52 protein-coding genes and 1 pseudogene (1 of these 53 running past the window's edge) are annotated in these 57,671 nt (G+C 58.2%); 23 read left to right on the forward strand and 30 right to left on the reverse strand.

The annotated features are described in order from the left end of the window. The first annotated feature begins 298 nt into the window (after positions 1-298). From FJ145_13005 to FJ145_13015, 3 genes are all read left to right on the forward strand, one after another. Complete coding sequence (locus tag FJ145_13005; protein ID MBM4262333.1) at positions 299-994, forward strand: VOC family protein; 696 nt, start codon at positions 299-301, stop codon at positions 992-994. Between the two features lie 422 nt (positions 995-1,416). After that, positions 1,417-2,775: an MmgE/PrpD family protein gene (locus FJ145_13010; protein MBM4262334.1), complete on the forward strand. Its 1,359-nt coding sequence runs from the start codon at positions 1,417-1,419 to the stop codon at positions 2,773-2,775. Between the two features lie 137 nt (positions 2,776-2,912). After that, the gene (locus FJ145_13015; protein MBM4262335.1) at positions 2,913-4,397 is read left to right on the forward strand and encodes an FAD-dependent oxidoreductase; all 1,485 of its coding nucleotides are present in this window, start codon (positions 2,913-2,915) and stop codon (positions 4,395-4,397) included. Positions 4,398-4,474: 77 nt separating this feature from the next. Here the strand turns inward: FJ145_13015 and FJ145_13020 are convergent, their stop codons facing one another. From FJ145_13020 to FJ145_13100, 17 genes are all read right to left on the reverse strand, one after another. After that, positions 4,475-4,825: a hypothetical protein gene (locus FJ145_13020; GenBank protein ID MBM4262336.1), complete on the reverse strand. Its 351-nt coding sequence runs from the start codon at positions 4,823-4,825 to the stop codon at positions 4,475-4,477. A 57-nt stretch (positions 4,826-4,882) separates the two neighbouring features. After that, on the reverse strand, positions 4,883-5,167 hold the full coding sequence (locus FJ145_13025) for a hypothetical protein (GenBank protein ID MBM4262337.1): 285 nt from the start codon (positions 5,165-5,167) through the stop codon (positions 4,883-4,885). Positions 5,168-5,358: 191 nt separating this feature from the next. Then, entirely contained in the window at positions 5,359-5,982 is a 624-nt protein-coding gene (gene lepB / locus FJ145_13030; protein ID MBM4262338.1) for a signal peptidase I, read from the reverse strand. 162 nt (positions 5,983-6,144) lie between these two features. Then, a complete protein-coding gene (gene lepA, locus FJ145_13035) occupies positions 6,145-7,938 on the reverse strand; it encodes an elongation factor 4 (protein ID MBM4262339.1) in 1,794 nt (597 codons plus the stop codon). Beyond that, positions 7,938-8,861: an NAD-dependent epimerase/dehydratase family protein gene (locus tag FJ145_13040; protein ID MBM4262340.1), complete on the reverse strand. Its 924-nt coding sequence runs from the start codon at positions 8,859-8,861 to the stop codon at positions 7,938-7,940. The genes lepA and FJ145_13040 overlap by 1 nt, the downstream gene beginning before the upstream one ends. A gap of 4 nt (positions 8,862-8,865) precedes the next feature. After that, positions 8,866-9,807: an SDR family oxidoreductase gene (locus FJ145_13045; GenBank protein ID MBM4262341.1), complete on the reverse strand. Its 942-nt coding sequence runs from the start codon at positions 9,805-9,807 to the stop codon at positions 8,866-8,868. Further along, positions 9,800-11,104 (reverse strand): UDP-glucose/GDP-mannose dehydrogenase family protein, encoded by a 1,305-nt coding sequence (locus FJ145_13050; protein MBM4262342.1) that lies wholly within the window; start codon positions 11,102-11,104, stop codon positions 9,800-9,802. Before FJ145_13050 ends, FJ145_13045 begins: the two co-directional genes overlap by 8 nt. Continuing rightward, a complete protein-coding gene (locus FJ145_13055) occupies positions 11,104-12,048 on the reverse strand; it encodes a glycosyltransferase family 2 protein (protein MBM4262343.1) in 945 nt (314 codons plus the stop codon). The genes FJ145_13050 and FJ145_13055 overlap by 1 nt, the downstream gene beginning before the upstream one ends. A 2-nt stretch (positions 12,049-12,050) precedes the next feature. Then, the gene (locus tag FJ145_13060; protein ID MBM4262344.1) at positions 12,051-12,956 is read right to left on the reverse strand and encodes a sugar kinase; all 906 of its coding nucleotides are present in this window, start codon (positions 12,954-12,956) and stop codon (positions 12,051-12,053) included. Beyond that, positions 12,953-13,813: an S-methyl-5'-thioadenosine phosphorylase gene (gene mtnP, locus FJ145_13065; protein MBM4262345.1), complete on the reverse strand. Its 861-nt coding sequence runs from the start codon at positions 13,811-13,813 to the stop codon at positions 12,953-12,955. The genes FJ145_13060 and mtnP overlap by 4 nt, the downstream gene beginning before the upstream one ends. 9 nt (positions 13,814-13,822) lie before the next feature. Then, on the reverse strand, positions 13,823-14,890 hold the full coding sequence (rlmN, locus tag FJ145_13070; protein MBM4262346.1) for a 23S rRNA (adenine(2503)-C(2))-methyltransferase RlmN: 1,068 nt from the start codon (positions 14,888-14,890) through the stop codon (positions 13,823-13,825). Between the two features lie 35 nt (positions 14,891-14,925). Further along, positions 14,926-15,351 (reverse strand): nucleoside-diphosphate kinase, encoded by a 426-nt coding sequence (locus tag FJ145_13075; protein ID MBM4262347.1) that lies wholly within the window; start codon positions 15,349-15,351, stop codon positions 14,926-14,928. Further along, on the reverse strand, positions 15,351-16,223 hold the full coding sequence (gene sucD / locus FJ145_13080) for a succinate--CoA ligase subunit alpha (GenBank protein ID MBM4262348.1): 873 nt from the start codon (positions 16,221-16,223) through the stop codon (positions 15,351-15,353). Before sucD ends, FJ145_13075 begins: the two co-directional genes overlap by 1 nt. A 120-nt stretch (positions 16,224-16,343) precedes the next feature. Beyond that, positions 16,344-17,504 carry an ADP-forming succinate--CoA ligase subunit beta gene (sucC, locus tag FJ145_13085; GenBank protein MBM4262349.1) on the reverse strand — a complete coding sequence of 387 codons (1,161 nt, stop codon included), beginning with the start codon at positions 17,502-17,504 and terminating at the stop codon, positions 16,344-16,346. 83 nt (positions 17,505-17,587) lie between these two features. Further along, entirely contained in the window at positions 17,588-18,532 is a 945-nt protein-coding gene (gene mdh / locus FJ145_13090; GenBank protein MBM4262350.1) for a malate dehydrogenase, read from the reverse strand. A gap of 58 nt (positions 18,533-18,590) precedes the next feature. Further along, positions 18,591-20,000: an NADP-dependent isocitrate dehydrogenase gene (locus FJ145_13095; protein MBM4262351.1), complete on the reverse strand. Its 1,410-nt coding sequence runs from the start codon at positions 19,998-20,000 to the stop codon at positions 18,591-18,593. A 117-nt stretch (positions 20,001-20,117) separates the two neighbouring features. After that, positions 20,118-20,795 carry a hypothetical protein gene (locus FJ145_13100; GenBank protein MBM4262352.1) on the reverse strand — a complete coding sequence of 226 codons (678 nt, stop codon included), beginning with the start codon at positions 20,793-20,795 and terminating at the stop codon, positions 20,118-20,120. Between the two features lie 173 nt (positions 20,796-20,968). Here FJ145_13100 and ccmA point away from each other — a divergent pair, with 173 nt between their 5' ends. The 7 genes from ccmA to FJ145_13135 all read left to right on the forward strand — a co-directional run bounded on the left by ccmA (position 20,969) and on the right by FJ145_13135 (position 27,879). After that, entirely contained in the window at positions 20,969-21,685 is a 717-nt protein-coding gene (gene ccmA, locus FJ145_13105) for a heme ABC exporter ATP-binding protein CcmA (protein ID MBM4262353.1), read from the forward strand. Continuing rightward, positions 21,682-22,359, forward strand: a complete 678-nt coding sequence (locus tag FJ145_13110) for a cytochrome C biogenesis protein (GenBank protein MBM4262354.1) — start codon at positions 21,682-21,684, stop codon at positions 22,357-22,359. Before ccmA ends, FJ145_13110 begins: the two co-directional genes overlap by 4 nt. Before the next feature lie 2 nt (positions 22,360-22,361). Then, a complete protein-coding gene (locus tag FJ145_13115; GenBank protein MBM4262355.1) occupies positions 22,362-23,069 on the forward strand; it encodes a cytochrome C assembly protein in 708 nt (235 codons plus the stop codon). A gap of 141 nt (positions 23,070-23,210) precedes the next feature. Further along, entirely contained in the window at positions 23,211-23,654 is a 444-nt protein-coding gene (gene ccmE / locus FJ145_13120; GenBank protein MBM4262356.1) for a cytochrome c maturation protein CcmE, read from the forward strand. Further along, the gene (locus tag FJ145_13125) at positions 23,651-25,612 is read left to right on the forward strand and encodes a heme lyase CcmF/NrfE family subunit (protein MBM4262357.1); all 1,962 of its coding nucleotides are present in this window, start codon (positions 23,651-23,653) and stop codon (positions 25,610-25,612) included. The genes ccmE and FJ145_13125 overlap by 4 nt, the downstream gene beginning before the upstream one ends. A 1-nt stretch (position 25,613) precedes the next feature. Next, positions 25,614-26,225 (forward strand): TlpA family protein disulfide reductase, encoded by a 612-nt coding sequence (locus tag FJ145_13130; protein ID MBM4262358.1) that lies wholly within the window; start codon positions 25,614-25,616, stop codon positions 26,223-26,225. After that, positions 26,029-27,879 (forward strand): tetratricopeptide repeat protein, encoded by a 1,851-nt coding sequence (locus FJ145_13135; protein ID MBM4262359.1) that lies wholly within the window; start codon positions 26,029-26,031, stop codon positions 27,877-27,879. The genes FJ145_13130 and FJ145_13135 overlap by 197 nt, the downstream gene beginning before the upstream one ends. A 3-nt stretch (positions 27,880-27,882) precedes the next feature. Here the strand turns inward: FJ145_13135 and FJ145_13140 are convergent, their stop codons facing one another. The 9 genes from FJ145_13140 to FJ145_13180 all read right to left on the reverse strand — a co-directional run bounded on the left by FJ145_13140 (position 27,883) and on the right by FJ145_13180 (position 37,829). After that, positions 27,883-28,434, reverse strand: a complete 552-nt coding sequence (locus FJ145_13140) for a hypothetical protein (protein ID MBM4262360.1) — start codon at positions 28,432-28,434, stop codon at positions 27,883-27,885. Between the two features lie 10 nt (positions 28,435-28,444). Beyond that, the gene (locus FJ145_13145; GenBank protein ID MBM4262361.1) at positions 28,445-29,977 is read right to left on the reverse strand and encodes a serine/threonine protein kinase; all 1,533 of its coding nucleotides are present in this window, start codon (positions 29,975-29,977) and stop codon (positions 28,445-28,447) included. Further along, complete coding sequence (locus FJ145_13150; protein MBM4262362.1) at positions 29,877-30,791, reverse strand: Stp1/IreP family PP2C-type Ser/Thr phosphatase; 915 nt, start codon at positions 30,789-30,791, stop codon at positions 29,877-29,879. Before FJ145_13150 ends, FJ145_13145 begins: the two co-directional genes overlap by 101 nt. After that, entirely contained in the window at positions 30,712-32,040 is a 1,329-nt protein-coding gene (locus FJ145_13155) for a hypothetical protein (GenBank protein ID MBM4262363.1), read from the reverse strand. The genes FJ145_13150 and FJ145_13155 overlap by 80 nt, the downstream gene beginning before the upstream one ends. Positions 32,041-32,068: 28 nt before the next feature. Further along, a complete protein-coding gene (locus FJ145_13160) occupies positions 32,069-33,757 on the reverse strand; it encodes an FHA domain-containing protein (protein MBM4262364.1) in 1,689 nt (562 codons plus the stop codon). Between the two features lie 69 nt (positions 33,758-33,826). Then, entirely contained in the window at positions 33,827-34,501 is a 675-nt protein-coding gene (locus tag FJ145_13165; protein MBM4262365.1) for an SOS response-associated peptidase, read from the reverse strand. A gap of 182 nt (positions 34,502-34,683) precedes the next feature. Next, on the reverse strand, positions 34,684-35,052 hold the full coding sequence (locus FJ145_13170) for a hypothetical protein (GenBank protein MBM4262366.1): 369 nt from the start codon (positions 35,050-35,052) through the stop codon (positions 34,684-34,686). Positions 35,053-35,345: 293 nt separating this feature from the next. Then, positions 35,346-36,800, reverse strand: a complete 1,455-nt coding sequence (locus FJ145_13175; GenBank protein ID MBM4262367.1) for a UbiD family decarboxylase — start codon at positions 36,798-36,800, stop codon at positions 35,346-35,348. Between the two features lie 294 nt (positions 36,801-37,094). Further along, positions 37,095-37,829, reverse strand: coding sequence for an MFS transporter (locus tag FJ145_13180; protein MBM4262368.1), 735 nt, complete (start codon positions 37,827-37,829; stop codon positions 37,095-37,097). On the opposite strand from FJ145_13180, the gene FJ145_13185 reads away from it, so the two are divergent. The 5 genes from FJ145_13185 to FJ145_13205 all read left to right on the forward strand — a co-directional run bounded on the left by FJ145_13185 (position 37,807) and on the right by FJ145_13205 (position 44,503). Beyond that, the gene (locus tag FJ145_13185) at positions 37,807-38,313 is read left to right on the forward strand and encodes a hypothetical protein (protein MBM4262369.1); all 507 of its coding nucleotides are present in this window, start codon (positions 37,807-37,809) and stop codon (positions 38,311-38,313) included. The two genes, FJ145_13180 and FJ145_13185, sit on opposite strands and share 23 nt — an antisense overlap. Positions 38,314-38,603: 290 nt before the next feature. After that, positions 38,604-40,877, forward strand: a complete 2,274-nt coding sequence (locus tag FJ145_13190) for a xanthine dehydrogenase family protein molybdopterin-binding subunit (protein ID MBM4262370.1) — start codon at positions 38,604-38,606, stop codon at positions 40,875-40,877. Between the two features lie 241 nt (positions 40,878-41,118). Continuing rightward, positions 41,119-41,589, forward strand: coding sequence for a VOC family protein (locus FJ145_13195; protein ID MBM4262371.1), 471 nt, complete (start codon positions 41,119-41,121; stop codon positions 41,587-41,589). 627 nt (positions 41,590-42,216) lie between these two features. Further along, complete coding sequence (locus FJ145_13200; GenBank protein ID MBM4262372.1) at positions 42,217-43,260, forward strand: hypothetical protein; 1,044 nt, start codon at positions 42,217-42,219, stop codon at positions 43,258-43,260. Between the two features lie 205 nt (positions 43,261-43,465). After that, positions 43,466-44,503, forward strand: a complete 1,038-nt coding sequence (locus FJ145_13205) for an ABC transporter substrate-binding protein (protein MBM4262373.1) — start codon at positions 43,466-43,468, stop codon at positions 44,501-44,503. Here FJ145_13205 and FJ145_13210 read toward each other — a convergent pair. Both FJ145_13210 and FJ145_13215 read right to left on the reverse strand, forming a co-directional pair. Continuing rightward, positions 44,327-45,157 (reverse strand): annotated as a pseudogene (locus FJ145_13210) (four helix bundle protein). The gene FJ145_13205 and the pseudogene FJ145_13210 sit on opposite strands and share 177 nt — an antisense overlap. A 13-nt stretch (positions 45,158-45,170) precedes the next feature. Then, positions 45,171-46,160, reverse strand: coding sequence for a hypothetical protein (locus tag FJ145_13215; protein MBM4262374.1), 990 nt, complete (start codon positions 46,158-46,160; stop codon positions 45,171-45,173). A gap of 145 nt (positions 46,161-46,305) precedes the next feature. On the opposite strand from FJ145_13215, the gene FJ145_13220 reads away from it, so the two are divergent. The 5 genes from FJ145_13220 to FJ145_13240 all read left to right on the forward strand — a co-directional run bounded on the left by FJ145_13220 (position 46,306) and on the right by FJ145_13240 (position 52,221). After that, the gene (locus FJ145_13220; protein MBM4262375.1) at positions 46,306-47,571 is read left to right on the forward strand and encodes an MFS transporter; all 1,266 of its coding nucleotides are present in this window, start codon (positions 46,306-46,308) and stop codon (positions 47,569-47,571) included. A 32-nt stretch (positions 47,572-47,603) separates the two neighbouring features. Next, on the forward strand, positions 47,604-48,647 hold the full coding sequence (locus tag FJ145_13225; GenBank protein ID MBM4262376.1) for a nitronate monooxygenase: 1,044 nt from the start codon (positions 47,604-47,606) through the stop codon (positions 48,645-48,647). Positions 48,648-48,760: 113 nt separating this feature from the next. Beyond that, entirely contained in the window at positions 48,761-49,774 is a 1,014-nt protein-coding gene (locus FJ145_13230) for a 5-methyltetrahydropteroyltriglutamate--homocysteine methyltransferase (GenBank protein ID MBM4262377.1), read from the forward strand. Further along, entirely contained in the window at positions 49,719-50,897 is a 1,179-nt protein-coding gene (locus FJ145_13235) for a cupin domain-containing protein (protein ID MBM4262378.1), read from the forward strand. The genes FJ145_13230 and FJ145_13235 overlap by 56 nt, the downstream gene beginning before the upstream one ends. Beyond that, the gene (locus FJ145_13240; GenBank protein ID MBM4262379.1) at positions 50,800-52,221 is read left to right on the forward strand and encodes an amidohydrolase; all 1,422 of its coding nucleotides are present in this window, start codon (positions 50,800-50,802) and stop codon (positions 52,219-52,221) included. The genes FJ145_13235 and FJ145_13240 overlap by 98 nt, the downstream gene beginning before the upstream one ends. A 109-nt stretch (positions 52,222-52,330) precedes the next feature. On the opposite strand, the gene FJ145_13245 is transcribed toward FJ145_13240, so the two are convergent. Continuing rightward, positions 52,331-53,428 (reverse strand): ABC transporter substrate-binding protein, encoded by a 1,098-nt coding sequence (locus FJ145_13245; GenBank protein ID MBM4262380.1) that lies wholly within the window; start codon positions 53,426-53,428, stop codon positions 52,331-52,333. Positions 53,429-53,439: 11 nt separating this feature from the next. Between FJ145_13245 and FJ145_13250 the strand changes: the two genes are divergently transcribed. The 3 genes from FJ145_13250 to FJ145_13260 all read left to right on the forward strand — a co-directional run bounded on the left by FJ145_13250 (position 53,440) and on the right by FJ145_13260 (position 56,788). Then, on the forward strand, positions 53,440-54,462 hold the full coding sequence (locus tag FJ145_13250; GenBank protein MBM4262381.1) for an ABC transporter substrate-binding protein: 1,023 nt from the start codon (positions 53,440-53,442) through the stop codon (positions 54,460-54,462). Between the two features lie 11 nt (positions 54,463-54,473). Further along, complete coding sequence (locus FJ145_13255; protein ID MBM4262382.1) at positions 54,474-55,502, forward strand: ABC transporter substrate-binding protein; 1,029 nt, start codon at positions 54,474-54,476, stop codon at positions 55,500-55,502. A gap of 134 nt (positions 55,503-55,636) precedes the next feature. Then, positions 55,637-56,788 (forward strand): hypothetical protein, encoded by a 1,152-nt coding sequence (locus tag FJ145_13260; GenBank protein MBM4262383.1) that lies wholly within the window; start codon positions 55,637-55,639, stop codon positions 56,786-56,788. A gap of 478 nt (positions 56,789-57,266) precedes the next feature. Here the strand turns inward: FJ145_13260 and FJ145_13265 are convergent, their stop codons facing one another. Beyond that, positions 57,267-57,671: the 3' end of an amidohydrolase gene (locus tag FJ145_13265; protein ID MBM4262384.1), read on the reverse strand. Its footprint extends 759 nt past the window's final position; only the last 405 of its 1,164 coding nucleotides appear in the window; its start codon lies off the right edge, out of view; the stop codon is at positions 57,267-57,269.

Raw genomic sequence — 57,671 nt, forward strand, 5'->3', positions numbered from 1 at the left:
AACGCACCACAGCTTGTCGGAAAAGTAGCGCGCGGGACGAAGTATGACAATGGCAAAGAGATGAGGGTCGCCGCCTAGTATCTTTTTACACACCTATTGACAACGGCTCCTCTTACAATATCGCCAAAACACCCTAGGCACATCTATGTGACTGATTTTAAAGAGAATACCATTTATTGAATCGTAAGGTTTATTTACATAAAGTTGCCTAAAAGCTCCGCAAATCAGCCAAATTCTCCTTGACACTTTAGGCCAGGCTGTACGATGATCGGGCAAATCTAACTGTGGAGGTCTGGCTATGAAAGGCGGATTCAAACACGTCGCACTGTTTACAAAAGATCCGGACAAGCTGCTGGATTTCTACCAAAAACATCTTGGTTTCAGTTTGATCCGCCGCTCACCGTCGGGATCGCTCTACACCACCGACGGATTGATCATGTACGCGATGTTGAAACATCGTCCCAACACCGAAGCGCGTTGGGTGGGCTACGATCATTTCGGCTTTCACGTCACTAGCATGGAAGAAGCCAAACAGCGCGTCACCAAGGCTTTGCCCGATTGCCAATGGGGCCAGCGGCCGCAAGATGGACGCTACGCCGAGTATCGCTTCCTCGACATGAACGGCCACCCCGTAGATGTCTCCGAAGAAGGCTTTCGCACCAGCGGCGACACCACGCCGCCTACAGTGCGCCACGTGACAATCGAAGCATCGGATGTCGCCAAGACCGTGGCTTTTTACAGAGATACATTCGAGATGAAAGAGATCGCCCGTGCCACCGACGACGTCACACTTTCCGACGGCACCGTCGCGGTGGAGTTCGTCAAGAAGCAAGGCAGCGGCTCATGCCAAGTGCGCAGCATGGGTTTAGAAGTCAAAGACCCGGGGAGCGTGGCCGCAGGCTTCGGAGAAAAGAAATCGCTGGGAAACGGCAGGTTCGCAGTCAAAGACCTCGACGGCAACACACTCGAGTTGGCCGCGAGCTGGCAGCTCTGATTATTTTTCGTGCTGCGGCACAGCCGCAACCGAAGAAAAGAACCGCCGCAAAAAACGCAAAAGTCGCAAAAAATTTAACCCAGAGGCGGGGCTTAGACCCGCCCTCCGACAATTGTAGCGTGCGCCGTGCGCACCGGGAAATTCGCGCAGGCAGCGCAAATTCTCGACTATAGTGGTGCAGGTAGATCAAGATCCGTGCAGTCCCTCAGTCTTCGTTGGTTCCTAGTCCATTAGGATAAGTCTGGGCGGCTCGATCACACGCTGTCCGAAGAGAGTCTCGGCGCGCCAAGGCATCAAAACACCGATCCAGCAGAAGCTCAGCGCGGTCAAGATAATTCCGGTCGACTTCACTCAAGCGGAGCACATGGAAAAGCACGCCAAACGCTACCGCGAAATTTTTCTCTCGAGCAAAAAGTAGCGCCATGGGAGCCACCGAAGAGATCGCCGAGTTCGTCGCCGCCACGCGCACCGGGGGTATTCCTGACGCCGTGCTGGGATTGGCCAAGCGCGGCGTGATCGATACCTTGGGTGTCGCCATCGGCGCCGCCGCTCACCCCATCGGCGACATACTGTCGAAAACATTATCGCCGACAAGCACCGGCGCGGTTTGTCTGTGGAACGGCCGCGGCAAAGTCGACGCGATGGATGGGGCGCTTTGCAACGGCACCATCGGCCACACCTTGGACTTCGACGACGGCGGCGTTGCGCTGACGCCGATGCATCCTTCGACGCCGGTGCTCGCCGCGGTCTGGGCGCTCGGCGAGAGCGGCAACTTTTCTGGCAAAGACGTGCTGGCGGCGTACACCGTGGGCGTCGAAGTCGAGTGTAAGGTCGCCAGCGCCATATCGTTAACGCACTACGATCATGGCTGGCACTCGACGGCGGTGCTCGGTTCGTTTGGAGCTGCGGCTGGCTGCGGCTTTCTGCTAGGTTTGAATGTAGCAGCGCTGCGCACGGCCATCGGCATCGCGGCCTCGATGACCGGCGGGCTGAAAGTCAATTTCGGCACCATGACCAAACCGCTTCACGCCGGCCTGGCCGCGCGCAATGGCTTGATGGCAGCGCAACTGGCGCAACACGGCTGGACCGCCAATCAAAACGCATTGGAGACCGGAAAGGGATTTTTCGAGGTCTTCCAGTGCGGCGAAGTCGGCGCGCTGCATCTCGGCCAGCCCTTTCATTTTCACTCGCCCGGTGTCTCGATCAAGCGCTTTCCATCTTGCTCTGCCACCCACCATTGCATCGAAGCGATGCTCGCGCTCAAAAGCGCCCATAATCTTAGAGCTGAACAGATCGAGCGCATCGACTGCAGCGTGCACGCGGTTTCCTACCAAGCGCTACGCAAAGAGCCCGGGGTCTCAACCCCTGAGCAGGGCCGTTTCAGCTTGCACTTCACCATGCCGTTGATTGTTCTCGAAGGCTCGGTGGAGCTCAAACACTTCGCGCCGCGCTACTTTGACAGAAAAGATTTGCAGGCGCTTTCCAACAGGGTGGCGATCGCCATTCATCCGGAACTCGAAACTCTAGAGTCCAAGAAAAAAGCTTTCGGCGAAGTCACCGTGACTTTGAAAGACGGCCGCCGCCTGAGCCATCGCGCCACGGAGATTCGCGGCCGCCCGCCGCTGCCGCTCAGCGATGCCGACGTCGACGGCAAATTTGTCGGTTGCGCCGAGCCGGCACTAGGGGAAGACAAGGCGCGAGCGCTGTTAACGGCGCTGCGCTGTCTCGAGGCGCAGCAAGCGATGGGGCCGCTGCTGTCCCGCGCTTATTCCCTTGCATAATCGCAGTGCTCCGCATAATGATCCGCGGAGGAGCGGGAGTTCCCCGGGGTTGATCCGACGCGGCTTGGACATCCGCTCCATATTCGTCCGTAACGATTGGATTTGAGCGATTTCATTCTTTTTTGTGGGAGGACTCCGTGGCCAATCTCAAAGAACTCCAAACCGATGTGTTAGTTATCGGCGCCGGCAATGCCGCTCTGGTGGCCGCCGAAGCGGCCTACGATGCCGGGCTCAAAGTGACGACCCTGGAGCGCGCGCCGAAGATTCGCCGCGGCGGCAACTCGGCTTTTTCCGGCGGGCTGTTTCGCTTTGCCTTTAGCGACTTCGAGCATGTCAAAGAAATTGTCAACGAAACACCCGGCGTCGAGTTCACAGACGTCGACGTCGAGCCCTACCCGACCGACATGTTCTACGCCGACCTGATGCGTGTCACCGAAGGAATGGCCGATCCGGCACTCACCGAAATGCTCGTGGCACGCTCCGAGGAAGTCGTCACCTGGATGGCCAAGCATGGCATCGATTGGGAACTGCACATGAGCCATGTCGCCAAAGTCAAAGGCAAGTTTATCTGGCGCTCGGGCACGATCCCGGTCTCGGCGCGCGGCGGCGGCCATGGGTTGCAGGAAATGCACTTCAAGCATGTCGAAGAGCGCGGCATGGAGGTGCTTTATCAGGCGCGCGCCTTGGAACTATCGCAGGACGACAGCGGCGCGGTGAACGGCGCGCTAATCACGACGCCGGCGGGCAGACAAATGGTCAAAGCCAAAGCCGTGGTGCTCGCCTGCGGCGGCTTTGAATCCAACCCTGAGATGCGCGCGCGCTATCTCGGCCAGAACTGGGATTTGGTCAAAGTGCGCGGCACGCGCTACAACACCGGCGATGGCATCAACATGGCGGTGGCGGTAGGCGCCAACCCTTTCGGCCACTGGAGCGGCTGCCACGCCTCGGTGATCGACGGCGACAGCCCAAACATCGAAGCGGCACAGGATGAGAGCACGCGCTACTCCTACCCTTACAGCATCATGGTGAATACGCTCGGCGAGCGCTTCGTCGACGAGGGCGAGGACTTTCAGGTCTACACGTACGCCAAGACCGGGCGGCGCATACTCGCTCAGCCCGGCCAGATGGCTTTTCAAATTTTTGACGGCAAGACCATTCCGCTTTTGCGCAGCAACTATGTGCGCAGCCGCCCGGTGGTGGCCAATACGATCGAGGAATTGGCCGACGGCTTAGGCATCGAACCAAAACGTTTGCGCCGGACTGTCGATGAATTCAACAAAGCGGTGTCACCGGCGGAGTTCGACTTTTCCAAGCGCGACGGCAAGTGCACGATCGGTTTAAATCCCGACAAATCGAACTGGGCGTCGCCCATCGACACCCCGCCCTATCAAGCCTACTCCGTTGCCTGCGGCATTACCTTTACCTACGGCGGCCTGCGCATCGATCCGCAGTGCCGGGTGTTGACCGCGGACGACGAACCGATTCCCGGTTTGTGGGCGGCCGGCGAATTGACCGGCGGATTTTTCTATCACAACTATCCGAGTGGGTCTGGCTTGATGCGCGGCGCCATCACCGGCCATGTATCCGCGAGCGAAGCCGTGAAATATATCAAAGGCAAATAACTCGCCGCGTAATGCGCCACGCGACGCTGAACGGCGTGATCGTACCACGTCAAGTAGTGTCGTTATCGGGATCGCGCTTATTTGAGTGACTTGATATCCGGCTTCTCCGCCGGTTTCGGCGGCGCTTTGTCGGGGGACTTCGCCTCAAGGCCCGGGGCGGGACCGACGCCGCGTTTCTGCAGCTCATCGATGACCATCTTGGCGCCGGGGTGGCCTTTGGCCGCCAGCTCTGCGGTTTTGGTCATCAGGGTTTGGAACTGGCTCTGAATCTTCTGCGACTCCTGCAGCGCAGCATCTTGGCTCTCTTTAGCGATGCTGAGGTTGGTGCGGTCGCGCAGCAATTGTACCGCTTGCGCGCCATGCCAAATCAAAAGCGCTAACAGCGTCAGGAGAAACGCCAGTTGTAGACTGTTACTTTCCCCGGGCACGAATTCTTCCGCCGCGTCCGCTTGCGAACTTCGTTGTTCATCCGCTTCCACAGGTCCTCATTTCTTTGGCGCCGGAGCTTCCGGCGCGCCGCCCAGATTGATACCGCTCGAGACCAGCAGGTTTCTTAGCTGCTCGTCTTTGCTCTGCACGGCAAGGTTGGCCAACACGGTGACAACCTGGCGATAGAGCGCTTCGATCTGCACCGTCTGAGCGATGGTTTGCTGGCGATCGCTCAGCTCGGCCTGGGTCGACTGAACGTTGTTCTGCAAAAATACATTGACGACGACAAGCAGCAACAACACCGCGGACAAAATCATCGGTAAGATTTTGCTTTTCAGCATCTTCCCTCTTTCCCTCTAGAGCTTGTAAAAGCGCGCCGCGTTTCCTCGCATGGTCGGCCTCCGGCGTTAAAGATCGGCTGATTTAACCGCAAAGAACGCAGCGAACGCAAAGGTAAGATCCCATCGTGCCATTTTCAGGCGAAGCCACGGCAGTGATTTTTTGCGTTCTTTGCAGTGTTTTCTTCAGCTTGCTACCAGATCAGATTGCCCAGCCGCTCCCAGCGCACCCAGCGGTCGCCGCCGTCCCAGGAGAAATAGATCAGAAAAGCTTTGCCACGCACGGCATCCAGGCTGACATAGCCCCAGAAGCGGCTATCGTAGCTGCGATCGCGGTTATCGCCCATGACGAAGACATGATTCTCAGGCACGGCGCGCGGCCCGTAGTCGCGGCCACTCATGCCAGCGGCTTGCGGGTCGTCACCTTCGAAGTGGGCATGGGCATCTTCGACTTGCTTGCCGTTGATGTAAACTTTCTTATTGCGCACTTCGACCGTGTCGCCGGCGACGCCGATCACCCGTTTGATAAAGTCTTTGGACGGGTCCTCGGGAAAAATAAACACAATCACGTCGCCGCTCTGCGGCTTGCGGTAGTCGAGCAGGTATTTTTCTAAGAACGGCATGCGGATGCCGTAAGCTAGCTTATTGACCAGAATATGATCGCCGATTTGCAGGGTTGGAATCATCGAGCCGGAGGGAATCCTGAATGCCTGCACGATGAAGGTCCGGATGAACAGCGCCAGCAGCAAAGCCATAAAAATGGCTTCGGCGTACTCGCGGATGGCGGATTTGGTCTTAACGTTGGCTTGCGCTTCCATCACGGAGTCTTTTTTCACCTTACTCACCTTTGCCCAGCCAGACAACCTTACCGTGGATCACTCGGATTTGCCATATCTTCGCTGCGCTCAGAATCGCAAATCTCACATTTAATATCTCAGACTTTGAGATCTGAAATTTGAGATTTGAGATCGCGAAGCGCTTTAGACTTTCAAGGCGGCAAGAAAAGCTTCCTGCGGGATTTCCACTTTGCCCACCTGCTTCATGCGCTTCTTGCCCTCTTTCTGCTTTTCGAGAAGCTTGCGCTTGCGCGTAATATCGCCGCCGTAGCACTTGGCTGTCACGTTTTTGCGCAGCGCTTTGACCGCTTCGCGGGAGATTATCCGGCTGCCGATGGCGGCCTGGATGACAACCTCAAACATCTGGCGCGGGATCAACTCGCGCATTTTCTGCACCAGATCGCGGCCGCGATAGTAGGCGTTGTTGCGATGGACGATCATCGACATGGCATCGACCAAATCGCCATTGATGCGCACGTCGAGCTTGACCAGGTCGGCGGCGCGGTAGCCGGCCACTTCGTAATCCATTGACGCATAGCCCCGGCTCAGCGATTTTAAACGGTCATAGAAATCGACGACGATCTCGTTGAGCGGCAGCTCATAGACCAGCATCACCCGATTCGGACCCAGGTAGCGAATCTCTTTCTGCGTGCCGCGCTTCTCCTCGCAGATCTTCATGACGCCGCCGACGAATTCCTGCGGCAAGTGCAGCGTCGCTTGAATCACCGGCTCTTCGATCCGCTCAATGTTGCCGTCGCTGGGAAACTTGACCGGGTTGTCCACCAACAAGACTTCGCCTGTGGTTGTAGTGATCTGGTAGACCACCGTCGCCGCAGTGGTAATCAAGCTGAGCGAGAACTCGCGCTCGAGCCGCTCGCGCACGATGTCCATGTGCAGCAGCCCCAGAAAGCCGCAGCGAAAACCAAAGCCCAACGCCTGCGAAGTTTCCGGTTCGTAGGTAAACGACGAATCGTTCAACCGCAGTTTCTCGAGCGCCTCGCGCAGCGCCTGGTATTGTCCGGAGTCGGTGGGATAGAGGCCGCTGAAAACCATCGGCTTCATCGGTTTGAAGCCGGGCAGAGGTTGGCTCGCCGGCCGCTCCTCGCTCGTGATAGTGTCGCCGATGCGCGTCTCGGCAACCTCTTTGATGCCGGCCATCAAGAAACCGACTTCGCCGGCGCCCAATTCATTTACCTCGACCGGCCGCGGCCCGTAAACGCCCAAACGCAACACTTCAAAGGATCGGCCGCTTGACATCATGCGGATGCGCGAGCCTTTGACGACTTGGCCATCAAAAACTCGCATCATCACGACGGCGCCGTGATAGGGGTCGAACCAGCTATCGATGATTAACGCGCGCAGCAGGTCGGTGATTTTGCCTTTCGGCGGCGGCACGTTTTTGATGATCGCTTCGAGGATCTCTTCGGTGCCGACGCCCTCTTTCGCGCTGGCCAGTATCGCCCCCGACGCATCGATGCCGATCACGTCCTCGATCTCCTGCTTCACCCGCTCCGGCTCGGCGCTCGGGAGATCGATCTTGTTGATTACCGGAATTACTTCGAGATCATGATCAATCGCCATATGCACATTGGCGACGGTCTGCGCTTCGACGCCCTGCGCCGCATCGACAATCAGCAAGGCGCCCTCGCAGGCCGCCAAGCTGCGCGAAACTTCGTAGGTAAAATCGACATGGCCGGGCGTGTCGATGAGATTGAGGGTATATTCCATGCTGTCTTTGGCTTTGTAGTGCAGACAGACCGGGCTGGCCTTGATGGTAATACCACGCTCGCGCTCGAGCTCCATGCTGTCCAAGATCTGGTCGGTTCGCTCGCGCGCGCTGATGGCGCCGGTGAATTCCAACAGACGGTCGGCTAGAGTCGATTTGCCGTGATCAATATGGGCGATGATTGAGAAATTGCGAATGCGGTCCGATGTCATTACGGCGCCGAGTCACGCCACCAGGAGATGGTCGTTTTGAGTCCTTGGTCGAGCGGCATTTGAGCTTGCCATCCTAAGACCTTTTTTGCCAGACTTGCGTCCAGGGAGCTGCGGCGCTGTTCACCGACCTTCGCCGGTGCGTGAATCGCCTCGCAGGGACTGCCAAGACCTTTGCGCAGCTCTTGGTAAATGGTCACCACGTCGGTTTCTTTGCCGGTGCCGATATTGATCGGCCCGACATAGTCGCTATCTAGTGCCGCTAGATTAGCACGCACGACATCTCCAACAAAGACATAGTCACGAGTTTGTTTGCCATCGCCATTAATAGTCGGACTCTTGCCCTCAACCAACAGCGAAATGAAAATCGCCACCACCCCGGCCTCGCCTTTGCTCGACTGGCGCGGGCCGTAGATGTTGGCGTAGCGCAGCGCGATATAGGGAATCCCGAAAGCTTGATGGTAGTAGCCCAAGTACAACTCGCCGGCGCGCTTGCTGACGCCGTAGGGGCTCGCCGGACGCGTCGGATGATCCTCGGCGGCGGGAAAAACATCTTGCTCACCGTAGGCAGCTCCCCCGGACGACGAAAATAGCACTTTTTTCACGCCGCTGTTTTTGGCCGCTTCGAGTATGCTAACGAAACCCAAAATATTGACCCGCGCATCGAACATCGGGTCGGAAACCGAATGGCGCACGTCCATCTGCGCCGCATGGTGATTGAGCACGTCAGGCTTGATCGAGCCGATTAACGCCGCCGCTTTCTTGTCGGCGATGTCGACTTCATGGAGCTTGGCTTTGCAATTGACGTTGGCTTTCTGACCGGTGGAGAAATCGTCGAAAATGTGCACTTCATGGCCACGCTCAATGTAGGCATCGACAATATGCGAAGCAATAAACCCCGCGCCGCCGGTGACGACGATCTTCATCCGTTTAATTCCCTTTCACCCGCGGCCGAAAATATTCGATGGTCTTCGTCAATCCCTCTTCAAGTTGGACTTTCGGCGCCCAACCGAGAATCGTTGTCGCCTTGGTGATATCCGGCTGACGCACCTGCGGGTCATCCTCAGGCAGCGGCTTGTAGACGATTTGGCTTTTGGACCGGGTGAGCTCGATGATTTTTTCAGCGAACTGCAGCACGGTCATCTCATAGGGATTGCCGATGTTCACCGGCAAATGATAGCTCGACTCCAATAACTTCTGTATGCCGGCGACTAGGTCGTCGACGTACTGAAAGCTGCGCGTCTGCTGTCCCTGGCCGTAGACCGTCAGCGGCTGGCCGGTTAGCGCTTGAGAAATAAAATTGGGCACCACGCGGCCGTCGCGCAGGCGCATGCGCGGCCCATAGGTGTTGAAGATGCGCACGATGCGGGTGTTCAAACCATGATAGCGATGGTAAGCCATGGTCATGGCCTCGGCGAAGCGCTTCGCTTCGTCGTAAACGCCGCGCGGACCGACCGGGTTGACGTTGCCCCAGTACTCTTCGTTTTGCGGCCGCACCAACGGATCGCCATACACTTCCGAGGTTGAAGCAAGCAAATAAGTCGCCCCCTTGGCTTTAGCCAAACCCAGGGTGTTGTGGGTGCCCAGCGCGCCGACTTTCAACGTCGGAATCGGCAGCTCAAGATAGTCCACCGGGCTCGCCGGCGAAGCAAAGTGAAGCACGAAATCGAGCGGCTCTTGAACTTCGATATAGCGGCTGACGTTGTGGTCGACGAAGCGAAAGCGCGGGTTCTTAAGAAAAGCCCCGACGTTTTCTTTCGCGCCCGTCGAATAGTTGTCCATGCAGATCACTTCATGCCCTTGGGCGAGAAAATGCTCGCACAGATGAGAACCGATGAAGCCTGCGCCGCCGGTGATTAAGTATCTAGCCATTGTTTCTTCCAATCGAGTAGTATTTGAAGCCAAGCTTGAGGAGATCCGCTGGATCGTAGATATTGCGGCCGTCGAAAATCACCGGCTGCTGCAAGAGATTCTTGACCCGAGCAAAATCGGGCCGGCGAAATTCATTCCATTCGGTCAAGATCAACAGCGCCGCCGCGCCGTGCAACGCATCGTAGTTGCGATGCGTGTACTGAATCCGGTCGCCGAAAATCTTGCGCGCTTCTTCCATCGCTTCGGGATCGAACGCCTGCACCCGCGCGCCGGCAGCGAGCAGCGATTCGATGACTTTGATGGCCGGCGCGTCGCGCATGTCGTCGGTGCGCGGCTTAAAAGCAAGACCCCAGATCGCAAAGGTGAGGCCTTTTAAATGGGCGCCAAAATGGCGCTGGACTTTTTCGAAGAGCAGATTTTTTTGCCGCTCGTTGACCGCCTCCACGGCTTTCAAGAGAAGCATTTCCGGCGTGTCGCCGCCCATGCTGATCATCGCCCGTATGTCTTTGGAGAAACACGAACCGCCGTAGCCCGCGCCCGGAAAAATAAAGTGCGGCCCGATGCGCCGGTCGAGACTAATCGCGCGCCGCACCTCGCCGATATTGGCGTGCATCGACTCGCACAATTTGGCCACTTCATTGATGAACGAAATCTTGGTTGCCAACATGGCGTTGGCGGCGTACTTGCTCATCTCGGCGCTGCGGCTGTCCATGGTCAAGATCGGATTGCCGGTGCGCACAAACGGCTCATAGAGCTCTTTGATGGTCGCCAACGCCTCGGCGTTGTCGCCGCCCAAAACGACGCGATCGGGTTTCATGAAGTCTTCGACGGCGGCGCCCTCTTTCATGAACTCCGGGTTGGAAATCACCGCGAAGGGCACTTTGGTCTCTTCGGATATCCACTGCTTAATTTGATCGGCGGTGCCCACCGGCACCGTGCTTTTGGTGACGATAACCTTAAACTCGTCCATCGCCTTGGCGATGCCCTTGGCAGTCGCCTTGACGTACTGCAAGTCGGCGTGGCCAGTCTGCCCCTGCGGCGTGCCCACGGCGATGAAAATAATCGGCGACGCTTTGACGGCGTCATTCAAGTTCGTGGTAAACGTCAGACGCTGATCTTCGGCGTTGCTCTTGACCATCTCTTCCAAGCCCGGCTCGTAGATCGGCACCTTGCCGTCGTTGAGCATGGCAATTTTTTCGGCGTCGATATCGACGCAAATAACATCGTTGCCGCTTTCGGCAAAGCAAGTACCGGCGACCAGGCCAACGTAGCCCGTGCCAACGACTGTGATTTTCATTATCCTTCTCCCAAAACCTCTCTTACCGCATAGACCGGCTTGCCTTGCGACTCGTGATAAGTGCGCGCCAGCATTTCGCCCAACAGCCCCATCGTCACGAACTGAAAACCGATGAAGATCAGCAAAATCGCCAGCAGCAAAAGCGGCCGGTCGCCGATGTTGGCGCCATAGATCAACTTTTCCAGTGTCAAAGATATGGCAAGGGCAAAGCCAGCTAGGCCGCTGATCACCCCGATGGGACCGAAGACATGCGAGGGCCGGGTCGAGTAGCTGATCAAGAATTTCACCGTCAGTAGATCGAGAACCACGCGTAACGTCCGGGTAATGCCATATTTCGACTTGCCGCGCAGACGCGGCCGATGATTCACTTTCAACTCGGCAACCCGCGCACCTCGTTCGTAGGCTATCGCCGGAATGAAGCGGTGCATTTCGCCATAGAGTTTCAAATCCCGTGCCACTTCCCGAGTCATCCCTTTGAGAGTGCAGCCATAGTCATGGAGCTGCACCTTGGTGGTCATCGAGATCAGTCCGTTGGCGATCATCGAAGGCAGGCGCCGGTTGAGAAACGCGTCCTGTCGCTTGTGGCGCCAACCCGCAACCAGATCGAACCCCTTGTCGAGCTCCGCCAACAGCGCCGGAATGTCGGCGGGATCGTTCTGGCCGTCACCATCCATCATGATAACGACATCGCCGCGCGCATGGGCCAAACCCGCCGCCATTGCCGCGGTCTGGCCAAAATTACGCTTGAGTCGCACAACTTTGAGCCGCTTTTCCGCATGATGAATTTTACTCAGCATGTCGAAGGTGGCGTCCTGGCTGCCATCGTCAACGGCAATGATTTCGTAAGACTTACCGAGCGGCTGCAGAGCTTCGGTGATTTCCCGAATCAGCGGCTCGACATTTTCTTCCTCGTTGTAAACGGGAATGACTATGGAGAGCTCCATCGTTACGTATGAAAGTCGGTCAACTGAACGAAGCGTTGATAGCGCTCCTCGATGTCGGCGAGCGAGGCGCTCGTCAGACGCTTGACACCGAAATCTTCCACTGTGAACGATGCCACCACTGAACCATAAACTATGGCGCGGCGAATGCCTTTTTGGCTGGTGTCACCGGAGCGCGCCAGCTGACCCATGAACCCGCCGGCGAAGGAATCACCTGCACCGGTGGGGTCGAAAACCTCTTCCAACGGATAGGCCGGCGTGGCAAAAACCGAGGAATCGGAGAACTGCAACACCCCGTACTCGCCCCGTTTGATCAACACGGTTTTCGGCCCCATTTTGAGAATCGCCCGCGCCGCTTTGACAATGTTGTTGTAGCCGCTTAACAAGCGCGCTTCGGAATCGTTGAGCACCAGGGTCTCGATGCGGCCCAATACTTTGCGCAGCTCATCGGGGCTCGAATTGATCCAGTGGTCCATCGTATCGCATACCACCAGCTTCATGCGGCGAATTTGATTCAAAACTTCGCCCTGCATGGCCGGATCGATGTTGCCGAGAAAAACATACTCGGCGTCGCGATAGCGCTCCGGCAAGCTGGGCACAAAGCCCGCCAGCACGTTTAAGTGCAACTCCAGCGTGTCGCGCACATTGATATCTTCATGGTAGCGGCCGCGCCAGTGAAAAGTATCGCCGCTGGCGCGGGCCAAGCCTTCAAGATCGATCTTGCGCTCGTGAAATAGATCGAGATACTCTTGCGGAAAGTCGCGGCCGATAACGCCAACGATTCTGACCGGCGCAAACAGACTCGCTCCCAACGCAAAATAAGATGCCGACCCGCCGAGAATTCGCTCGGCGGAGCCAAACGGCGTCTCGATCGAATCGAACGCCACGGTGCCAACAACCAGTACACTCATAGATATTTCCCAACAATCGGTTTTAGCTCGCTTTTGACTTTCTCCGGGATGCGCGAACGATCGGTGATTATAGCATTCTTCAACGAGGACGCACAGCTACAACTGCGGCTTCCGGGCGCGCCGTGGGCCAGTTGACGCACGGTCTTTTGCGCCAGCTCGACGTTTTGCGTTAGCACTTGCAGGACGTGATCGATGTCGACGTCGCCCGCCGCTTCGTTCCAGCAGTCGTAATCCGTCGCCAAGGCGAGCGTGGCAAAACAGATCTCCGCCTCCCGCGCCAGCTTGGCTTCCTGCAAATTGGTCATGCCGATGATGTGCGCGCCCCAGCTGCGATAGAGATGGGACTCGGCGCGGGTGGAGAACTGCGGCCCCTCCATGCACAGATAGGTGCCGCCGCGATGCACTTGGCCGCCCGCCTGTTCGGCTGCGCTGACCAGTTGCTGCGACAGCACGGCACAAAACGGATCGGCCAGGCTCACGTGGGCGACGATGCCGTTGCCGAAAAAAGTGCTCGGCCGCTGCGTGGTACGGTCGATGAATTGGTTCGGCACCACCAAATGGCCGGGCGCGATCTCTTCGCGTAGACTGCCAACCGCGCTGATCGAAACTATCTGCTCAACGCCCAACTTTTTCATCGCGAAAATATTGGCGCGGAAATTCACCTCGGTGGGCAAGTAGCGGTGACCGCGGCCATGACGCGGCAAAAAAACCAACTGGGCACTGCCTAGCTTGCCGCGCACCAGCACATCCGATGGTTTGCCGAACGGCGTGTCGACCTCGACTTCGCTAACGTCCGCTAATCCATCCATGTGGTAAAGGCCGCTGCCACCAATGACGCCGATCATCGAATCACTCATGGGATTGACCTAATTGAAAGAGACGGTTTGCGCGGTTTCTTGCCACGGCCCCTGCGCCTGACCTTGCAATTGACCGCAGGCAGCGGCGATATCGTCACCGCGCGGCCGGCGCACATTGACCTGTATATGGTGATCGAACAAGACCTGCTGAAATTGCTTGATGCTCTCTTCCGTCGGCCGCTGAAACTCGCTCTGCTCATGCGGGTTAAAGGGAATAACGTTGACCTTGCTCGGCACACCGCGGAGCGCGCGGCATAGGGCTTGGGCGTCGGCGCGAGAGTCGTTAATGCCGCGCAGCAAAACATATTCGAAGGTAATCCGCTTGCGCGGCCCGAGCGGCAATTTGCGGCAGCACTCCAGCAGTTGCGCGAGCGAATACTTGCGATTGACCGGCATCAAGCGGCCGCGCAATTGATCGCTCGCGGCGTGCAGCGAAATCGCCAGACTGACATTGGTTTCGGCGATGAGCTTTTCGATTTGCGGGATCAACCCGACCGTCGACAGGGTCACGCGTCGCGGCGCAATCGCCAAGCCCCAGCTGTTGTCGGTCATGATTTTGATCGCTTCGAGCGTGTGCTCGTAGTTGGCCAGCGGCTCGCCCATCCCCATGAGCACCACGTTGGTAATCCGACTATCCGGCGCCAGCCCGCGGCTCGCTTCAATGATCTGTTCGACAATCTCACCGGTGCGCAAGTTGCGCTTGAAGCCCAGCTTGGCGGTGGCGCAAAAAGCACAGCCGTAGGCGCAGCCCACCTGCGTTGAGATGCACAGCGTCAAGCGCTTGGTTTCGGGGATCACAACGCTCTCTATGCTCTGTCCATCGCTGAGGCCGAACAAAAACTTGATCGTGCCATCGGCGGATTCGGCGCGCCGCACAACTTTCAAGCTACCGATCGAGAAGTCTGCTTCCAGCCGTGCCCGCAGCGGCGCCGAAAGATTGCTCATTTCGGCGAACGACATGGCGCGTTTCTGGAACAGCCATTGCCAAACTTGCTGGGCCCGGTAGAGCGGCTGCGTGAGACCCTTTAGATAAGCTTCAAACTCTTGCAAGCCTAAATCTTTGATGTCGGGCTTCATCGCTGGCGCGCCCTGCGCTCGATTTTCAGCGAGGCCTAGTATCGGTGAATCTCGTCGGGTTTGAAGAAAAATGCAATCTCGTTGGCGGCCGTTTCCGCTGCATCGGAGCCGTGCACGGCGTTCTTCTCAACGTCCTTGCCGAAATCCTTGCGAATGGTGCCCGGCGCTGCTTTGGCCGGGTCGGTGGCGCCCATCAGATCGCGGTTTTTCTGGATGGCGTTTTCACCTTCGAGCACCGAAACGAAGACCGGTCCTGATGACATGTAGGTGCACAGATCATTGTAAAACGACCGCTCTTGGTGCACGGCATAAAACGCTTGGGCGCGCTCGAGGGAAAGCCGCAACAACTTGCCGGCGGCAAGGGTCAAGCCCGCCGCCTCGAAACGTCGCAAAATGTCGCCGATCAGATGACGCGACACCGCGTCAGGCTTAACAATCGATAAGGTTCTCTCAACGCTCATTACTTCCCTAACGCCTCCCGCATAGTTTGTCCGATGGTCGCCGGCGACGACGCCATGCGAATGCCGGCGTCTTTCATCGCTGCGATTTTCTCTTTCGCCGTGCCTTTGCCGCCCGAAATGATCGCGCCCGCATGGCCCATGCGTTTGCCCGGCGGCGCGGTCTGCCCGGCGATGAAGCCGGCCATCGGCTTTTTCATATTGGCTTTGGCCCAGGCTGCCGCTTCCTCTTCGGCACTGCCGCCGATCTCACCGATCATGACCACCGCCTCAGTGCCAGGGTCGTCTTTGAACATTTTCAACACGTCAATAAACTCGAAGCCATGCACCGGGTCGCCGCCGATGCCGACGCCGGTCGACTGGCCCATGCCGAGGCGGGTCAATTGGTCGACCGCCTCATAAGTCAAGGTGCCGCTGCGCGAGACCACGCCAACGGTCCCCGGCCGATGGATATGCCCCGGCATGATACCGATCTTGCATTCGCCGGGAGTGATCGTCCCCGGGCAGTTAGGGCCCAGCAGCTGCGAGGCGCGGCCCTGCAGGTAGCGCTTGACCTTCACCATGTCGCGCACCGGCACACCTTCGGTGATACAGGTGATCAACGGAATGTTGGCGTCCGCCGCTTCGAGAATCGCATCGGCAGCAAACGGCGGCGGCACATAGATAACGGTCGCGTTGGCGCCGGTCGCTTTCACCGCCTGCTCGACCGTGTCGAAAATCGGAATCCCTTCGTAGCTCGTGCCGCCCTTGCCCGGCGTCACACCGCCGACCATCTGCGTGCCGTACTCTTTGCACGCCTTGGTGTGGAACTGGCCGGTGGCGCCGGTGATGCCCTGAGTCAGAACCCTGGTATTTTTGTTGACTAAGATAGACATCTGGTTATTTTGGATTTGCGATTTTGGATTTTGGATTATCGAAATGTGTCCAGCGCCGAGTGAAATTGATATTCATCTTGCTCTTCCCCCAAGCCAAAATCGGCAATCTAAAATCCAAAATCACTTGATTGCTTTAACGATTTTCTCCGCCGCCTCGGCCATGGTTTCCGCGCTGATGATCGTCAACCCCGAGTCAGCGAGAATTTTCCTGCCGATCTCGACGTTGGTGCCCTGCATGCGCACCACCAACGGCACCTTGATCCTCAATTCTTTCGCCGCTTCGACGATGCCTTGAGCGAGCACGTCGCAGCGCATAATGCCGCCGAAGATATTCACCAACACGCCACGCACCCGGGAGTCTTCCAACAATATTTTAAAGGCGTGGGCGACTTTCTCTTTGTTGGCGCCGCCGCCGACATCGAGAAAGTTGGCCGGCTCGCCGCCGTAATGTTTGATGATATCCATGGTCGCCATCGCCAGCCCGGCGCCGTTGACCATGCAGGCAATATTGCCATCGAGCGAAATATACGAAAGATCGTAGCGGCTCGCTTCCACTTCGCGCGGATCTTCTTCGTGGATGTCGCGCAGTGCGACGATTTCTTTCTGTCGGAAGAAGGCGTTGCTGTCGAAATTCATCTTGGCGTCGAGCGCCATGACCTGCCCTTCTTTGGTGATGATCAGCGGATTGATCTCGGCAAGCGAGCAGTCGCACTCATCGAACACCCGGAAGAGCGCCTGCATCACATTGCCCATCTGCCCGGCCAGCGCCTGCGGAACGCCTAGCGCATAAGCGGTGCGCCGGCACTGAAAGCCGGCCAAGCCGATCACCGGATCGATGCTCTCGCGAAAAATTTTCTCAGGATGGTTCGCCGCCACCTCTTCGATCTCGACGCCGCCTTCCGAGGATGCAATCAGCGTCACCCGCGACTGTGCCCGATCGAGCACCATGGCGAGATAGATCTCCCGTTCGATGTTGACGCCCTGCTCCACCAGGACGTGCTGGACGATCACCCCTTCGGGTCCGGTCTGATGCGTCACCAGGGGATGACCGAGCATGTCGTGCGCCTTTTGCGCCGCTTCATCGGGAGTCTTAACGACCTTGACGCCGCCCCCTTTGCCGCGCCCGCCAGCATGGATCTGCGCCTTCACGCACCAGACACTGCCGCCCAGCTCCAGCGCCGCCTGCTTCGCTTCGGCGGCAGTCGACGCGACGATGCCCTTTGGCACCGCAACGCCGAAACGCTTGAGCAGCTCCTTTGCCTGGTACTCGTGAATATTCATTCGGTTAGACCACCATAAAGCGAGACCCTAAGACTAAACCATTAGCCCCAGGGTCTCAACTTGCGGACTCTCTCTTATGTAAACTAGGCGACGCCCAAAATCCGATTCATCGCGGAAACGATGTCCTTAACATGGTTAAGCGATTCGTTGAACGCTTTCTTATCGGCATCCGACAGTTTCAATTCGATCACTTTTTCGACGCCGCCGGCACCGATCATGACCGGAACACAGAAGTAGTAGTCACTGACCCCGTACTCGCCTTCGAGCAGCGCGGCACAGGGCAAAATTTCTTTCTTGTCGAACAGAAAAGCTTCCGTCATCTGGATGGCAGCCGATGCCGGCGAAAAATAAGCCGAGCCGGTTTTCAAGAGCGCGACGACTTCACCACCGGCGTTACGCACGCGAGCTTCGATTTCATCGAGTCGCTTGCTCGGGATCAAATGTTCCACCGGAGTCGGGCCGACGAAACAGGTGCTGCGCACCGGCACCATATCGTCACCATGGCCGCCCATCACCATCGCCTGCACGCTCTTCACCGAAACATTCAGCTCTTTGGCGATAAACGATCGATAACGCGATGAATCAAGAATGCCCGACTGACCGACGACGCGATTCTTTGGGAAGCCCAGAGCGCGCTGCATCAAAGTCACCATCGCATCCAACGGGTTGGTGACAACGATGACAAAGGAATTGGGTGCGAATTTTTTAATGCCGTCGGCAACCGAATTTAGAATTTTGCAGTTGGTGCCGAGCAAATCGTCCCGGCTCATGCCCGGCTTGCGCGCAATACCGGCCGTGACGATACAGACATCCGCGCCCGCGATATCGTCATATTTAGTGGTGCCGATCACGTTGCCATCAAAGCCTTCCACCGGCCCGGCATGGGACAGGTCCAACGCCTTCCCTTGTGGCAAGCCATCGACCACGTCGAACAACACGACGTCACCCAAGCCCTTGAGCAGCGCCAGATGGGCCATCGAGCCGCCAATATTACCTGCACCGATTAATGCAATCTTCTTCCTAGCCATCACTTCCTCTTAATGTTCCTTCAACGCAAGACGCTAAACCCGAGACGCCAAAGGGCGCTTAATTCATGTGCGAGATGATCGCATCGCCAAAGCCCGAGCAGCTCACCAGCTTGGAGCCCGGCATCAAGCGCTCGAAATCGTAGGTCACCGTCTTGGCGTTGACCGCGCCTTCGATACCTTTGATGATCAGGTCCGCGGCTTCGCTCCAACCCATATAGCGCAGCATCATTTCGCCCGAGAGAATCACTGAGCCCGGGTTGACTTTGTCGAGGTCGGCATACTTGGGCGCGGTGCCGTGGGTCGCTTCGAAAACCGCGTGACCGGACTCGTAGTTGATGTTCGCCCCGGGGGCGATGCCGATGCCGCCCACCTGCGCGGCCAACGCATCCGAGAGATAGTCGCCGTTCAAGTTCATGGTCGCAATGACGTCATAATCCTTGGGGCGAATTAGCACGAATTGCAGCGTCACATCGGCAATGGAGTCTTTTAGCATCAGCTTCTTTTTCCATTTGCCGTCGCCATGGGTCGGCCAAAGCTTAAGCGCTTCTTCAACTTCTTTTTTGATATCGCCCTGCTGCGACGGTGACATCATATCGAATCCGGGATCGATCGCCTTGGCGTTGTCCTCGACACTGATGTTAGGGTTAGCTTCCTTATTGCCCAGGATCCACGACTCGCGTTCGCTGACAACATCGTTACGGAACTCTCGCTTACCGAGGGCATAACCCCATTCCATGAACGAACCCTCGGTGTACTTCATGATGTTGCCCTTGTGAACGAAGTTCACGTTCTTACGCTTGTTCGCCAGCGCCCATTGGATCGCCGCGCGCACCAAACGCTCGGTGCCCTCGACGGAAACCGGCTTCAAACCGATGGACGCGGAGTCCGGGAAGCGAATCTTGGCATACTCTTTGGGGAAGGTTTCTTTGAGCTGGGCCTTAAACTTGGCGTTGGCTTCACTGCCGTTGGGAAATTCGATGCCGGTATAAATGTCCTCGGTATTTTCCCGGAACACGACCATGTCGCAGAACTCGGGGTGTTTTAGGGGCGAGGGCACTCCATTAAAATAACGCACCGGCCGTTGGCAGACATAAAGGTCGAGCAGCTTGCGCAGGCCGACGTTGAGCGAAGTCATGCCACCACCGATCGGCGTGGTCAGCGGCCCTTTGATACCGACTAGAAACTCGGAAAAGGCCGGCACCGTTTCGTCATGCAACCAACTGTTATATTGCTTGAACGACTTCTCACCCGCGTAGACTTCCATCCAATGAATCTTCTTCTTGCCGCTGTAGGCTTTTTGCACCGCGGCGTCGAAAACCCGCACCGAGGCGCGCCAGATATCGCGGCCGGTGCCGTCGCCTTCGATGTAAGGAATGATTGGGTTATCGGGAACTTGCAGCTTCTTGTTCGCGCCCATGGTGATCTTGGCGCCATCTTTGGGGACTTTGACAATTTTGTATTCGGCCATACGCTCCTCACCTATAAAAATAGCCTAAGGGCATTTTGCGCTCCCCTTAGGCTATTTTCATTTGTTAAATTTTTGACTGCTGGAATCTAGCTGATTAGTATTTTTTTTTCAACAAGTTCAGGGCTCACTTTTCTTCTGTTCCAGCCACTTTTCCAGGTAGCGACCGGCGACCTCGCGTCCGCCCAAACCGAACGCCAGCGCCAGTGACAAACAAGCCGCGCCAAAGACCAGAATAAAAGCCCAGATGACGATTTCCGAGGCGATATCGAGGATCTCAAAGATCCCCGCCACCACGAAAATCGTCGTGCCGATGTAGGCGGTCTTGCCAATCGACGGTGCTGCTTCAAGGCCGGCGTTGGCGCAGGAAGTGCGCGTCACAGTCTCCAGAAAATTGGCGAAGTACAAACCGAGAATCAAGGTTACCAAGGCTGCAACAATCTTCGGAATATAAAGGTATATCGTGTGCAGGGTATCGGTGGCGCCGCTCAGGTTCAGCGTCTCCAACGTGGTCACGATGGCGATCAAAAACAAGAACCAGAAAACCAACAAGCCGAGGATATCCGACGCCGCTTGTTTGATGCCGCCGCGATCGAGAATCTCCTTTATTCCAGACCGCTCGGCCAACGTGTCAAATTGACATAGCTTCAGGATGCGCACGACGATGCGCTTGATGATATTGCAGACCACCCAGCCGAGCAGGATTATCGCAATCGCAAAAAACAAGTTCGGTAAAAACACCGCTATCTTGGTAATGAAAGCATCCCAAAACCCGGTAACGGTGACAACGGGATTCATTTTTCCTCCTCAGCACAGACCCACGAAAGCATATGCACTAAATAGAAGCGTTGGCGCTTCAATGTCAACCATGGCCTTAGGCGAAGCGAGGACATGAGACTTGAAACCGCGCCGCTCCATCACTATAGTCGGGCGACTCCTCCGATGAATCCTCTGCTACTTCCTCAGGCAGGATCTTGGCTTTGCGCCTAGCGGTTCGAAAGCTGGCGAAGGCCTATGGCTTTCTCTGGGCTGTGCGCGACTTACATATCGAGCTCGCCGCCGGCGACCTGGTTGCGTTGCTCGGTCCCAACGGCGCTGGCAAAACGACTTTTCTTAAGCTCCTGGCGGGCTTGATCGAACCGACCGAAGGCACCGTGGCGTTCGACGGCACAGCGTTGGCGGCCAGCGATGCGCGGCGGCGGCGGCAAATCGGCCTGCTCGCGCCGGCCGATCACCTCTATGACAATCTCACAGTCAAGGAAAATCTCGAATTCTTCGCTGAGCTTTATGACAAAAAGCCTAGTGGATCACAGCTCGCCGCCACCTTAGATCAAGTCCAGCTAGCCGAACGCGCCGGCGAATACACCGGCAATCTTTCGAGCGGCATGAAGTGCCGCTTGTCGATTGCCAAGTGGCAGCTATTGGAGCCAGGCTTGCTCTTACTGGACGAGCCCTACGGCGTCCTCGACGGCAATGGCGTTGACCTGCTCGAGGGCTTTCTCAAGGCGCACTGTGCCAAAGGCAACCTCGTCATCATGGCATCGCACCATGTCGCCCGCGTGCTCAAGCTTTGCAATCGCGCGATTATCTTGCATCAGGGGCGCCTGAGCTTCGACGAGCCGCGCCAACAGCCCTGGCCGAGCTTCGATGCCGCCTTCGGCGAATACTTGCCGCGCGGGGATTTATGACGATTTTGCGGCAAACTTATTTGGTTCTACGCAAAGACTTGCTGCTCGAGCTGCGCCGGCGCGATAGCTTGCTGACGATGTTTTTCTTCGGCACGCTGCTGCTGTTCGTGTTCAATTTTTCCTTTGACTTGGCGCCGGACAAAGTCGCGGCGATGGCGCCCGCACTACTCTGGCTCGCCTTTCTTTTCACCGGCACCTTGGGTTTAGCTCAATTGTTTCAAGCAGAGCGTGAGAATCATTGCCTCGACGCCCTGCTGCTCTCGCCGCTCGATCGCGGCGCCCTGTTTCTCGCCAAGACCCTATTTAACTTTATCTTGATGCTACTGGTTGAAATCGTCGTGATCCCGCTGTTTTGGATCTTGTTTAATTTACCCTCGTGGAATTTGCTCCCGCAACTTTTTCTCGTTACCTTACTGGGAACCGTTGGCTTTTGTGTTTTAGGAACGATTCTTTCAGCGGTCACGCTGCGCGCCCGGGCGCGCGAGCTTTTGCTGCCGCTGGTGTTGTTCCCGCTCATGATCCCGGTCATTCTCGCGACCATTCGTTGTATGGAAAACGTGATGCGCACCGGCATGATCGGCGATGCGCTCCCCTGGCTGCGGCTACTTTTGGGATTCGATGTGATTTTTCTTACAGTCGGGGTTTTGATCTTCGACAGAGTGGTTGAAGCTTAGCCATGGCAAGCAATCATCAGCCAAGAAAAAAACGCAAAGGGATCCTTGGCGCGCTCGCGCTAGTCGCCATTGCGATCGGCCAGTATTGGAACCTGGCCGTGGTGCCGCCCGACGCCTATCAGGGCGAAGTGCAGCGCATCATGTATCTGCACCTGCCGAGCATTCTGACCGCCTATCTCTCCTATTTTTTGGTTTTCATCGGCAGCGGCATGTATCTTTGGAAACGCGAAAAGCGCGACGACCTGCTCGCCCACTCGGCGGCGGAGTTGGGCGTCTTGTTCACGGCGCTGACCATCATCGAGGGCTCGATCTGGGGCAAACCGACCTGGGGGGTATGGTGGACCTGGGACGCGCGCTTGACGCTGACGGCTGTCCTGCTATTGATCTACACCGGCTACTTGATGCTGCGCTCCTTGATCGAAGATGAAAACCGCGCGGCCAGCGCCGCCGCCGTGGTCGGCATCATCGGCTTTCTCGACATTCCGCTGATTCACATGTCGGTCTACTGGTGGCGCACGCTGCATCAGCCCCCTTCGATCCTGCGGCCCGACAAAGCGCCTTGGGAAAACGTCCACCCGGCGATGCTAACCGCGCTGGTAATTAGTTTCGTCGGATTCTTGTTACTTTATTTTTATCTTCTATCTTTACGGTATCGGGTCGGTGAAATGCGCGAAGAGATCAAGCAGCGCCGCTTGGAGCGAGGCCGCTAATGGGACCCTGGGGATTTGTCGGTTTGGCCTACGGCATCGTCTGGGGCGTAATCTTGATTTACTGGTATTGCTTAAAGCGTCGCTACCGCGCCGCGGCCGAAGAGCTGGCGCGTTTGGACGCAGAAGAGACGAGCCGCAAACATGGCTAAGGGAAAACGATTGCTCATCGGTGGCGTCATCATCTTAGCCGCGCTGGGCTACATGGTCTGGGGCGGCATGCAGCAAGCCATCGTCTATTTCGTCACGCCCACCGAGCTCAAAGCCACCGAGACCAGCTCAGCCGATAAGTTCCTGCGCATGGGCGGCATGGTCGTCAAAGGGTCGCTAAAAAGAGACGTGCAGAATTTGACCTATCACTTTGATTTAACCGATGGCGCCGCGACTTTTCCAGTGTTTTTCAAAGGCATTCCCCCGGATCTTTTCGTCGAAGGCAAAGGCGCCGTCGTCGAAGGGCGTATCGGCAAGGACGGCGTATTTCAGGCGACGATGATCATGGCCAAGCATGCGGAAGACTACAGCCCGCACACCGACGCCAAGGGCGCCGCGAAAAGTTTCGTTCCGGCCAAGGAATATCCCGCCAAATGACCGCTCTCATCGGCCATAGCGCAATCGTATTGGCGCTGCTGGCGGCCGTCGTCGGCATTGTCGCGCCGATCCTCGGCGCACGCGGGCAACGCGAGCGCTATTTCGAGATCACCTTTGTCGCGATCCTGGGACAATTTCTCTTTGTCACGCTGGCGGCGCTGGCGCTGGTCTACGGTCTCATCGCCACCGATTTCTCGATCCGTTACGTCGCCTTCAACACCACCCGCGCCACGCCGATCTATTATCGAATTACCGGGCTGTGGGGCGCCCTCGAAGGCTCGCTGCTCTTGTGGGAGTGGATCCTGATTATCTTCTCCGGCCTGGTCGCGTGGATTTATCGCGACCGCCACAAAGAACTCATGCCCTGGGTGCTGTTGGTGTTCTCCATCGTGTCGGCGTTTTTCCTGGGCGTCATCGCCTTTGCTTCCAACCCGTTTGAGACGATCTCGCCGGTGCCGCCCGACGGGCGCGGCCTGAACCCGCTCCTCGAAGACGCCAACATGATGACCCACCCACCGCTGCTCTACACCGGCTTTGTCGGTCTGACGGTGCCATTCGCCTTTGCGATTGCCGCGCTGATTGTCGGCAAGCTCGACGAAGCCTGGATCGTGACAACGCGGCGCTGGACCATCACCGCCTGGTTTTTTCTCACCGCCGGCAATCTCGTCGGCGCCTGGTGGTCCTACCATGTGCTCGGTTGGGGCGGCTACTGGGCGTGGGATCCGGTGGAGAACGCCGCCTTCATGCCCTGGCTGCCAGCTACAGCGTTCTTGCATTCGATTCAGGTGCAGGAGCGGCGCCACATGCTGAAAGTGTGGAACCTGTCGCTGATCATGCTCGCTTTCAGTCTGACGATCTTCGGTACTTTTCTAACCCGCTCCGGCGTGCTGTCGTCGATCCATGCCTTTTCCTCCGGACCCGTGGGAATGATCTTTCTGTTCTTTCTTGGCTTCGTGCTGCTCGGCTCGTTCGGCCTACTCGCCCTTCGCGCCGACTTGCTCAAGGGCCAGCCCGAGCTCGATTCCATGGTCAGCCGCGAATCGGCCTTCCTACTTAACAATATCGTGCTGGTCTCGGCGCTGTTTACGATTTTTCTCGGCACGATTTTTCCGCTCATCTCCGAAGCCGTCGCCGGCGTGCAGGTGAGTGTTGGCGCGCCCTACTTTAATTCTGTCACCGTGCCACTGTTTTTGTTCATGGTTTTTCTCATGGGCATCGGGCCGATCATCGCGTGGCGGCGCGCTTCGTGGGACAATTTGAAACGCAACTTTCTTTGGCCGGCGGCGGCGTCGCTGGTTTTTGGTGTTGCTCTGTTCTTCTGGAAGGTGCGCGAGTTTTGGCCCATCCTGGGCTTCACTCTACTCGCCTTTGTGGTCGCCACCATCATCTACGACACCGCGCTCGCCCTGCGCGCGCGCAAGCGCATCGCCGGCGAAGGCATTGTGCGCGGCTTGATAACATTGACGCGCCGCAATCAGCGCCGCTACGGCGGCCTGGTGGTGCACCTGGGCGTGGTCCTGATTATCTTAGGGATCGCCGCTTCGATGACCTATAGCTTGGAGCGCGAAGCCACCCTCGACTTGAAGCAAAGCCTGAACATCGGCGAGTACCGCATTCAATTCGAAGGCTTGAAGCCATCACGCCAACCGACGCACCAGCGCATCGAGGGCAGCTTCCGGGTCTTTCACCGCGGTGAGGACGAAGGCGTGCTCAGCCCGGCACTTAAGTTTTTCCCGACCCAACAGTCGCCCATCGGCCGCGCCGTGCACCAGAGCAATTATTCCGAAGACATCTATTTGATCCTGTCCGGCTTTAGCGACTTGAGTAGCAACCGGGCGACGCTGAAAGTCTTGGTGCGTCCGCTGGTGGTCTGGATGTGGATCGGCGGCTTTGTGATTTTCTTCGGCACCTTGATCTGCATTTGCCCCATGGGCAAGGCGCGCAGTCAGGAAGATTAGGGTGGAAGCGCAAAACACCGAGCCCAGCACCGCGACAGAAAATGGCGGGTCGATTCGCCGGCTGATCATCACGCTCCTGATCATCGGGCCAGTGCTAGCACTGCTCGCCTACGGGTTTACCCGCGATGCGCGCTACATCACTTCGCCGCTGATGGCCAAGCCGGCCGTGCCGTTTACGATTACGCTTTTCGATGGCAAGAAGCTCTCCCTCGACGACCTCAAAGGCAAAACGGTGTTTCTCAATTTTTGGGCTTCCTGGTGCCCGCCCTGCCGCGCCGAGGCACGCGACCTCGAAGCCGCTTGGCAGAAGGTCAAAGATCAAAACATGGTCTTCATCGGCGTGGCGCTGCAAGACACCGACGAAGCCTCGCGCGAGTTCTTGAAAGAGTTCGACGTCACCTATCCCAACGGCAAGGATGAGTCCGGCAAGATCGCCGTCGAATACGGCACCTGGGGCATTCCGGAAAGTTTCTTCATCGACCCGCAGGGACGGATTACGTATAAGCATGTCGGCGGTATCCGCGCCTCGGTGGTCGTGGCAAAGATCAACGAAGCCGCCAAAGGCATCGTCAGCGCCCAGGAAGGCAAAGGCGACTACCAACCGGTCCGGTAAAACTCTCATGCCACTACGTCGCGCTTTTCTATCAGCCCTATTATTCTCACTCTTCTTTTTACTCCCATTGCGCCAAACTCTCGCCGCCACCCCCGACCTCGAAGACCGCACCCGCGAGATCGCCGCCGAGCTGCGCTGCGTGGTTTGCCAAAATCTCTCGGTGGCCGATTCGCCGTCGGAAATGGCGCAGCAGATGCGCGCCATCGTGCGCGAGCAGCTGGCGGCCGGCAAATCGCCGCAGGAGGTCAGAGATTTTTTCGTGTCGAAATATGGCGAATGGGTGCTGCTTAAACCGAAGACGAGCGGCGTCAGCGCCATCTTATGGTGGCTGCCCTACATCGCGCTCGCTCTCGGGGTCACCATCGCCCTTTTCGTCCTGCGCAAATGGGCGCGCAAACGCGCGGCGCAGCCACACGCTCCGCAGCCCCTGACGGAGCAGACCCGCAGTGAAATCTTGCGCGAGGAGATAGCGCTCCCCGACATTGAAGACACCAGCGCGCGGGCGCAGCTCCTGCGCGAGCGCAGCCGGCTGCGCGCCGAGCTGCAAGAACTCGAATTCGATCATAGTGCTGGAAAGTTGTCTGATTCGGACTACGCCGCGCTGCGCCAAGAAGTCGAAGCCAAAGCCGCCGCGCTGATGGCGCAACTCGAGGCGACACCGTCGGAGCCGGATCGCAAAGCCACACCGGCAAAAAAAGCCGCGCCCGCGGTGGACACCACCAGCACCGAATCGCGCGCGCGCTTGAAGCGCTGGCAACTAATCACTGGCGGCGCTTTCCTAACGTTATTTGGCCTGGCCCTCGGCGTGCTGCTCACTCAATCGATCAAGCCGCGCACGTCCGAAAACGATTCAATGACCGGCGATTTCATGACTGGAACAAGTTCGGGCAGCGCCGATGCCCGCGCTGCGATGGCCGAGGGCAAGGCCGCCTTCGGCAAGCAAGACTATCCAAAAGCGATCGCGGCTTTCAAAAAAGTCTTGGCAAGCGAACCCAACCAACCCGAAGCCCACACCTACATGGGATTTATCCTGATCCAAGCCGGCCACGGCGATGGCGCGCTGCTGGCATTCGAGAAAGCGCTCGCCACGGCGCCAAACTTTCCCATTGCCCTATGGGGCAAAGGCATGGTGCTTTATCAAGACAAAAAAGATTACGCCAGCGCCCGCGACATTTTCGAAAAGCTTTTGAACATCATGCCGCCGGGTGAAGAGCGCAACGAAGTCGCCAAGGTGTTAGCGGAAATACCCACGGCGGGCGGAGCTGGGCCGAAGACGGCCGCACCGGCACCTGCGGCAAAGGCGAGTGGCCAAACCATCTCCGGCAAAATCACCGTCGACGCAAAGCTTAAGGACAAGCTCGATCCGCAAGCGGCGCTCTTCATCATCGCACGACCCGCCGGTGGCCCGGGCGGACCGCCGCTCGCTGTGAAAAAAATCGACAAGCCGGCGTTTCCGCTCGACTATGCGCTCGGCGCGGAAAACGTGATGATGCAGGGCATGCCCTTTACGGGCAAGATCAACGTCACGGTACGCCTGGACAAGGATGGCAACCCGACGACCCGCGGTCCCGGCGATCTGACTGGAGAGTACAAAAAAAATCCCGCAGAAGTAGGTTCAAAGGGCGTCGATATCGTCATCGACCAGGCAATGTAACGCTTAGTAGCGCACCACGTTGAACCCTTTGCGATCGCGAAACACTAGCCGGTTGGTTTCGAAAGCAACTTCGAATTCGTAGTAGCCGGGCTCGGCGCCTTCGGGAATCGTCAGAAACAGATCGACGCTCCAACGCCCGCCTTGGAGATCGTAGTCCGGCTCGCTGTCGCTCCATATCGCATTGCCCCTGTAGAGCACCCGTCGCGTCAATGCGCCGCGCAGACCGTTGTACCCTCGCGATGGACAAAGCACATAGACAAAGCGCTGGTTGATCTCATTGTTCGGCGCCACGCGCACTGGTTGCAGTTGCTGGCTTTGCAGCAAAGCGAAAGGAAGCGATCGCGACGCGCAGCGATATTCGGCCCAGACCCGCTCGGGCGGATCGATCATGCTGGGGCCGGGAGTGCGCGGCGCCTTGAAGATTTCTTTGGCGACGGTGTTAAAAATCTCCTGCACGTTGCGCCCTGCCGCCCCCGAACAACTATTGACGAGCAGCGCCAGAGCGACAAGCAGCGCCGGCGATAAGAACCTGGTTCGCGGTTGGGAATTGCGCATGACTCTGAAATCACTTTCGCACGTTGGTATTACCCCATGAACCACCGCTGCCCCCGCCCTCCTGCGGCGGCAGTGGCGTGTAAACCGGCCGGCGCCGTTCCGGCACCTGCGGCGGATAGTTATCCGCCGGTGGCGGCGGTGGCGCCGGTCGGGTCACTTGCACGGGCTGCCTTGGCTGCGGCGGAGCTGGCGGCGTTACCGGCGCTGGCGCGACTTTCTTGACCGGCAGTGCGGCATCCACGGGCGGCTTTGGCAATTCACCGGGCGGCGGCAATATGATCTTACTCTCCTCAGGCATCGAGAATGTGGCGCTCGGCCCGTCTACGTTCGTGCTCGCGGGAGCGCTCGGAATGGCCACCGCTGGAGAAGCGTTTTTACGTTCCGCCTTGCTATTGGCCTCGCCGCCACCGCGATTGCCGCGCGCAGCGAATAAGAACGCCACTCCAATCACGACCATCACCGCGGCCGCCGCGACAATGGGATTATTCTTGACGAAGCCAACGAAACCACTGGGTGCCTTCGCCCCTGTCACTGCCGATTCGAGCGCTGCCCCCCCACCGGTTGAGTTCGTCCCGGCCGCGGCAACATTCGCCATTTTCGTCTGCGCGCCAAGGGCTTCACCATGAGCGAGACCTTCGAGAGCTTGGGCAAACTCGCCGGCCGACTGAAACCGTTCGCCTGGCGCCTTCGCCAACGCTTTGTCGAGTAGTTTGCCTAGCGCTGGGGGAACGACCACACCGAAGCTCTCCAGCGGCGGCGGCTGGGCTTCGACCTGCGACTTGATCAAGTCATAGTCCGTGTCACCGTCGAAGGGCACCCGGCCCGCCAGCAGTTCGTATAGGACAATGGCCAGCGCGTAGAGATCGGAGCGGGCATCGCCTTCGCCGCCTTTGACCTGTTCCGGCGACATGTATTGCAGCGTGCCGATCAAATGGCCGACGCGGGTTTGCCGCGCCGTGTTGAGAATGCGCGCGATGCCGAAGTCCATGAGCTTCAAGACACCGCTCGTTGTCAGGATGATATTCGCCGGCTTGAGATCGCGATGAATCACCTGCATCTGATGCGCGTGCTCCAGGCCATGCAGCGCTTGGATGATCAGACCCACGGCCTCGGTCCAGGGCAGCGCGCCGCGCCGGCGGATCAACGCATCGAACGTTTCGCCGCGCACGAACTCAAGGACCATGTAAAGCCCGCCCGCTTCGCGCAGAAAACTATAGAGGGTGACGATGTTGGGATGATTGAGTTTGGCGAGGGTCACCGCCTCGGTGCGAAAGCGCTCGACGATATCGCTGTTGCCGGCAAATTCGGTGCGCAGCTGCTTGATGGCAACATCGCGCTCGAGCATCGTGTCGAGGCCGCGATAGACCTCGCCCATGCCTCCCTCGCCGATTTTTTCGAGGGCCTTATAGACTCCGATTTGCTCCTGCATTACCAACCGCCTTCTAATTCGCCGACCTGGGGAACGATCGGGTGTCCGGCACGTTGGCCGCCCCGCTGTTGCCAGGTTCACGCGCCGCCAGCACACATACGGAAATGTTATCATGGCCGGAGCGCTCGCGCGCGAGCTCAATCAATTGCCGGCACTCCTGATAGGGGTCCTCACCCTTGGCAATCGCCGCTATCTCCTGCGCGTCCACCAAACCGTGCAGCCCATCGGAGCAGAGCACGAAGACGTCGCCAACTGCCACCGGCTCAGGCTCTTCGATGAAATCGACTTGCACCTGACTCTTCGTTCCCACGGCGCGGGTAATAAGATTTTTATCCGGATGTGACTCGGCTTCCTGCGCCGTTATCATTCCCTGGCGCAGGAGCTCTGCCACCACGGAATGATCATCGCTGATCTGGCGAATCTCACCCGCGCGGACTCGATAGGCGCGGCTGTCGCCCACATGCGCAACATAGGCGCGATCCGCGCGCAAAAGTAAGCCGGTCACGGTGGTTCCCATGCCGCGCAGCTGCGGCTCGGCGAGCGCTGCCTCGAACAATACCGCGTTGGCGTGCTCCAAAGCAGCCGCCAGCAGCGCACTTGGGTCGGCGGCGGCATGCTCCCGGTAATAGGAACCGATCGTGTCGGTGGCCAGCTGACTCGCTGTCGAACCCGACTGGTGTCCGCCCATGCCGTCAGCCACCACCGCGAGCACGCCCCAATTCTCGTTCACTTGCCCGCGCGCGGGATTGACGAGCAGCACGCGATCCTGATTCTCCGTGCGCACGCAACCAACGTCGGTCAACGCGCAGGCATCGACGATAAATGAATTGGGCCGCGCCATGGGCGGCTTATTTTTGGCGTTCTTTAAGAACGGGAGAGTAAACATTATCGGTATCGCGAACCGTGAACTCCAACGGTGTATCGTCATAGCCGGTGGCGCGCAGCGTCCAATGATAAGACCTACCCACCGGCAACTCCTGTCGAAACGGAGTATGCCCGATCACTTGCCCCGATTCCTGGATTTCGGCTTTTTCGACAGCCATCGGTCGTATGCTCACCTGGCGCAGCGGCACCGGCGGCAAAGTTGGCCCGGGCCGGCTATCGGACTGCGGCGCAATCGTTTGCCCCGACGTTTGTACCGGCTGTGGCGTCAACGCAACCTGTGGTTGAGTTGCTATCGGCGTTGGGCCAATGCCTGTCGACTCGGCGGGAGGCTTTGAAGGTGAGCTAGAAAAAGCAAACAGTCCCACAACCAGAGCCAGCGCGGCGACCCCGACCGCGACAATCGGCCCGTAACCGCGCGTCAGCGTCTGGCCGGTGTGCAGCAATCCAGTCCGAGGAGCTGCCGAGGGCGTCGCCGTAGCACCGAGCCGATCGAGATCTTCCGCGAGCTCGGCCGCGGAAGCGTAACGCTTGCCCGGCTCGGCTTCGAGGCAGCGGTCGATGATGCGCTCCATTTCCGGCGTGCATGACGCGTTGACCTTGGCCGGGCGATCGTAGGATGGCCGGGCGATGATGCGCAAAAAGCCGGTGACCGAGTCCGATTCGAAGGGCACCCGTCCGCAGAGCATTTCATAGCAAAGGATCCCCAGCGCCCAGACGTCGGAGCGAAAATCGGCCTTGGCCCCCGAGAGAATTTCCGGCGCCGCGTATTGCATGGTGCCGATGTAGGAACCCACCGAAGTGACTTTGCTCGATTTGGGGTCGCGGGCAATGCCAAAGTCAAGCAGCTTGGCGGCGCCGCTTCTGTCAATCTTAATGTTGTTGGATTTAATGTCGCGGTGGACGATACGGCTCCTGTGCAGGTGCGCCACCGCGTCGACGATCTGCTTGAACAAACGGAATGCCTCGGCCGCCTGCAGGCCGCGCGCACGCTCGATACGCTGGTCGAGCATCTCACCGTCGACGTACTCCATGATGATGCACGGCCGGCCGTTGTGCTCGACAAAGTCATAGAGGTTGACGATATGCTTGTGCTGCACGCCCGCTTGAATGCGCGCTTCGTTGAAAAAACGCTCGGTCATGTCCGAGCGGGCGTCGGCGCGCGAGAGAATCTTGACGGCAACCACGCGGCCGATCTTGCTATGCTCACCCCGGTAAACGTCGCCCATGCCGCCGGCACCGAGAAACTCGACGAGGCGATACTCGCCGACCATTTGTCCAACCAAGCCAGACATGGACGTTATCCGCCGCCGCAGAAAAGAGCTACTTAATGACCTGTTTAATATCCATCAAATCGAGGCCGTACTTGATCGGCACGGCAAACGACAGCGTGTCGTTGCCCGCTGAATAGATGCCGATGACGCGGCCCTTTTCATCGAAGGTCGGACCGCCGCTGTTGCCCGGCCCAGTCGAGTTAATAGTTAACTGATACATGTCCCTTATTTCGCTGAAGTAGTCGGATTTCGAGCCGCCCGTGGGGGTCTGAGTGCCGCGGATCAGCCGGCCAATCGCTCCGACCGAAACTGTATTGTCGGGCACGGACACGACGGTCGCCGTGTTCACGAACGGATCTTGGGATTCGGTGCGGACAAATACTTTCGGCGAAACCCCGGGATAGCCGAGCACGATAACCGGCTCGCCTTGCTTCAAGGTGTCGTAGGTATCGGCAGGCGCGAGCTGTACCGGCTTCAACGCTTTAGGCGTGTCGATCTTGATCAAAGCGACGTCCGCCTCGTCAGACACCTTAACGATCCGCGCCGGGATGCGGGTTTTCGATTTGGCAAAGGTCACGTCGAAATATTGATTCTCACCGATCAAGTTTTTCGGATCCCAGGCGCGACCGGTCTGCTTGCTGCGCGCCGGCACCCAGCGCCCTAGGGCAGCGCGATTTTGCGCGTTGTTTTCAAAAGTGACCGGCCGTTCCGGATCGTTCACTCTCACCAAAATGCCCGGCAGCGGCAACTGCGAGGCCGGACCGACACTGCTCCAGGCTTCGGCGACATGACGGTTGGTCAAGATAAAACCGTTATCGGTCACCACATAGCCGCTGCCGCTGTGAAAGCCGCCGACGATCAGGCTGTTGTTTTCCTCGGAGGTCAGCCAAGGCTCGATGGTCCCGTCGGCCAGTTGAACATAGAGCGGCACGAAGCGCCGCTCGGTTTTGCCTGCGCCGACGTCGGTTTTCACCGGCTGGTATTTGTGATGCACCGCCTTCTTTGAACGGGTGTCGATCAGCTTCCAACTGGCTTCAATATAGACCGTCGAGCCACCGTATTCGGCGGCCACCCGAGCGGCGTCGTATTTTTCACCGCGCTGCTTCTTGTCGTCCGCGAACGTCTTAGCGACCTGCTCAGTCTCTTGTTTACTTTCAGCGGCTTGCTTTTTTTGGTACCAAAACAGCGCGCCGCTCGCTAAAACCACCACACCCACCAAGCCCGCTACCCAGTTGACCATCTGCTTCTTCGAACTCGACTCCGCCGCGCTCACCATGCGCTCGACGGTTTCGCGCCCGACGCCTGGCCGAACTGGCGGCGGTTCCACCGAGGTTACTGTCGCCTCGCGAGCGGTTTTCATCGCCGCGGAAGTCTCGACAACCCGTGTGGCCTTCAGCGCCGCCGGCGGCGGCGGATCGAGATTAAACAGAAACTCCGGCCCGCCGGGGCCGAGCCGAACCACGTCACCGTGATGCAAATCTGAATTGCTGGTAATCTTAGCGCCATTGATGAACACGCCGTTGCGGCTGCCGGTATCGACCAAACGAAACTTGTTGCCATCGGCGCCGTCGCGCTCGATCTTGGCATGATTGCGGCTGACCAAATCATCGTTGGGATCGAACTTGACATCGAGTGACGGATCACGGCCAATCGTCAACGCGATGAATTTGTCGAGCGAAAAGCTCTCCTCCTGATTGGCGCGCGCGCCGTTGAGGTGTTTGATGACAATGCGATCCATGGACTTCCTCCGGTTAGGTTCCGCCACAGCGTTGCTGTAGCTCGCTATACCGCCACTGTCGAGTTGATGTCAATCGCCCACTGGCAAGGTGCACTCCACCCGATCGTTCACTGGAGTATTCACCAGCGGTGAAACCGGGTGAAAGGCCATCAACTCAGCGAGATAGGCCTTCAAGAGAGAGCGGACGGTTGCGAAGCCGGCGGCTCCGGTTTCCAGCCAGTGCTGCTCATGTTCTCTTTGCAGAATCACCGGCATGCGCGGATGGAGCGGCTGCATCATTGGATTGGCCGCAGTGGTGACGATCGTGCACGTCGCCAATTTGCTGCCGTCGCGTTTGCGCCACAGGTCCCAGAGCCCGGCAAACGCGAACGGCTCTTGGTTTTTCAAATAAATAAAGTAAGGCACCTTGCCGGCTTCGCCCTGGCGCCACTCGTAGAAACCCGTGCTCGGGATCAAACAGCGCCGCCGCTCCAACAATTCTTTGAACGCCGGCCGCTCCGCCAAACTTTCCGAGCGCGCGTTGATCATCTTGTAGCCGATCTTTTCATCCTGGGCCCACGACGGCACCAGCCCCCAGCGCATCGGCCCGATGCGATTGCTGCCATGGGAGTTGATAATCACCGGCACGTCCTGACCGGGACAGATATTGTAGCGCGCCGCAAACAAGGAAGGATCGTTGTCGAGATTCCAGCGCACCCGCAGGTCGGCAAAGTTACTCGGGAAATAGCCGTAGCGTCCACACATATTCGCTTAAGATGTAGCGTCACCACCGCACAAGTGCAACGATTGGCGAGGCTTACCACGGAGAAAACAGGAGGGCTCGGCGCGCCCCTTGCGGCATTCCAATCGCCGCTCGCGGCAACGATTGTTTCATCAGGGTGGTCGCTGGGCACGATGCGTTTGTCCCAGCGCCGCAATGTCATCCGTTACGCCGCGCGCCGACGCAAACCGCCCCCTTTGGTGGTCTTTCTACGAAGCGTTTGACGGGCTTGCCACGCCAACAGGCCGCGGCGCACGTACTGGGCGTCGAGTCCGAGCGTGTCGCAGATACTGGCAAAACTGAATACCCATTCATCGCCCGGTGCCATGATCCAATTGCGCGCTTCATGAAATTTTTTCAGCCCGGCGCGATCCCGCGCCGCGCTAAAGCGACGAAAGCAGTGTAGCGCGTCCTGCAGTACCGCCAGCAAGAGCATCTTTTCGGGCTCAAAATAATAACTGCGCTTAGCTGTGTCGCGGTATAGATCCGATGCCAGTGCGTCACGCTCCAACAGCGCTGCGAAATCTTGACTCATGCGATTTCCTCCTCCCCTACTCAGCTCCACGCAACGCATGTGCCACGGAAAAGCGCCCTTGGCGGGCATACTTTTTTTGCAAGCCTGCGGAATCTCGATGGAGGCTTTCTCAAATGCAGGAAAAAGCGCCGCGCTTTTCCTGGAGAGAAAGTAGAAAACAATCGGCGGGCGCTGAATCGTTCAAACGGTACTTTGGCGAGCCAAGCTTCTTGGGCTATGTATGACGAAAGCCAGCGACGGACGGATCAACCTGATGTCGCGATCTTATCCGATTCGGTTACGGTTTGCCTCTCTCACCTTCTCGCGAACAAGTGCCCCCACTGCCGCAACACTTTCTCGCGATACTCCTTACTCATGCCGCTCACTTCCGGGAATTCATCTCGGCTGGCAAACGGCCGGCAGGCATCGATGATTTGGCAGGAGCTCACCATGTCGCCTCTGCGCCGCTCGTCCTCCGTCACCGTTGGATTTAAGTCGCTCGCCGGCACCGCGACGATTTCCGATTGCCGCTTGGGGTCCCAACGGGTCGCCACCGCCCACATCACTTCGTTGAAATTGGTAATATCGATATCGTCGTCGACGACGATGATCATGCGCGTGTCGCGGCCGCCGTCGCGGGTCGCCAGCACGCCGTGGCCAACCTGGCGCGCGTGGCCCGGGTAGCGCTGGCGAATGGCGACAATCACCACGAAGCGCCCCTGGCGCGGAAACCAGACGCCGCGCACCTCGGGAATGCCGGCGCGCTCCATCGACGACCAGATGTTGGCCGAGCGCACGTACTTGTACATGTCGGTGTTGAGATAAGTCTTAAGCGGCGGATCGCCGGTGATGATCGGATCGTCACGGTGATAAATCGCGGAAATCTTTACCACTGGCCGATCGATGGTGCCGGAAGCATAATAGCCGGGCCACTCGCCAAACGGCCCTTCGGGGTGCGATTCTTTTTCCGGCGGCGGCGCGAAACCTTCCAAGACAATTTCAGCGTTGGCCGGCATCGGCAGGCCGGTGACTTCCGAGTTCACCACCGGCATGGGTTCGCCAAGCAAGCCGCCGAGAAAATCATATTCACCGACACCCCAGGGAATGCCGAGCGAGCTGGCAAGCAGCAGCGACGGCGGCACGCCGCAGGCGATCAGAAACGGACAGTCCTGGCCCTTGCTCCAATATTTTTGCGCGATCAGGTTGCCGTGTTTGCCGGGAATCATCCACAAACCAACAGTATTTCGATCGTGCACCTGCACCCGATAGGTGCCGACGTTGACATAGCCGCTGTCGGGGTCGCGCGCGATCACCGCGTCGAACGTGCCGATATAGCGTCCGCCGTCTTTCTCGTGCCACTGCGGCGCGGGAAATTTGCCCACGTCGACGGCACTGCCAGTGACGATGTTCTGCAGCACCGGCGCGTTCTTGACCACCGTCGGTGGCAGCGGCTTCATCTCCGCCAGACGCCGCTTGATCTCAAACACGAGCGGAATGCCGCGCAGCTCCGGCGCCACTCCCAAGGCCACCGCTTGGCGCCGCGGCGAATACAACACGTTGCTCAGCACGCGCCGCCCTCTGGGATAATCGGGAATCTCGTCGAAGAGCAGCGCCGGCGGCACCGCCTGCTCGGCAAACAGCTCGGTCAGCGCGCCGATTTCCAGATTCCAATGCGCGCGCAAAATTTCTTGCAGCTCGCCCAACGCGCGCACTTCGTCGAGAAAGACGCGCAAATCATACGCCGCTTGAATGTTCGATGGTTCACTCATCGTCTTCCTACTAGGCGTTTTGATTCTCTCATAACCTTTGCGCCCTTTGCGCCTTTGCGCGCGGCAATCTGAAAAACCCCTGCTCGCCTATGTGTATTCCTGCCCGGCCCGTTTGACAACCGCGCTCTAAGCTCGCTAATGTTTCAACCGTTCTTAGAAGCGCTCCTATGGCGACGAATATTCCTCTGAGCTTTCTGCTCGCCGACCGGCGCGGAATAGCCTTAAAGTCGACGGCGAGAATATTGCCCGCAATCTGACTGACCAACGATTGCTTCGCGGTATCGACCGAATCACTCATCGCCATCGCCCTCGTAGAAAGATTGGCGCTACTTTTTTCGTCGGCGGCCGGAGAAACAGGCTCAGCACCGACGAGAACAGTAGTAGCCCGATAAAAATCGTAAACGATAGTCGGTAGCTTCTGGTCGCGTCGAAGAGAAAACCGGAAAACGGCGGCCCGCCGGCGCTGAATATATAAGTTAGTAAAGAGCCCAGGCCGCGGATGGTGCCGAGCGACACCCGGCCGAAATAGTTGGCCCAGATCACCTCCGCCAACACTTGCGTGCCGCCCATGCCGATGCCGTAGAGAAAAAAACCACAGTAAAGCGCAGCCAAGCCGGGACCGAACAACGCCAACGAGATTCCCACCGCTTGAAACAAGAATTTTACCATCATCAGGCGGGCGATATTCAGGCGCTCGGCGCCGAGGCCCCAAACCAGTGGCGTGCTGAACTGCATCAGCGCGATGGTGCTCATGACCAAAGCCGCAACCGTCAACGGGTGGACCTGATCGCTAACGAAGGAAAACACGTGCAAGTTAAGCCCGCTGACGCCCACATGGGCAACGCCAAAGGTGACGACGATCAGCCAAAAAGCCGGCGTGCCCAGCGCCTCGCGCCGCGTCCATGCAACGTCGTCAGCCGGCGGGCGATGAGGCGATTTCCCGGGGCGCGGCGCAGCGCCAATCTTTTCATCGTCCGCACTCGATCGGCCGTCGGGCTGCAAACCCATGTCTTCCGGCCGCCGGCGCATGAAAGAGTACGCCGGACCGACAACCATCAAAAGCGTCAACACGCCGAACACCACCCAGGTGCCGCGCCAACCGGTGTATGCAATTAGCGATGCAGCGAACAGCGGCATGCATACTTTGGCAAAGCCATGGCCCATGCCCGCCCGCGCCAGCGCGCGCCCGCGCATGCGCACGAACCAGCGCGAGATCGTCACGTTGACCACCATGTTGCCCATCAGCGCGTCACCGGGACTGACGAGCAGCCAGCGAATGATCAGAAACTGCCAGAAGTCGCGCGCCTGGCCGAGCAGCATCAAACCCGAGCCGAGGACAACGCCGCCGGCCGTCATCAGCCACTTGCAGCCGACCACAAAAGCGCTGCTCGATAGAAATCCGAAGCCCACCGATGCGCAAATCAAAGAGGCGCTTAACGGCAACCTGTGCCGCTGCGGCACGCACTTGAGAATCGTGCGCGCGGTGAAGCGAGCGTCGGGCCAGTTGGCTTAATCCGGGACTCACCACGAAGGACCTAGGGCGGCAGCCGCAACCGAATCCGACGAAAGATTTAACCACAAAGAGCACAAGGGAGCACAAAGGCGCTGCGCGCCCCGATTGGGAACCGGAGAATTTAACCGCAAAGAACGCAAAATTTCGGAGAGGAATATACACCACGAAGACCACGAAGGCAGGAGAGATGACAATCAAAAAACCTCTCCGAACTTCGTGTCCTTCGTGCGCTTCGTGGTGAGATTTGAATTTTGTCCGAAACTAAGTTTGTGCAAGCAGGAGATCGAAACATGAAATCAATGCAATTCACCCGCAGACAATTTCTTAAATCCACCGGCGCGCTGGTCGTCAGCTTCAACTTGCTGCCGCCCGCCGGCAAAGTATTTGCCCAGTTCGCCAAGCTGCCCTCCGGCGACATCGATCCGACTTCGCTCGACTCGTGGCTCGTCATCACGCCGGACGGTTACGTGACCTTTTACACCAGCAAGGTCGAGATCGGCACCGGCACGATCACCGCGCTGGCGCAGTTTGTCGCCGAGGAATTGGACGTGGCGTTTAACAAGATCAAAATGGACTCCGGCGACACCGAAAAAACCATCGAGCAGGGCTCCACCGTCGGCAGCCGCTCCATCGAGCGCGCCGGCCCGCAGATTCGCCAGGCCGCCGCGGCTGCGCGCCACGAATTGTTCAAGCTCGCCAGCGCCCAGCTCGGCGCGCCGGTGGAGAAGCTTACCGTCGCCGACGGCGTCGTCAGCGTGGTCGGCGAGCCTTCCAAGCGCGTTACTTATGGCCAACTGATCGGCGGGAAAAAATTCAACACCAAGCTCTCGGTCAAAGGCACGGGCTGGGACATGGTGGTCGCGCCGGAAGTCAAAGCGAAAAACCCCAAAGACTACAAAGTCGTCGGCCAGTCGATTCAACGCGTTGAGCTGCCGCGCAAGGTGACCGGCGAGCATGACTACATTCACGACGTGCGCCTGCCTGGCATGCTGCACGGCCGCGTCGTGCGGCCGCCGGCGATCAACACCGACCCGGAGTCCATCGACCAGGACTCGATCAAAGGCATTCCCGGGGTCGTGATGATTGCCCGCGAAGGAAAATTCGTCGGCGTGGTCGCCAAGACCGAGTGGGCGGCGATCAAAGCGGCGCGCGCCTTGAAAGTCACCTGGGCCAAACCGACCAGCAAAGTGCCGGGCACGGCGGATGAAGTTTACACCTACTTGAAAAACACCAAGCCAGTGCGCTCGCTCAAGCCGGTGGACAAAGGCAGCGCGACCAAAGCCTTGGCGGAAGCCAGGAAAGTTTACCAGTCGAGCTACCGCTTCCCGTTTCAGATGCACGGCATGATTCGCCCATCCTGCTCCATCGCTGATGTCAAAGGCAACAAGGCGACTATCTGGTCCGGACCGCAAGGGCCGTTCCGCACGCGCAGCACGGTGGCAGCGATCCTCGGCTTGAAAGACCAGGACGTGCGCATCATCTACCACGAAGCGTCGGGCTCCTATGGCCGCATGAGCACCGACGACGGCGCCGAAGACGCCGCGATCCTCTCGCGCGCCGTCGGCGCGCCGGTGCGCGTCCAATGGTCGCGCCAAGACGAACACGGCTGGGAGCCCAAGGGTCCGGCACAAGTTGACGAAATCAAAGCCGCGGTCGACAGCGACGGCAAAATCACCGCGTGGGAGTTCGCCGACTACGGCCAGCCGTGGACCGCGTCGGGCTCGACGCCGCTGTTGGCGTCACTGCAAGTCGGACTTCGCCCGACCAACCCCGGCGGCTCCAACGGCACGCAAAGCAGCGGCGAGTTCTACACCATCGCCAATCACCTGATCAACATTCATCACATCAACTGGCATTTCCCGGAGCCGATCCCGCTGCGCACCAGCAACCTGCGCGCGCCGGGCGACGTCGCGCGCTGCTTCGCCAGCGAAGGATTCATCGACGAGATCGCCGCCGATTTGAAGGTCGACCCGGTGGAGTTTCGTTTGAAAAATCTCACTGGCAACAAGCGCGCCATAGAATGTCTCCAAGCCGCCGCCGACAAAGCCGGCTGGCAGAAACGGCCATCACCCGCACCCGCCCAAAGCGGCAATATCGCCAAGGGCCGCGGCGTGGCGCTGACCAATCGCGCCCAAACCTACGTTGCCATCGTCGCCGAAGTGGAAGTCAACAAGACCACCGGACAAGTGGCGGTGAAAAAACTCGTGTGCAGCCACGACTGCGGCCTGATCGTCAACCCCGACGGCGTGAAGAACCAAGTCGAAGGCAACGTCATCCAAGGCGTCAGCCGCGCGATGTACGAAGAAGTGCTGTTCGACAAAGACAGCAGCGTCACCAGCCTCGACTGGGCGACTTATCCAATCCTGCGCTTCACCGAGCTACCCGAGTTTGAGCTAGTGCTAATCAACCGCCCAGAAATGAACCCCCTCGGTGCCGGCGAAGGCGCGACGATCCCCCCCGCCGCGGCGATCGCCAACGCCATCTACGACGCTGTCGGCGCCAGATTGAAAGAAGGGCCGTTTACACCGAAGCGCGTGCTGGCGGCGATGCAGAAGAAGGCGTGAGGGCGTGGCTAATCGTCGACCATTCGGCCTTGCCCTATTGTCAGGTATATTGGTGCTATACTGACCAGTGATATTGGATATACGAGCGAGGCACGAGCGCGGCAGAGAATTGACAACCTGTTGATTGCAGGCGTAAATTTCCAATCGATGATTGTTGGGTATCCAATTTACCAGATCAGTTCACTCAATGGTTCGGCGACGGAGACGAAGCCTCGCCGCACTCGCATCGAGGAGCAATACGATGTCCAGCACGATTCGCACTTGCCTCTGGTTCCGTGACGGACGGGGCCGGGAGGCCGCAGAATTCTACTGCTCTCTCATTCCGGGAAGCCGGGTCGAGCACGTCTTCACAATCGATAATGCCGAGATGGGCACGTCCTGGCTAATCGACTTCACCCTCGGCGGAGTGCCTTACCAGATACTCGATGCCGGACCGTATTTCACACTGACCGAGGCCGTGTCGATTTCGGTCGAAACCCCCGACCAGGGCGAGACCGATCGACTATGGGCCGCGCTCACTGCCAATGGTGGCCAGGAAAGCCGCTGCGGCTGGCTGAAGGACCGCTTTGGCGTGTCCTGGCAAGTGTTCCCGAAACGGCTGACCGAATTGACACTGAACGCAGACAAGAAAGTCGCTGCCAAAGCAATGGCCGCGATGATGAAACAGACGAAAATCGACATCGCCCCGATTGAAGCGGCGGTTCTCGCTTGAGTTGCAGGCACGCCGAACCAGGCGCTGCAGCAGACGGCGGGGGCATGTAGCGGTTCTGGGGTTCATAGCTCACTCGGCCCCCGCCGCTGCTGAGCTTGGTCGTTAACCAGACGAGATTCTATGTCAGCATTTCCTGGTTTCGAGAAACTGTATTTCTTGACCGACCCGCTATCTAAGCGACCGTTACGGGGTGAATTTCAGACAAAAGTCGACTGTTTGGCGCTTACACGAGGTGATAGTAGTACGTCAGATACCGTTTGCGTCTCGTGGTATATGGGTGGCGCAACACCCTCCGACCTAGTGTGGGCGGGGGACGAACGGGGCAACGTGTCAGGCTTTGATTATCGGTAATTGCTTTCGACTCATCTAAACTTCTAATATAAACAATCCATGCGCACCTGAGTTGTCACGCTTCCCCGAGCTGGGATGTGGCAGCCGACACTTGATCGATTGCAGCTAGGATTGACGGACTGACCCAATTGATCGACGCCGCATTACAGAGAGTATTTCGATCTAACCAACGTCGCAAGATCGCCTGTCGTTCGGTTTTCAAGACAATTTTCGTCTTGACGGTGAAACGTCATCGGACATATGTTCGGGGTAGTTGTCTCATAGCGGAGGTCTCCCATGTACATCGACTGCGATTCCCACTATTTCCCCGTGTCGTTTTTGGAAGGCATCAGCGATAAGTATCCGCACTCGCCGCGCGTCGTGCGCAAGGGCGACGACGTGCGCTCGGTGTTGCCCGACGGTACGTTGATCAAGAACCAGGCGCCCAAAGGGCGCTGGCATCTCGACACGCGGGTGCAGCATGTCGATTGGGAGGGCTTCGACGTCCACGTGTTGATCCCGGAAAACCGCGAGCTGCTTTACACTTGGGATCGCGACTTGGGCTGCGAGCTGGCGCGGCGCTACAACGACGCGGTGGCGCAGGATCTGAAAGAATGCGCCCATCCCGAGCGCTATCTCGGCGTCGGCTGGGTCTTTCTCCCCGACGTCGAGGAGTCTTGCAAAGAACTCGAACGGATGGTGAAAACCCTCGGCTTGAAAGCGGTCAAGTTCATGGGCGGCTTCGCCGACGCCAACCTCGGCGCGGAAAGACTTTGGCCATTCTATCAGAAGTGCTGCGATCTCAATGTGCCGATCCTGGTGCACGACACCGCTTCGGATCGCGACGGTCATCCCAATCCCGCGTTGGTCGGCATCGAACAATTGTACCTCGAAGTCGACAACAACGCTTTGCCCTTTTTGCTCGGCTTTCCGTTTCGCTACATCGTCGACATGGGAAGTCTGATCTTGCGCGGCGCTTTGAAAGAATTCCCCAAGCTGCGGGTTTGCTTTGTCGAAGGCTCCGCGGCGTTCGTGCCGTGGTTGATGGATCGTTTGGATATGGACCCGACGGCGAAAAAGAAGTTGGGCAAACGGCCGCGGGAGTTTTTCGATCAAATCTGGGTCTCGGCCTTCGCCGCCGAGGAGTTGAGCTACACTTGCGACGTTTGGCACAACCACAACCTCACCGTCGGCAGCGATTACCCCCACGGCGATCCGTCGGCGACATGGAATTCCGAACACGGCACTGTGCAGATGATCAAAGCGATGACGCGCCTGTCGGACGCGGACAAAGAAAAGATCTTGGGCGGCAATGCGATGCGGCTGTTCGGGATGGCTTAGGCGAAATAAGATTCGGAAGAATCTCCCGCAAAGGCGCAGAGGCGCAAAGTTTCGGAATAATGTCTCGCGCAGAGGCGCTGAGGGCGCAGAGTTCGGGAGAAGAATTAACCACGAAAAGCACGAAACACACGAAATGAGATTTAAAGTTTTCTTTTTTTCGTGATTTTCGTGTGTTTCGTGGTTATCCCCTTAGCTTTTTCACGCAGTGAGAAGGAGGTTTGCGGTGATCAGACTCCTTATCGTTGCCCTGGTTTCGCTATTCCAATCGGCCATCGCCTTCGATGCCCATGGCGCTGCGGCGCCGACGAAACTGATTATCGCCCACGCCGCTAATAACCCGCGCGTTGCCCCGCTTTGGGTTACCGACGAGCAGGGCTTTTTCTCCAAGCACGGCATCAAGGCGGAAGTCATTTACATCCGCAACAGCGCGCTGTCGCTCAGTGCGCTTTATTCGAAAAGCATCGACATCAGCCAGGCTGGTGGCATCTCGGTGCTCGGCATTGGCGACAAGGGGCCCGAAGTCAAAATCATCGCCGCGTTTACCAGCAAGCTGACCCATGATTTGGTCGTCCGGCCCAGCATCAACTCGGCCAAAGATCTGCGCGGCAAACGGCTCGGCGTTCAAGTGATCGGCGGCAGCCTGTGGATCACCGCTATGCTGGCGCTGGAACAACTCAAGATCGATCCGGCGCGCGACGATATCAAAGTCCTCACCATCGGCGACCAGATCGTACTCGCCCAGGCGCTAGAAAGCGGCGTCATCGATGCCGCGCCGCTGGACACCGCATTTAGCAAAAAGCTCAAGCAAAAGGGCTTTCCGGTGCTCGTCGAACTGAACAAAACCAATACCAGGACGGTTAGTTCCACCGTCGTCGTGCTCAATTCGTTTTTGCAATCGCAGCCGCAAGTTCTGGAAAATCTTTTGAAAGCCTTGATCGAAGGAACCGCCTTTACGCTTGCAACAGACAACAAACCACTGGTCGTCAAGACGATTATGAAGCGGCTCAAGATCAGCGACCCGGCTGACGCCGAGGAAGGCTACGCCGGTCTTGCCCCGTCCACCGAATTAAAGCCCTACCCGTCGATGGAAGGCATGCGCAACATGCAGCGCTTCATGAAGACGCAAAACCCGCAGGTGGCCAACGTCAACCTGGACAGCCTGATCGACGCTAGGTTGGTGAAGAAGCTCGATGACAGTGGCTTTATCGATCAAACGTTGAAGAGCTATGGCCTCGGCAAGTAACATGCAGGGCGAACGCATACCGTTGTTCCTGTGAGCGATGCGCACGCGCGTCATGCGCTCGCGCAGTCCGCCTTCCTTGACGAAGTCCTGTTCCAGACGTTGTAGTTGGCGGTCGAGAAGACAATTTGGTTTGATGGATCAGGCAAATGGCAATATTCGCGATGACCTCTGCCGGCCGAGTCTCTAGGAAATTGCGATACATCTCCTAGGTCTGCGGAGTCTCCTGTCCAAGTTTGCGTACGTAACGCGCCTCTTTCGAGTCTTTGCTCCAAGTCTTCAGGTCGCGCGCGCGGAGGTAGTCTTTGTAATCGTCCAGCAACTCTTCCGAGCTCGCGCGGGCAACGTTGGTGAGCTTGATTTCGGTTTCCTTCGAGGTGAGAGCGGCTTTGCTGCCTTCCAGAATGTTCTTTTTACCCGAGCGCGCCGACTGTACCATCTGGTCGATCGTACGGTCGCCCGCGCAAGGTATTTGTGCGCGAAGCGATAGGTGATGTCGTCAACGACTTCGGCTTTCTGAAACGACAGCAGCGTCTGGTAGTCGCCGCGCGGCTTGAGCAGGCGGTCTGGGGAGTGGGACTTATGGGAAGAATGCGACTCATGGGAGTCATTACTCCCATACTTCCCATAACTCCCATTGCTCCCAGCCTTGCCCATGACAACCACTCTCCTACAAGTACCCTTTCTCGCGATAGTACCGCTCCGCCCCCGGATGCAGCGGGAAATCCAGCGGCCCCGCTTCGGTGTCGCTGCACAGCTGCTTCATCGACGGCGTCTCGGTCGCATCGTAGGGAATCTCCGTCCGGATCTTCGCGAGCACACCGGCGATGTGATACGCCAGCTCGTCTGGAAAGTTTTTGTGCACGACGATGGGCCAGCCGCTGAAATCCACGACCGTCGTCGGATCGTTAATACCGGCTATACGGCCGTGGTCTAAGCGCGCCCGTTTGAAGCCGTACTGTTCCAGCTTCTTCAGCACCGGTTCCGAGTAAGACAAAAACTTCATGCCATGCTGCACCGCGACATCGCCCCAGGAGTCCATGCCCTCGTCAATGACCATGTCGAGCTTGCCGGAGACAATACCCTGACGCCGCTGCGGGTTGCTCGGGCGCACGACTTCGTCGACCTTGCCGCCCCATTTGACGAAATGGTTTTGGGTGATGCCGTGGCATTTGAGTAAATATTTGATCGCGAAGTCGACGCAGTCGTTAACGGCAATCGACACGCGCATCCTGGGCTTCTTGGCGATCAGCTCTTCCATGGAATTCACGCCCAAGCGCGGCGAGACCGCGATAACCAACCGATCCCACGATGGAAAAACAGCCAAAGCGCGCAAGGGATATTTCTTCGTGAAAGGACCTTTGCCATGCACGGCCATCGACGGGATCGCGGTCGGATTCAGCCAAACCAGATCAAGCTTGCCGTTGGCAACCAGCTTGGCGCCGTTCAAGCCGCTGCACCAGGCCGGGCTGACGCCGATAGTAAACGGATACGGTGCCCCTTTGCCCCTTTTCCCACCCGGTAGCTGCACCATCAGTTGAATGGCGCTGGTCAACAAGGTCGGCACGTCTTCATAAAGCCCGGCAAGAATTTTGGTCGCGATACGCGCGCGCATCAAGCTCGCGCTCATCGGCTTTACACTGCGATCATCGTAGGCCACGGTACTTTGCTCCTTTAAGTAACGGAATTATTCATCCGACCTAATCCGAATCGGGGTGGGTGTCAACCTGATCGATTTTGGATTTTGGATTACTGCCCCCGCTCGATTCGCTTCACCTTCACGAGCTAACAAGCTATGGTGAGTCATATTTCCGAACTCTGCGTCTCCGCGCCTCTGCGCGAGACAAATCCGAAAACCCAAGGAGCCTACTTCCATTCGGATACTTCATTCTCTGCGTTACCGAGACTACGCGCTCTTTTGGTCGACCGATTTGCTCAGCTCCATCGGTCACTTCGTTCAGGAAGTGGCACTGTTCTGGATTACCTACGAGATCACCCATTCGGCGATGGCGCTCGGCATTCTCGGGCTTTGCGGCACCTTGCCGCGGCTCCTGCTCGGCGCCTTTAGCGGCGTGTTCGTCGACCGCTACGACCGCAAGCTGCTGCTCATTCTGGTGCAGTTCGTCTCTGCCATCCCGATTGCGATTTTCTTGGTCGTCTATTTCTTCGGCACACTGCAGTTTTGGCATTTGCTCGTGCTTGAAGTGGTCTTCGGCTCGATTCGCGCCATCAATCCGTCTGCGGCACAATCGATCCTTTCGGAACTTGTGCCGCGCGACGATCTCATGAACGCGGTGTCGCTTTATACGTTCGGATTCAACATCGCGCGCATCGTCGGCCCCTCTCTAGGCGGCGTAGCGATCATCTGGATCGGCATCGGCGGCTGTTTTGCCGCTTTTGCGATAACGCTTTTGCTGTCGGGTGTTGGCATGCTGTTCATTCATCCCAACCGCGCGCAAAACGAGAAACGCCAACAGGGGTTTGTTCGTGAATTCAAAGAAGGTTTTGACTACGTTTGGGGCACCCCGGTAATTCTGAGCAGCGTCATCGCCGCCTACACGTTCGCCGTCTTCATCGTCACCTACCAGAGTTTCCTGCCAGTGTTCGCCAAAGAAATACTCAAAGTCGGCCCCGACGGCCTCGGCCTCCTGATGGCGGCGCCGGGCATCGGCGCACTCGCATCGTTGAGCTTTCTTGCCTCCGTCGGCGAGCGCTGGAACAAGGCGATGCTGCTCTGGATCACGACGACCACAACGCCGATTTTTCTCATTCTGTTTTGCCTCTCGCCGACCTTCTGGCTATCAGTAGCCCTGTTAGCGTTAGTCGGCGCCGGCCAAGTCTGCTTTCGCACCATCAGCCGGGTCATCATCCAAATCGAAGCGCCACGGACACTGATGGGCCGCGTCATGAGTGTCTTTAACCTCGACCAGGGTATGCGCTCGGTGGGCTCGATGGTTCTCGGTGCCGCGGCGACTTGGTTTGGCGCGTCGCTCGGTTTGGCGTTAGCGGCAGGAGCATCGTTGATAGTAACAACGACGATATTTTATCGCCTGTTGGGAAGAAGACACTAAGCGCCTATGCTGACAGCCGTGAGGTGTACACCATGAACCTGCGAGAATTGCTGAGCATCGAGCTAGCCATCATCCAAGCTCCCATGGCGGGCTCGCAAGGCAGCGCACTAGCGATCGCGGTGTCGAACGCTGGCGGACTGGGTTCCCTGCCCTGCGCGATGTTGACCGCCGACGCCATGCGCACTGAACTGGAAAAGATCGAAGCCGGCACGACAAAGCCTTACAACGTAAATTTCTTTTGCCATACAGAACCGACGCCCGATCCCGAGCGCGAAGCGAGATGGCGCGCGGCGCTCACGCCTTATTACAAAGAATACGGCATCGACGTGAGCACAATTCCCTCTGGCCCTGGTCGCGTGCCGTTCAGCGCCGAAGCCGCAGATGTTCTCGAAGCGTTCAAGCCCGCAGTGGTAAGCTTTCATTTCGGCTTGCCGTCGCCGCAATTACTCGCGCGAGTGAAATCGTGGGGTTCGAAGATTTTGTCCTCGGCAACCACGGTCGAAGAAGCGCGTTGGCTCGAATCGCGAGGCGTCGATGCCATTGTCGCCCAAGGCTTGGAAGCCGGCGGCCATCGCGGCATCTTTTTGTCGGAAGATTTGAACACGCAAGTCGGCGCCTTCGCCCTGTTGCCGCAGATCGTTAATGCTGTGAGAGTGCCGGTCATCGCCGCCGGCGGCATCGCCGATGCAAAAGGAGTTGCCGCTGCCATGGCGCTCGGCGCCACCGGCGCACAAGTCGGCACGGCCTATCTGCTCTGCCCCGAGGCGACCACCAGCGCGGTGCACCGCGCCGCGTTGAAGGGCGAGGCTGCTCGCCACACCGCACTGACAAATCTATTCAGCGGCCGCCCCGCCCGCGGCATCATCAACCGCGCCATGAAAGAGGTGGGTCCGATGAGCACAGCCGCACCGGCCTTCCCCCTGGCCACCAACGGCATCGCGCCGCTGCGCGCAAAGGCAGAGAGCCAAGGCTCTGGAGATTTTTCCCCGCTATGGTGCGGGCAAAATCCCAGCGGGTGCAAAGAGATTCCCGCTGCGCAGCTAACGCGCGACCTGGCATCGGAACTTCAGCGGTAGCGCACGCTCCGACAAATTTTCAATTTTCCATTATCCATTTCCAATTGTACCTGCCTTGTCTTTCTCTCCCACCGGCGTTATAGCCAGGGACAACTCACGAAACGAGGTGTCCTATGAATCTTCCGCCAATCGCCGCAACCACCATTGGCAGTTTTCCCCGTCCGCCATGGCTCGCGCAAAACGATCGCAGCCGCGCGGTTTTTCGTCTCGAAGGCGCCGATCTCAAGCAAGCGCAAGACGACGCCACCGCTCTGAGCATTCACACGCAAGATCGCATCGGCCTCGATCTGCTCTCCGACGGTGAGCAGCGCCGCACAGGGTTTATCAATCATATTCTTTCTGCCTTCGAAGGCGTCGATCTCGAACATGAAGCCGTCAAGACAATTTATCGGCGGCGCGAGCAGCCGCGGCCGGTGCCGCGTATTGTCGGTAAGATCAAGCGGCGCGTGCCGGCCGTTGTCGAAGACGTGAAGTTTGCCAAGGCGCAGACCGACAAGCCGATCAAGATGGACGTGCCGGGACCGATGACGATCGTCGACAGCACCTTGGATGAATTCTACAAAGACGAAGCGGCCATGGCGATGGACGCGGCGGCGGCGTTGAATGCCGAGCTGCGCGACTTGCAAGCCGCCGGCTGCGACGTCATCGAGATCGACGAGCCGGCGATGACCCGCTATCACGAGAAAGTTTTCGAGTACGGCGCCGAAGCGCTCGATCGTTGTCTGGAAGGCATCGCCGTGCCGACGGTTGTCCATCTCTGCTACGGCTACCCCGGCGGCAATCCGAACCGCCAGCACGAGTACACCTATCCGGAACTGCTCGAAGCGTTGATGAAAACCAAAATCGGCGGCTTCGGTGTCGAGTTCTGCCGCAGCGCCTACGATCCCTCGGTGCTTTCCATCGCCAAGGGGCGCATCGTCATGTTCGGCTGCGTCGACCCGAGCGACACGCCGGTGCCGCCGGTGGCGCAAGTGGCCGAACGCGTGCGCACGGCGTTGAAATATGTCGAGCCGAAGAACCTCTGGCTCGCGCCGGATTGTGGTTTGATGACGATCACGCGCGAGCTAGCGAATGCCAAAGCGAAGCTGTTGGTCGACGTGGCCAAGGAAGTGCGGCGGACATTGTAGTTTTCGATCTTGGCGACCAGCCGGTCGCCCCGACGATTTTCTGCCTGAATTTTTCCTTGCATCGCAAAAGCTGAAAGTACTAAAAGATCGGTCAGAGCGGAGGCTGTTCATGGCCGACGAAAAATTTCCTCACCTCACGGCCCTGCACGAAAAGTACGAGCGCATGGGTTTGCGCGGCCTGTGGCAGCGCGACGCGCGCACAGCGTCTGCGCCCGAGGCGCGCATTTGGCGCTGGGCTGACATGTGGCCGCTGCTACAAGAAACCCGGCGCGATGTGCGATTGCCCGAAGACACCGATCAGCGCGTCATCGGTCTTGACGTGCCCGGGTTATCGACCGGCTCGGTTTTTGTTTCGTATCAGATGATCAACCCTGGCGAAAAGATTCCCTCACACCGGCACACGCCGGCGCAGATGCGCTTCATCGTCAAAGGCAGCGGCGCCTACACGACCTCGCAGGGCGAAGCGATGTTCATGGAAGCGGGCGACTTGCTCGTGCAACCCAATTGGAGCTGGCACGGCACCACCGATCCGGGCAACGAGTCGGTGTTTTGGATCGACATTCAAGACCGCCATCTGGTGAACTACCTCGGCGCCTTTCGCCGCGATCTTTGGCCCAACGATGAAGTCGAGCCGACGGTGCATCCGGAAAATTATTATGCGCAGCAAACCGGCTTGATCCGTCCAACCAGTCGGTCAAACAAGGACGCCGTGTTGCCGCCGATCCATTACAAATGGCGCGACATGATCAAAGTGATCGACGAGGTCACGGAAACCGCCGAGCTGAGCCCCTATGACGGCCGCATGTTCGAGTACCGCCACCCCAGCACCGGCGGCCACACCCTGCCGACGCTGAGCGCGCAGCTGCAGCTTTTGCCGCCGCGCGCGCAGACAAAAGAGCACCGCCACACGGGAATGGCAATGTACCTGGTCGTCAAAGGCGCAGGCGCGACGATCGTGAACGGCAAGCAGATCGAATGGCGCGAGCACGATTGTTTCTTGCTGCCGCCTTGGCAATGGCACGCGCATGAAAACGCGGCGACCCATGACCGGGCGATTTTGTTTACGGTCAGCGACCGACCGACACTGGAAGCGCTCGGACTCTATTACGAAGAAGGAAGATAAAATCTCTCGAACAGCAAGAAGTTCGAAAACTAAGTTTTTCTCCGGACTTCGTGTGCTTCGTGCCTTCGTGGTCAATAAAAACGTCTCATTTTACGCTAACATCACACTTTTTAGGGAGACCACCATGCCACGCCAAATCCAAATGATCTCTGGCGATTCTCATCTCGATTTTTCGCCCGAGCGCTGGACCCATCATGTGCCCGCGAAATGGCGCGATCGCGCGCCGCGGCGCATCAAGCTCGCCAACGGCGATGATGCTTTTATCGTCGAGAACAGCCGGCCCCATTCGCCGAGCTTGCAGATCACTGGCACCGGCACTAACTATGAGAAACATGACGTCAGAGGCATCGCCTACGAAGGCCCCGGCACAGGGTTGCCGGCGCAACGACTCAAAGAACAAGATCAAGACGGCGTCGATGCGGAGATCTTATACACGCACCCGAGCTACCTGCTCTCCTGGCGCGGCATCACCGACAACGAACCCTACGTCGCTATGATTCACGCCTACAACCAATGGCTCATCGAAGAATATTGCTCCTTCGCACCGGATCGGTTGATCGGCACCGGCATCGTTCCCGATACGAATCTGGCCGACGCCGTCGCCGAACTCAAGTACTGCGCCAAAGCCGGCTACAAAGCGGTTTGCTTGTATAAATTTCCCAGCGGCAAAGGTTATCCGGTTCCAGAGGACGATCAGTTCTGGCAAACCGCGGTGGATTTGGGCATGCCCATCACCGCGCACACCAACGGCGGTACCACCCGCTTCATGCGCGAAGGGCCGGTTTATCACTACAGCAAAACGCCGGAGCGCGTAATTCCCGGACGCGATCCGATCAGTTTGCTGTTTCGCTTCTCCAACGACAATCCGATCGCGCCGTTGCAGCTCGCTTTCGCTGGACTATTCGATCGTTTTCCTAAGCTGCAAATCTACTGGTCAGAAACCCAAGCCGGTTGGCTCGCCTACGGCTTGGCGCAAATCGATGACAACTACGTGCGCAATCGTTTTTGGGCCGAAAGAGATTGGGGCGTGAAACCGCTCAAAGAAAAGCCCAGCTACTATCTCAAAGAAAATAGTCTATGGGGCTTCATGAAAGACCCGGTGGGCGTGCGTATGCGCCACGACGTCGGCGTCAAAGCGCTGATCTGGGGCAGCGACTTCGCCCACGCCACCGGCGATTGGCCGGAATCGCGCGGCATGATCGACCAGACTTTCGCCGGTGTGCCAGCCGATGAGCGCTACGCCATGTTGGCCGGCAATGCGATCCGGTTTTTCAAATTGAAGGACACGGTACCGGAGCTGAGCGATTTGAGTCGGGCGGCGTAGGGGTCGGAATATCTCGCGCCAAGCATTTCCTGAGCCTGGTCGAAGGGACGCAAAGGTCGCAAAGCTCAATGCAGAATGCAGGGGCGACCGGTTGGTCGCCCTCTTCGATTTATGGCCTCCACCCCTCGGCCTTCAAGTCGGCATGAATTTTCCGCGCCGCCGAGAAATCATAAAAGCGATTGAGCGGCGGCGTGTCCTTCCGCCCCACCCGTTCCAGTAGCGGAGCGAGAAAGCGCTTTTGCAAATCTTCATTGAGCACGCCGTCCGGCGTAATCGCCGGCCTGATCAAATCGTAAACCTTGGCCGCGGCATTTTCGTCGATCTTTAAACTTTTGCGCAGCACGGCAACCGTGCCGCTGCGATTGCCGACATGAAATAGAAACCCTTTCACCGTCGCGCGCATGAACTTTTCGACCAGCGCGGGATCGCTCGAAAGTAGAGCGTCGCGCGCCACGACGGAACCCTGGAGCTGAACGATGTCCGAGTTAATAAACGAAACCAGCTCGCGCAGGCCGGACTCCGCCGCCGTCAGGTTGTGCGGGAACGTCATCATCGCCGCGTCCACCGTGCCGCTCGCCAGCGCGCTGAGACGCGTGCCGGTGGTGCCGATCGCCAGGATCGCCACGTCGCGGTTTTCGTCCATGCCATTTTTCTTGAACCATTCGCGCAGCGCCGCATCGCCCGCCGCGCCGAGGCTCGACACCGCCACTTTTTTGCCGGTGAGATCTTTGAGCGAGCGAATCTCGGGGCGCGAGTAGAGCCAGAACATCGGCTTGTTAAACGCCGCAAAGATAACTTTCAGCGGCGCGCCTTGCAGCGCCGCCTGCAAACCGGCGGTCGGCACCGCCGAGAAATCCACCCCACCGGCGATCAGCGCCTGATTGCTGACGCCGCCGCGCATGAGCACGAGATCGACTTCCAAGCCTTCTTTTTGAAAATAGCCGCGCTCCTGCGCAATAAAGAACGGGCTCATGGTCACGTCGAGCACCGGCACGCCGACGCTGACTTTGCGCGCTTCGCAGGGGACTGCCACCATAGCTATTAGCAAAAACGTTGCGACATACTTGTTCACCAGGTTATGCTCCTCATGGTCATTTCGAGATCCGCCGAGAAATCTCTTCTTCGCCGTGTGCGGCCATCGATTGCGCCGAATACTACACGCGACCTCGAACTGGCTCAAGGCAACAATTCCCTTGCACACGGCCATATCTCGGAATTATGATCCGCCTGTCCGAACCCACTCACCGAGAGGCCATAATCATGACCTATAGACGGGTCGCATTGATTCTCGCGTTGGTTATTTGCGCGAGCGCGGTCTTCGCCCAGGACAAGCCCAGCGCGCCGCGCAAACTGGAGTCCGTTACCCTCGGTCTCTCCGCCCGCTACGTGCTCAACCTGCCCATCTACATGGCGCAGAAACATGGCATCTTCGAAAGCGAGGGCTTCGACTTCAAGTTAATTACATTGAAAACCAGCACAGCCATCGCTGCGCTCGTTTCCGGCGACTTGGATTACATCACGGCGCTAGTTTCTGGCCTGGGTGCGGCCGTCGGCGGCGCGCCGCTGGTGGGGACCTATCTGGCGAACGACAAGCCACTGCTCTATTTGATCAGCCGCACCGATATCAAGGACGCCAAGGCGCTGCGCGGCGGCATCATCGGCCACGGCGGCACCCGCGGTAGCCACTACCATGCCACGGTGGCCATGGTGAAACACCTCGGCATCGATCCCGACAAGGATGTGCAACTAATCTCGACGATAGACGTCACGCAGGGCTTGCAGACGCTTTTTTCCGGACGCATCGCCGCCGCGACCCTGTCGCCACCCTACGACTCGATGGCGGTCGCCAAAGGCTACCACCGTTTGGTGTTGGGACCGGAAATATTGCCAAGGTTCATCGAGTCAGGCCTCGTCGTCCGGCGCGCCAAACTGCGCGACAATCCCGAGCAGGTAAAACGGATGACTCGCGCGTTAGTCCGCGGCCTGAAATATTCCATGGACCACCCGGCGGAATCCGTGGCACTGATCCAAAAAGAGTGGAATCTTGACCGCGAAACCGCTCAAGCAGCCTACGACGCCATGATGCCGACCTACAATCAAAGAGGCGAAGCAAGCGACGAATTGATCATGGCCGCAATCAAACGCGCCCAGCAGGACGCCAAAATCACCTCCAACTTCGCGCCGAAAGATTTCGTCGATTGGAGTGTTGTACGGGTTGTACAGAAGGAACTGAAACGCTGACGGGAAAAAGAATGGCCGCAGTAAACGCGAAAGAAATATCGCGATACAGGGACGACCGGTTGATCGCACTTCTTCGACCCGGTGCCTGCCTGGCCCTCCTACTCGTGTTGTTTGTGCTGCCCTCATTCGCCCAAGCCCCACGCAAGCCTGAATCCGTGACCCTCGGTCTCTCCGCCAAACATGTGCTGAACATGCCGATCTATCTAGCGCAGCGCCACGGCATTTTCGATAGCGAGGGATTCGACTACAAACCGATTACGACAAAGACAAATACGGCCATTGCAGCCCTGGTTTCCGGCGATCTCGACTACATAACCGCATTCAATTCAGGGTTAGGCGCCGCCATCGGTGGGGCGCCGCTAGTTGCGGCTTATGTCTCCACCGACAAACCGCTGCTCTACCTGATCACCCGCCCGGACATCAAAGACGCTAGAACACTGCGCGGCGGCATCATCGGCCACGGCGGCACGCGCGGCTCGCACTACCATGCGACGGTTGCCATGGTGAAACATTTGGGATTGGACGCAGACAAAGACGTGCAGCTGATCTCGACGATCGACGTGACCCAGGGCATGACGGCGCTGCTCTCCGGCATTGTTGCTGGCGCGACGCTGTCGCCGCCCTACGATTCCATCGCCGTGCGCAAAGGCTATAACCGGTTGGTCCTCGGCCCGGAGGTCCTGCCGCGCTTTGCGGAGAACGGCTTGGTCATGCGCCGCGCCAAGCTGCGCGACAATGCCGACCAGGTGCGGCGCTTCCTGCGCGCGATGATTCGCGGCCTGAACTATGCGATCGATCGGCCCACCGACGCCGTCGCGTTGATTCAAAAAGACTGGAACCTCGATAGAGAAACCGCGCAGACCGCCTATGACGCCTCGATCTCGACGTACAACCTGCGCGGCGAGGCCGGCGACGAAATCGTCATGGCCGCCATCAAGCGCGCGCAACAGGACGCTAAGATTACCCAATCAAGTTTCGCGCCGAGAGATTTTGTCGATTGGAACATCGTGCGCGGACTGCAGCGCGATTTGAAGCGTTGAACGATCAGGATTTACCTCGCGCAAAGACGCAAAGGACCCCAAGAAAAAATATTATTTTCCGAACTTTGCGAGCTTTGCGCCTTTGCGCGAGGCATCTCCGACTCCGATTCACCTAACACTCAAACGGAGGACTTATGATTGTCGATGCCGACGGCCATAGCCACATTCCACCGGAAGTGTTTGACAAGTATCTCGACAAGGAATTTCATCGCAACCGACCGCGCTATGTCACCTTCGACGATGGGCGCGGCTACTACATCGTCGAGGGGCGGGTCATCGCCAAGCCCTTCGGCTGGGGGCCGGGCACGCCGGGGAGCATCGCTGGCACGGCGCGCACGCGGAAAGTCAAGGATTGGGATCTGAGCAACGTGCCGGGGCGGCTGGATGATCTCGATCTCGAAGGCATCGATCTGCAGGTCATCTATCCCAACGTGTTGATGTCGATCAACAGTTGGGAGCACGCCGGCCTCGCTGGCGCCTGCGCGCGGGCTTACAACGATTGGATGTCTGAGAAATGCGCCCAGGCCGGCGGCCGCCTGCGCTTCGCCGCCGTGGTCGCACTCCAAGATCCCAAGGCGGCGGCCGTCGAACTGAAGCGCGCCGTCACATCGCTTGGCGCCGTCGGTGTGATGGTCACCGGCACCATCGGCACGCGCACCCTCGACCATCCCGAGCTCTATCCGTTTTGGCAAGCCGTCGAGCAGCTCGACGTCGGCGTCGGCGTGCATACCGTCACCGGCATGTACCCGACGGTCGGTCAGGAACTGTTCGATCACTTCTGGGGCGCCAAGGCAGTGTCGATGCCGCTGACTTTAACGACGGCAATGGTATCGCTCGTGGGCGGCGGTGTCTGCGACCTGTTTCCAAACATTCGCTTCGGCCTGCTCGAAACCGGCTGCGGCTGGCTGCCCTACTGGGTCGAGAGGATGGACGAGATGCACGAGCGCGGCGAAAAAGATCCGCGCATGTACGACGGCATCCTCGAACGCAAACGACCCACGAGCCGCATCAAACCGAGCGAGCTATTCGCCGAGGGTCGCATGGTGGTTTCCTGCGAACCGGGTGAGATCATGCTGCCGGCGGTCATCAACGCCGTCGGCGACAACTGCATCATGTACGCCAGCGACTATCCGCACGGCGACAGCAAGTGGCCCGAGACAGTGTCACGCATCCGCGGCGCGGGATTGTCGGAGACAACCCAGAGAAAAATTCTCGGCGACAACGCGGCGCGGCTGTACCAGTTGCAGCAACCGCTTGGCCGAGCTGCGTCAATTCTGAGAGCGTGATGCGATACCAGAGTTTGCATCCTGAGCGCTAGCGAAGGATCTGCTTTCGTGCGGTCGCATAAAGCAGATTCTTCGCCTTCGGCTCAGAATGACGATGGTGACAAAACACACAAGCAACGACTATTGAGAAAGATCCTTCGGATGTGGTTCAAGATCTTTTTGTTGCTGCTCCTCTGTCTGGCCGCGCCACCCCGCATCCACGCCCAAACCGAAGCCGACTCGGAAGACTTTAACCGCAAAGAACGCAGAGAACGCAAAGTCCGGAGGGCAGGCACAAGGCCTGCCCCTACAAAACCCTTCGTGGTGACAACCTGGCTGCAATTTTCATGTTGCATGGGCGTGCGCAAGCACATGAACCACTCCGTGGTGAATATCCCCTCTCCGACTTTTTGCGTTCTTTGCGGTTAAATTCTCCGGGTTCCTAATCCGGGCGCGCAGCGCCTTTTGTGCCCCTTGTCTTTGTGCTTAATCAGTTTTCTTACGCCGCGTTCAAATGAAAAAACTTCACGGCGTTACCGGCGAGCATCGCATGCTTCTCATCCTCGGGGACGCCAGCAAACTGTTCTTGGACGAGCTTTAGCGAGTCCGGCCAGACGGTAACGATATGCGGAAAGTCCGTCGACCACATGACTTTGTCGACACCGACCATGTGGCGCAGCTGAATGCCGACTGGGTCGTCGAAGACGCCCCAGTGGGCGTGCTCGCGCAAATACTCGCTCGGCGGCCGTTTCAACTTCGGCAGGCCCAATAATCTTTCCGCCCAGTGACAGTTGACCTTATAGGTCTGGTCCATCTGCTGGTAGAAATAGGGAATCCAGCCGATGTTATTTTCCGCCCAAAAAATCTGCAGCTTGGGGAAACGATCGAACACACCGGTAAAGAT

This window comes from Deltaproteobacteria bacterium, assembly GCA_016874755.1.
Lineage (GTDB): Bacteria > Desulfobacterota > Binatia > UBA9968 > UBA9968 > DP-20.

What these genes read in the sequence shown, in the direction of transcription:
- FJ145_13165 (MBM4262365.1), bottom strand. Translation starts at nt 34,501, where the DNA reads ATGTGTGGACGCTACGGCTATTTCCCGAGTAACTTTGCCGACCTGCGG.
- FJ145_13135 (MBM4262359.1), top strand. Translation starts at nt 26,029, where the DNA reads ATGAGTCCGGCAAGATCGCCGTCGAATACGGCACCTGGGGCATTCCGG.
- ccmE (MBM4262356.1), top strand. Translation starts at nt 23,211, where the DNA reads ATGGCTAAGGGAAAACGATTGCTCATCGGTGGCGTCATCATCTTAGCC.
- FJ145_13170 (MBM4262366.1), bottom strand. Translation starts at nt 35,052, where the DNA reads ATGAGTCAAGATTTCGCAGCGCTGTTGGAGCGTGACGCACTGGCATCG.
- FJ145_13260 (MBM4262383.1), top strand. Translation starts at nt 55,637, where the DNA reads ATGATTGTCGATGCCGACGGCCATAGCCACATTCCACCGGAAGTGTTT.
- FJ145_13060 (MBM4262344.1), bottom strand. Translation starts at nt 12,956, where the DNA reads ATGAGTGTACTGGTTGTTGGCACCGTGGCGTTCGATTCGATCGAGACG.
- FJ145_13180 (MBM4262368.1), bottom strand. Translation starts at nt 37,829, where the DNA reads ATGCGCCGGCGGCCGGAAGACATGGGTTTGCAGCCCGACGGCCGATCG.
- FJ145_13115 (MBM4262355.1), top strand. Translation starts at nt 22,362, where the DNA reads ATGGCAAGCAATCATCAGCCAAGAAAAAAACGCAAAGGGATCCTTGGC.
- FJ145_13185 (MBM4262369.1), top strand. Translation starts at nt 37,807, where the DNA reads ATGTCTTCCGGCCGCCGGCGCATGAAAGAGTACGCCGGACCGACAACC.
- FJ145_13255 (MBM4262382.1), top strand. Translation starts at nt 54,474, where the DNA reads ATGGCCGCAGTAAACGCGAAAGAAATATCGCGATACAGGGACGACCGG.
- FJ145_13045 (MBM4262341.1), bottom strand. Translation starts at nt 9,807, where the DNA reads ATGGCTAGATACTTAATCACCGGCGGCGCAGGCTTCATCGGTTCTCAT.
- FJ145_13190 (MBM4262370.1), top strand. Translation starts at nt 38,604, where the DNA reads ATGAAATCAATGCAATTCACCCGCAGACAATTTCTTAAATCCACCGGC.
- FJ145_13075 (MBM4262347.1), bottom strand. Translation starts at nt 15,351, where the DNA reads ATGAGCGTTGAGAGAACCTTATCGATTGTTAAGCCTGACGCGGTGTCG.
- lepB (MBM4262338.1), bottom strand. Translation starts at nt 5,982, where the DNA reads ATGGAAGCGCAAGCCAACGTTAAGACCAAATCCGCCATCCGCGAGTAC.
- FJ145_13150 (MBM4262362.1), bottom strand. Translation starts at nt 30,791, where the DNA reads ATGACGATACACCGTTGGAGTTCACGGTTCGCGATACCGATAATGTTT.
- FJ145_13160 (MBM4262364.1), bottom strand. Translation starts at nt 33,757, where the DNA reads ATGGATCGCATTGTCATCAAACACCTCAACGGCGCGCGCGCCAATCAG.
- FJ145_13095 (MBM4262351.1), bottom strand. Translation starts at nt 20,000, where the DNA reads ATGGCCGAATACAAAATTGTCAAAGTCCCCAAAGATGGCGCCAAGATC.
- FJ145_13005 (MBM4262333.1), top strand. Translation starts at nt 299, where the DNA reads ATGAAAGGCGGATTCAAACACGTCGCACTGTTTACAAAAGATCCGGAC.
- mtnP (MBM4262345.1), bottom strand. Translation starts at nt 13,813, where the DNA reads ATGAGTGATTCGATGATCGGCGTCATTGGTGGCAGCGGCCTTTACCAC.
- FJ145_13225 (MBM4262376.1), top strand. Translation starts at nt 47,604, where the DNA reads ATGAACCTGCGAGAATTGCTGAGCATCGAGCTAGCCATCATCCAAGCT.
- lepA (MBM4262339.1), bottom strand. Translation starts at nt 7,938, where the DNA reads ATGACATCGGACCGCATTCGCAATTTCTCAATCATCGCCCATATTGAT.
- FJ145_13110 (MBM4262354.1), top strand. Translation starts at nt 21,682, where the DNA reads ATGACGATTTTGCGGCAAACTTATTTGGTTCTACGCAAAGACTTGCTG.
- FJ145_13050 (MBM4262342.1), bottom strand. Translation starts at nt 11,104, where the DNA reads ATGAAAATCACAGTCGTTGGCACGGGCTACGTTGGCCTGGTCGCCGGT.
- FJ145_13155 (MBM4262363.1), bottom strand. Translation starts at nt 32,040, where the DNA reads ATGTCTGGCTTGGTTGGACAAATGGTCGGCGAGTATCGCCTCGTCGAG.
- FJ145_13025 (MBM4262337.1), bottom strand. Translation starts at nt 5,167, where the DNA reads ATGCTGAAAAGCAAAATCTTACCGATGATTTTGTCCGCGGTGTTGTTG.
- FJ145_13040 (MBM4262340.1), bottom strand. Translation starts at nt 8,861, where the DNA reads ATGAAGATCGTCGTCACCGGCGGCGCGGGGTTTATTGCTTCGCATATT.
- FJ145_13195 (MBM4262371.1), top strand. Translation starts at nt 41,119, where the DNA reads ATGTCCAGCACGATTCGCACTTGCCTCTGGTTCCGTGACGGACGGGGC.
- FJ145_13245 (MBM4262380.1), bottom strand. Translation starts at nt 53,428, where the DNA reads ATGGCCGTGTGCAAGGGAATTGTTGCCTTGAGCCAGTTCGAGGTCGCG.
- FJ145_13175 (MBM4262367.1), bottom strand. Translation starts at nt 36,800, where the DNA reads ATGAGTGAACCATCGAACATTCAAGCGGCGTATGATTTGCGCGTCTTT.
- sucC (MBM4262349.1), bottom strand. Translation starts at nt 17,504, where the DNA reads ATGAATATTCACGAGTACCAGGCAAAGGAGCTGCTCAAGCGTTTCGGC.
- FJ145_13250 (MBM4262381.1), top strand. Translation starts at nt 53,440, where the DNA reads ATGATCCGCCTGTCCGAACCCACTCACCGAGAGGCCATAATCATGACC.
- rlmN (MBM4262346.1), bottom strand. Translation starts at nt 14,890, where the DNA reads ATGAAGCCCGACATCAAAGATTTAGGCTTGCAAGAGTTTGAAGCTTAT.
- FJ145_13055 (MBM4262343.1), bottom strand. Translation starts at nt 12,048, where the DNA reads ATGGAGCTCTCCATAGTCATTCCCGTTTACAACGAGGAAGAAAATGTC.
- FJ145_13125 (MBM4262357.1), top strand. Translation starts at nt 23,651, where the DNA reads ATGACCGCTCTCATCGGCCATAGCGCAATCGTATTGGCGCTGCTGGCG.
- FJ145_13140 (MBM4262360.1), bottom strand. Translation starts at nt 28,434, where the DNA reads ATGCGCAATTCCCAACCGCGAACCAGGTTCTTATCGCCGGCGCTGCTT.
- FJ145_13240 (MBM4262379.1), top strand. Translation starts at nt 50,800, where the DNA reads ATGAAAACGCGGCGACCCATGACCGGGCGATTTTGTTTACGGTCAGCG.
- FJ145_13235 (MBM4262378.1), top strand. Translation starts at nt 49,719, where the DNA reads ATGCCAAAGCGAAGCTGTTGGTCGACGTGGCCAAGGAAGTGCGGCGGA.
- FJ145_13230 (MBM4262377.1), top strand. Translation starts at nt 48,761, where the DNA reads ATGAATCTTCCGCCAATCGCCGCAACCACCATTGGCAGTTTTCCCCGT.
- FJ145_13145 (MBM4262361.1), bottom strand. Translation starts at nt 29,977, where the DNA reads ATGATAACATTTCCGTATGTGTGCTGGCGGCGCGTGAACCTGGCAACA.
- FJ145_13010 (MBM4262334.1), top strand. Translation starts at nt 1,417, where the DNA reads ATGGGAGCCACCGAAGAGATCGCCGAGTTCGTCGCCGCCACGCGCACC.
- mdh (MBM4262350.1), bottom strand. Translation starts at nt 18,532, where the DNA reads ATGGCTAGGAAGAAGATTGCATTAATCGGTGCAGGTAATATTGGCGGC.
- FJ145_13200 (MBM4262372.1), top strand. Translation starts at nt 42,217, where the DNA reads ATGTACATCGACTGCGATTCCCACTATTTCCCCGTGTCGTTTTTGGAA.
- FJ145_13100 (MBM4262352.1), bottom strand. Translation starts at nt 20,795, where the DNA reads ATGAATCCCGTTGTCACCGTTACCGGGTTTTGGGATGCTTTCATTACC.
- sucD (MBM4262348.1), bottom strand. Translation starts at nt 16,223, where the DNA reads ATGTCTATCTTAGTCAACAAAAATACCAGGGTTCTGACTCAGGGCATC.